This window comes from Streptomyces sp. NPDC051662, assembly GCF_040681655.1.
Taxonomy (GTDB): domain Bacteria; phylum Actinomycetota; class Actinomycetes; order Streptomycetales; family Streptomycetaceae; genus Streptomyces.
The window spans coordinates 345312-402982 of sequence record NZ_JBFAZD010000001.1; the positions used below are offsets into that span (position 1 = coordinate 345312).

The window sequence follows — 57671 nt, forward strand, 5'->3', positions numbered from 1 at the left end:
GGCATCGAAGGGAACGGTGTCGCCCTGAGGGCTCTCGACGGCCACGTCTTCATCGAGTCGAATCTTCAGCCTCCAGCTCCCGCAGTGTGCGCCGTAGCCATGGCAGCACTCGTCGACACCCAGTCACCGGATCAGATTAAGCAACTACTCTGGCTTATCCTCTCGCTTGCGGCTGGCGAGGAGGATGGCGATTCCGCAGAGTCAAGCGTTTACTGGAAATGTCGCGAGACCATTCGTGACGGACTTTGGCTAATCTATCACGAAGCAGTAAATTCCAATGTTCGAGCAATCGAGCAATATGCGCTAGACATTGCGGAGATCGCGGAATGGGATGTTGATAGGCTGAACAGTTACCAACAAAAGGTGAGGGGATTCAAGGCGTAATGGAGTCGCCTCTTCCTCGAACTCAAAGCGGGGCGTGGCGGATTTCCCTGCTCCAGTTTCACGTTAGATGATGATGAGCGTCGGCGCGCAAATCCTCAACCTCGCGGTCTTCGTGAGGGCGAGGTTCCGGTAGCCGGTCAGCCTGGGAGATGTGGGGCCCGCCGGACTGGCCTGATCCGGAGGCACCTTGGGTGCCGTTCACCGGGTGAGACGCGGGGGGAGACGCGGGTGAGGGCAGGCTCAAGGCGGTCCTCGTGCGGGGACCGGCCGGGATCCGGTCCCCGGGTGGGAACCGGATCCCGGCCGGTCCCCCACCGCGTTCAGCGAGGTCTTGGGCCTTCGGCGGACAGCCCCTCACCGCGCAGCAGACCAAGAACCTCCTGCCCGCGTACCTGGTCTGGGCGCCCAGTTCCTCTAGTTGGTCACGCCGTTGCCGTTGCCCTCGCGCGGCAGCGTCTCGTTCGTAGAGAGCACATCGTCGCCGATGAGCTGATATCGGTCCCCGAGCCGGGCCATGGGCAGCCGCCAGGCCGTCCTCGGCCATCGGGTCCTCGATCCGCGGCGGGCCGTACAGCATGTGCTCCGACGGAAGAGGCCCGGCGGCTCGCGACAGCGCCGCCGTCACGACCGGGCGCGGCGCGGGAATTGGGTGGCCGGGGGCGCGGGCGGGCCGCTAGCTTCTGCCGTGTGATCACTCCCTCCAACGACGAACTCATCGAATCCGCTCAGGCCCTGCTGCATCCGCACACGGTCGGTGACCGGCTGTTCGGTGATGTGGCGTCCACGCTGGTCACCGACGCGGGCAACCTCTACTCGGGCGTGTGCATCGACACCGGCTCCGGCACGGGATTCTGCGCGGAGCACGCGGCCATCGCCGCCATGGTCACGGCCCGGGAGTACCGGATCGTCAAGATCGTGGCCGTCTGGCGCAACGAGGAGGGTGCCCTGCATGTGCTGCCACCGTGCGGACGCTGCCGGGAGTTCATCCGCCAGATCGATCACGCGAACATCGACGCCGAGGTGGTCCTCGGCAGGAGGGTCTCCGCGGGACTGCGGGAGCTGCTGCCCGCCAACGAGTGGCCCAGCCCGCTCGACTGACCCGCGACGGGCTCCCTCGTGGCCGACGGCGCGCGCGTACGCCCGGTCCGCGGCGGAATGAACCGCCTCGGCGTGAGCGTTCCGCTGAGCGGAGCAGGCACCTGTTCATGGGTGGGCCTGCCGGATCTGGAGGCATGACGGTGCACGGTGAGTACAAGGTCCCCGGCGGCAAGCTCGTCGTCGTCGATCTCGACACGGAGGACGGGCGGCTGCGCCATGTCCGGGTCTCCGGGGACTTCTTCCTGGAGCCCGACGACGCGATCGAGTCGATCGACCGGGCGCTGGAGGGCGCCCCCGCCGACACCGACGCCGCCGGGCTCGCCGCCCGTATCGAGGCGGCGCTGCCGGCCGGCACCGTGATGTACGGGCTCAGCGCCGAGGGCGTCGCCATCGCCGTACGCCGCGCGCTGGCACGCGCCACCGACTGGACGGACTACGACTGGCAGCTGATCCACTCGGCGCCGGAGTCCCCCGCCCTCCATATGGCGCTCGACGAGGTCATCACCACCGAGGTCGCCGCCGGATCGCGCCCGCCCACCCTGCGGGTCTGGGAGTGGGCCGCGCCCGCCGTGGTGATCGGCAGCTTCCAGTCACTGCGCAACGAGGTGGACCCCGAGGGCGCGGAACGCCATGGCATCACCGTGGTCCGCCGGATCTCCGGTGGCGGCGCGATGTTCATCGAACCGGGCAACACCATCACGTACTCCCTCTCCGTCCCCGACTCCCTCGTCAAGGGCCTCACCTTCGCCGACAGCTACGCCTATCTGGACGACTGGGTGCTGGGCGCGCTCGGCGACATGGGGATCACCGCCTGGTACCAGCCCCTCAACGACATCGCCACCGACGCGGGCAAGATCGCGGGCGCCGCCCAGAAGCGGATCGTGAGCGGTACGGGCGCGGTGCTGCACCATGTGACCATGGCGTACGACATCGACGCCGACAAGATGCTCGACGTGCTCCGCATCGGCCGCGAGAAGCTCTCGGACAAGGGCACCCGGAGCGCCAAGAAGCGCGTCGATCCGCTGCGCCGCCAGACAGGGCTGCCGCGCGAGACGGTCATCGAGCGGATGATCGACTCCTTCCGCGGCCGGTACGGACTGACCACGGGCAAGGTCACCGACGAGGAGATGGCGCGGGCCGGGGAACTGGCCACGACGAAGTTCGCCACCCCGGAGTGGACGGCCCGCGTGCCGTAGCCCCACCCCCGGTCAGCCCACGCCATCGGCCCGGTCAGCCCCTGCCCGTAGGCCCGGTCAGCCCCCGCCGTGGGCCCGGTCGGCCCGTCCCCCAGGCCGCGTCAGTCGCCCGTCCAGCCCGCGTCAGTCCCCCGTCATCCCGTCCCGACCCGGCCCGCTGCCCGCCCGCCCGGCCGACCAGGCAGCGTCAGGGCGACATACACCACCAGCGAGGCCGCCAGTCCGACCGCCCAGCCGTAGTCGGCGAGGGGCTTGAGGAAGGGGATCAGCCCGTCCTCGGGGAACGGGCCCTTGCCCGGTGCCGAGTGGGAACCGCCCACGGCCAGTACGCCGCCGACGGCGAAGGCGAGCACCGCTCGTGGGTTCCAGCCGTTGGCGTACCAGTAACGGCCGCCGGGGCGGTACAGGTCGGCCAGGTCGAGGACGGTGCGCCGGACGATCCAGTAGTCGGCGATCAGGATGCCCGCCACCGTACCGAGCAGACCGCCCACCAGACCGAGCCAGGTGAAGATGTACAGCTCGGGGGTGGCGGTGAGCTTCCACGGCATGATCACGACCCCGACCACACCCGTGATCAGCGCGCCCGTACGGAAGTTGATGAGCTTCGGAGCGAGGTTGGCGAGGTCGTACGCGGGCGAGACGACGTTGGCGGCGATATTCACGGAGATCGTCGCGATCAGTACGGTCACCAGCGCGAAGAGCAGGCCGAAGACACTGTCGGTCCTCGCGGCCAGTTCGACCGGATCCCAGACGGCCGCCCCGTACACCGCCTGCGAGCCCGAGGTGACGAAGACCGAGAGCACCGCGAAGAGGGTCATGGTCGTGGGCAGGCCGAGCGACTGGCCCCAGATCTGGGCGCGTTGCCCCGCGCCGAAGCGGGTGAAGTCGGGGATGTTCAGGGACAGCGTGGACCAGAAGGCGATCATCCCCATCAGGGACGGGAAGAAGACCGGCCAGAAGTCGGCGCCCCAGCCCAGCTCGGACGGCTGGTCGAGGAGCGGTCCGAGGCCGCCCGCCTTGACGGTGATCCAGACCAGCAGCACCAGCGCGCCGACGATCACGAAGGGCGCCGCCCAGTTCTCGAACCGCCGCAGGGTGTCCATCCCCCGGTAGATGATGGCGAGTTCGAGCGCCCAGAAGAGGACGAAGCAGAGCCAGAGAGTCCAGGGCTGGCCGCCGATCCTCGACGCCTCCGCCCAGCCGCCGAAGACCTTGTCGAGCAGGACGAAGATGCCCTGGCCGCCGATCCAGGTCTGGATCCCGAACCACGCGCAGGCGACCGCCGCCCTGATGAGCGCGGGCAGATTCGCGCCCCGCAGCCCGAACGAGGCGCGGGCGAGCACCGGGAAGGGAATGCCGTACTTCGGCCCCGCGTGCCCGGTCAGCAGCATCGGGAACAGCACGATCACATTGGCCAGCGCGATCGTGAGGACCGCCTGCTTCCAGTCCATGCCGAGGGTGACCAGCCCGGAGGCGAGCAGCCAGGACGGGATGTTGTGCGCCATCCCGACCCAGAGGGCGGCGAAGTTGTATGTCGTCCAGCGGCGGCGGGCCAACGGTACGGGCAGCAGATCCGCGTTGGCGAAGCGGCTGTCGTCGGGGACCGCGCCGGGCGGGAGTTCGACGCGGCCCTCGGGGTCGGTCCGCGCGGCGGCGGCTATCGGGTCTCCTGGGGAGGCGGGCGGTACGGTCGCGGTCATGACGGGGGACCCTTCGTTCGAGGGCGGGTGTCGGGGACGTCGAACGAGGCCGTGCGGGCGGCGGTGGGACCGAGAGCGCGATGGTGCGGACGGTGGTGGAACGGACAGCGCGATGGTGTCGGCGGTAGTGGAGCGGACAGCGCGATCGTGCGGGCGGCGGCGGACCGGTACAGGACAGGAGAGCGCGGTCGTGCGGGTCAGTTCCGGAGCGCCGGGATGATCTCGGCTCCGTACGCGTCGATCGTCGCTTCCTTCGCGTCATGCATGTCGTACACGGCGAACTGGTCCACTCCCAGGTCGCGCAGCGCCCTCAGCTTCTCGATATGCGCCTCGGCCGGCCCCAGCAGACAGAACCGGTCGACGATCTCGTCGGGCACGAAGTCCGTGGACGGGTTCCCGGCCCGGCCGTGGTGGCTGTAGTCGTACCCCGCACGCCGCTTGATGTAGTCGGTCAGCGCGTCGGGCACCAGCCCGGAGTGCTCTCCGTACCGGCTCACCAGATCGGCCACATGGTTGCCGACCATCCCGCCGAACCACCGGCACTGCTCGCGCGCGTGCGCGATGTCGTCGCTGACATAGGCGGGCGCGGCGACACAGATGGTGAGGGAGTCCGGGTCGCGTCCGGCGTCGGACGCCGCCGTGCGGACCGCCTTGACCATCCACTCGGTGAGGAACGGGTCGGCGAGCTGGAGGATGAAGCCGTCCGCCTTCTCCCCCGCCATGGCCAGCGCCTTGGGCCCGTACGCCGCCATCCACACCGGCAGTTTCCCGTCGCGTACCCAGGGCAGGCGCAGCGGCCGGCCGTCGACCACGGCCTCGCGCCCCTCCCCCAGATCGCGGATGACGTCGATGGCCTCGCCGAGCCGGGCGAGTGTGTTGGGTTTGCGGCCCACGACCCGCATCGCGGAGTCGCCGCGCCCGATGCCGCACACGGTGCGGTTGCCGTACATCTCGTTGAGCGTGGCGAACGTGGAGGCGGTCACCTCCCAGGTCCTGGTGCCCGGGTTGGTCACCATCGGGCCGACGGTCAGTGTGGTGGTGTGCTCCAGGATGCGGCTGTAGATGACGAAGGGCTCCTGCCAGAGCACGGCCGAGTCGAAGGTCCAGCCGTATGTGAAGCCGTTGCGTTCCGCGCGTCGCATGAGGCCGACGACCGCCGACGCGGGCGGGTCGGTCTGGAGGACGAGTCCGAAGTCCATGGCCTGGTCACTCCTAGGTCTCAGGTGAGGTACTGGCAGAGGGAGCGGGGGGTGTACTGCCCGTGTCCCGCCCGCCCGGTGAACCGCCGGTTGTCGATGACGAGTTCACCGCGCGAGAGGACGGTCTCCACCTGTCCGGTGATCCGCTTGCCCTCGTACGCGGAGTAGTCCACGTCCATGTGGTGGGTCTCGGCGGAGACGGTCTGCTCGGTGTGCGGGTCGTAGATGACGACATCGGCGTCGGCGCCCGGCGCGATGGTGCCCTTGCGTGGATAGAGGCCGAACATCCTGGCCGGGGTGGCACAGGCGATCTCGATCCAGCGGCGGCGGGTCAACTTCCCCTCGACGACGGCCTGATGGAGAAGATCCATCCGGTTCTCCACGCCCGGCAGCCCGTTGGGGATCTTGGAGAAGTCGCCGCGGCCCATCTCCTTCTGACCCACGAAGCAGAACGGGCAGTGGTCGGTGGAGACCACCTGGAGATCGTTGGTACGCAGTCCGCGCCAGAGCGCGGCCTGGTGCTCCTTGGGCCGAAGCGGGGTGGAGCAGACGTACTTGGAGCCCTCGAAGTCGGGCTCGGCGAGATTGTCGGTGGAGAGGAAGAGGTACTGCGGACAGGTCTCGCCGAAGACGGGCAGCCCCTTGTCGCGGGCGGCGGCCAGTTCGGCGACGGCCTCCTCCGCGGAGACATGCACGACATACAGCGGCGCCTCGGCGACCCGTGCCAGCTGGATCGCCCGGTGGGTGGCCTCGGCCTCCAGCAGGACCTTGCGTACCTCGCCGTGGTAGCGCGGGTCGGTGTGTCCCGCGGCCAGGGCCTGTTCGACGAGGACATCGATCGCGATGCCGTTCTCGGCGTGCATCATGATCAGCCCGCCGTTGTGCGCGGCGCGCTGCATGGCCCGCAGGATCTGGCCGTCGTCGCTGTAGAAGACGCCGGGATAGGCCATGAAGAGCTTGAAGGAGGTGACGCCCTCCTGGACGAGGAGGTCCATCTCCTTCAGGGAGCTCTCATTGACATCGGCCATGATCATGTGGAACGCGTAGTCGATGGCGCAGTTGCCGTCGGCCTTGGCGTACCAGGCGTCGAGTCCGGCGCGCAGCGCGTGCCCCGGGGACTGGATGGCGAAGTCCACGATGGTGGTGGTGCCGCCCCAGGCCGCCGCGCGGGTACCGGTCTCGAAGGTGTCGGCGGCGAAGGTGCCGCCGAACGGCATCTCCATGTGCGTATGGGCGTCGACCCCGCCCGGGATGACGTACTTGCCGGTGGCGTCGATCGTCCGGCCGGCGGTCCAGCCCTCGGCCGCGTCGGACCCGTGCGCGGCGAGGGCGACGATCCGGCCTTCCTCGATCAGTACATCGGCGTGGATCTCGTCGGCGGCGGTGATGACGAGTCCGCCGCGGATCAGGGTGCGGGTACTGCTCATGCTGGTGGCGCTCCCTTTCGTACGGTCGGCTTGCCGCGGTCCGGCGGAGCCGGCCACGGCGCTGTTGAAGACCGCGGCCACGGGTCCCGAAGAGTCCGACTACGCCCCGCGCAGGGCCTGTTCGAGGATCGCGGCGCCCTCTTCCGCCTCGGCGACGGTCAGCGAGAGCGGCGGGGCGATCCGTAGCACGCTGGTGTTGTGGCCACCGCCCTTGCCGATCAGCAGACCGCCCTCGCGTGCCGCTTCGAGCACGGCCGACGCGGTCTCGGGGGCCGCCTGGCCGGTGCTCGGCTTGATCAGCTCGATGCCGATCATCAGTCCGCGCCCGCGTACCTCGCGTACGGAGTCGACCCCCGCGCCGATGGCCCGCAGCCGCTCGATGAGCAGTCCGCCGACGCGGCGCGCGTTGCCCTGGAGGTCGTGCTCCAGCAGATACGAGAGATTGGCGAGACCGGCCGCCATGGTGACCGGGCTGCCGCCGAAGGTCGAGATCGAGTTGGCGTCAAGGCAGTTCATGATGTCGGCGCGGGCGACGACACCGCCGATGGACATGCCGTTGCCGATGCCCTTGGCGAAGGTGAGGATGTCCGGCGGACCGTTCTCCCCGTGCGCCTGCCAGCCCCAGAAGTGCTCGCCGGTACGGCCCCAGCCGGTCTGGACCTCGTCGCTGATCCACAGGATGCCGTGTCTGTCGAGGACTTCGCGGAACGCGGCGTACAGCCCGTTCGGCGGGGCGGTGAACCCGCCGACGCCCTGCACCGGTTCGGCGATCAGCGCGGCCGGTGTGCGGGTGTGGCCGAGCAGATCCTCCAGATCGGCGACGCACGCCTCGATGAACCGCTCGTCGGTGAGCCCGGCGTACGGGCCCCGGTTGCGGACGCCGCCGTGTACGTACAGCGTCTGGAGCGGCGAGAGGCCGGTGGGTGACCAGGCGCGGTTGCCGGTGACGGAGACCGTGGAGAAGGACCGGCCGTGGTAGCTGTTGCGCATCGCCAGGATCTGGGGGGACCCGCGGTGCGCGGTCGCCAGCATCAGCGCCGTGTCATTGGCCTCGGTGCCCGAGGTGGTGAAGAAGACCCGGGCGTCCGGGATACCGGACAGGGCGGCGATCCGTTCGGCGAGTTCGACCATCGGACGGTTGAGATAGAGCGTGGAGGAGTGGATGATCCGCCCGGCCTGCTCGCTCACCGCCTTGGTGACCTCGGGGAGCGCGTGGGCGGTCATGGTGGTGAGGATGCCGCCGAAGAAGTCGAGATAGCGGTTGCCCGCCGCGTCCCAGACATGACGGCCCTCGCCGTGGGTGATCTCGATGGGCTCGTCGTAGTAGAGCGCGAGCCAGTCGGGGAGTACGGCGCGGTGGCGGCCGTAGAGATCGTTCGTGAACGGACGCGTCACGGCCGCACCAGCCCCTCGTACGCGTCGGGACGGCGGTCGCGGTAGAACGCCCACTGCTGTCGCACCTCGTCGATCAGTCCGAAGTCCAGGTCCCGTACGACCAGTTCCTCCGCCTTGTCGCTGGCGGGCTCACCGACGAACTGACCGCGCGGGTCGACGAAGTAGCTCGTCCCGTAGAAGTCGTTGTCGCCGTACTCCTCCTGTCCGACGCGGTTGATCGCGGCGACGAAGTACTCGTTGGCGACGGCGGCGGCCGGCTGCTCCAGCTGCCAGAGGTAGCTGGAGAGACCGCGTGAGGTGGCGGAGGGGTTGTAGACCAGCTCCGCGCCGTTCAGCCCCAGCTGGCGCCAGCCCTCGGGGAAGTGGCGGTCGTAGCAGATATAGACACCGACCTTGCCGACGGCCGTGTCGAAGACGGGCCATCCCGCGTTGCCCGGCTTGAAGTAGTACTTCTCCCAGAACCCCTTGACCTGGGGGATGTGGTGCTTGCGGTACTTGCCGAGGTACGAGCCGTCGGCGTCGATGACGGCCGCGGTGTTGTAGTAGAACCCGGACTGCTCGACTTCGAAGACCGGCACAACGATCACCATGCCGGTCTCGCGGGCGAGCTCCCGCATCCTGGTGACGGTCGGGCCGTCGGGGACGGGCTCGGCCCACCGGTAGTGCTCAGGCTCCTGCACCTGGCAGAAATAGGGCGCGTTGAAGACTTCCTGGAACCCGATGACCCGCGCGCCCCGCAGGGCCGCCTCACGGGCGTGCTCCTCATGCTTGGCGATCATGGATTCGGTGTCGCCCGTCCAGGTCGCCTGGACGAGTGCGGCGCGTACGACTCTGGCCACGAGCTGCTCCTTCGGCGAGGGCGTCGATGAGCTCTACGCACGTAGATACGATGCGTAGGAGGAGAACGTAAGCCCCGTCTCACACTGGGGCAAGACCATCGCCGTTAACCCGCAGAGTCGATCAAGTTTCACACCCGAGCGGTCGACATTGGGCAAGATGCATCAATCGATCAGGCCCAGGGCCGGTCCCATTGACCGCCGCGGCCGATCCGATCACGCCCCGGACCGGGTCAGGTGGTGACGATCCCCGCCACCCGCAGGGCGTGTACGAGATCGCGCTCACGGGCCACCGAGACCGCGCGGGCGGCGTCGATCAGCCGCGGGACCAGCCGGCGCGGATCGGGTACGGCGATCCGCGCCGCGTCCTCGGCGGTACGGGTCTGGACGAAGGCGCTCAGCAGCGCGTGCGCCTCATGCGCGCGGCCCGCCTCGCCGAGTGCGAGTACGGCGTCGCCGATCTCCTCGGCGGGACGGGAGACGCCCTGGCGCAACAGCTGCCCGCAGTCACCGTCCCGGCCCGCGGCGGCGAGCGCTCCGGCGGCGGCGGCGAGCCGCGCGGGCGGCAGGAAGGCCGCTTCCCAGAGCAGCTCGGCCCAGTCGGCGCCGAGCCCGGCGCGGTGCAGTTCGGCGGCGAGCAGCGGGAACTGCTCGGGGGGCCGGCCCGCGGCTTCGCAGAGCACGACATGCGCCTCGCCGGTCCGGCCGTCGGCGCGCAGCCGGATCAGCGTGGCGACCATCGTGGCGGCGGCCCGCAGATCCTCCGGGGAGTGCCGGGGCGCGGCCGGCTCGACGGGTGCGGCGGGGGCGCCGCCGAAGCGGGCGCCGCGCGGGGAGGCGGGGGCGGAGGGTGGTGGTACGGGGAGCGCGGGCGCGGGCGCCGCCTCGTCGAGGTCGTCGACGTGGTCGAGGTCGTCGAGGTCGAGCCCGGCGAAGCGGGCGCCACGGGGCTTGCGCCGGGGCGCGGGCGCGCGTTTCCGCTTCTTCTCGGGCTCCGGCGCCTCCTGGGGAGCGACGGACAAATCGGCCGATGTCTCAGTCGGTGTCTCAGCCGATGTCTCAGCGGGCCTCTCGCCGGACAGCTCGGCGGGCGCCCCGCCGGACGCCCCACCGGACGCCACCCCGCCGGACCGCTGCGCGCCCGGCCGGTCGAAGACCGAGGGTTCCTCCGCGCGGAACCAGCCGTCCGGGGCCGGCGGGCGCGCGGGCCTAGAGGCGCGCGCCGGGGGCGCCAACGACTCCAGCCGGGCGCGGAGTTCGGCGCAGCGCGCCGACGCGCGGGCGTGGTCGTCCCGGATCCAGGCGAGGTCGTGGGCGAGCTGTTCGGCCCGGGGCGTGCGCTCCGGGGTGGTACCGAGCAGCCGGACCAGCTCCTCCGCCCGGCCCGCCGCGCGCACCTGCTCACGCGTCATCAGCCGCAGCCGGTCGGACAGCGCCTCCGAACCGCCGGGCCGGCGGTCGTGCGCGGTGGCGGACGCCGTGTAGAGCTGACCGGCCCGCTCGGTCTCGGCGGCCACCACCCGGTCGTCACGTCCGACGGCGAAGTCCTGGATCAGCGATTCCACCACGTCCCAGGGCGGCACCTCGGTGCCGTCGAAGCAGGCGCGCAGACCCTCGGGGTCACGGTGGCGGAAGACTCCGTACCAGCCGCCCTCCGGGTCGAGGAGGGACGTCAGGTCCCTTAAGTACCGCGCGAACGCCCCGATCTCCGCTGGAAGTTGACGCACCGCCATCGCCGGCCCCGTTCCTGCCCCGCCGCGCTCCGCCGAAGGGAGCCCTCCGGTCCGCTGGCATTCGACCTCAGTCGTGTTACAGGGCGGCTACGGACAGTTTTCCGGCGCGGTTCGGGTGCCTCACCGAGCCACTCGGGGCGTTCGGGGCGTTCGGGGGTCAGAGGGTGACGGCGATGCCGGTATGCACGCGCTTGCCGCGCCGTACGATCCTGGCAGGCCAGTCGATCAGCCAGAACTGCCAGGTGTACTTGCGGCTGAGCAGCTTACGGATGCGCTCCAGCGCCGCCGGCTCCTCAAGCAGCAGCGCCGTACCCTCGGCGCTCGGCGCGCCCTGCGCGATCCGCCCGCGCACATCACACGCCGTCACCACGACCCGGCTGTTGTTGCGGATCCGCTTGACCTTCCAGGCGTCGGACCTGGTCCAGATGAGCAGTTCGCCGTCCTCCACCGCATGCCAGACGGGGGTGGCGACGGCCGTGCCGTCCTTGCGATAGGTGGTGAGGCTGACATAGCGGCTACGGCCGAGTGCGTCGAGGGTCGTCACGGGCGGGAGACTACGCGGTCCCCGCCCTCCTCGACAGCCCGGATCACCCGTGACCGTACAAGAGATCGGCCCGTGACCGGACCGGGATCAGACCGGCACCAGCACGCAGCTCGCGGCGATCTCGTCCATCGACAGCCCCAGCGCCCCGGCCAGCGCCGCCACGGTGAAGAAGGCGGGCGTCGGCGCCCGGCCGGTCTCGATCTTGCGCAAGGTCTCGGCGGAGAGCCCGGCGACCGCGGCGACCTCCACCATGCTGCGCGAGCCACGCGCCTCACGGAGCAGCCGGCCGAGCCGCTCGCCGCGCTCGTGCTCTTGGGGGGTGAGTGGGCTTCGTACCATCCCGTCATTGTAATACCGCCGCACAAGGGTGCCCGAATCTCCGACCACCGGTATAGTTATTGGAATGGTGGAGATCAAAACCGATGCGTCCCTGGACGCCATGCGCGCCGCCGGCCGGATCGTCGCACAGGCGCTGACAGCGGTACGGGAAGCGGCGGCCGTGGGCAGTACCCTGCGCGCCCTCGACGAGACCGCCCGCGCCGTCCTGCGCGAGGCGGGGGCCGGCTCGCCGTTCCTCGACTATCACCCCGACTGGGCGCCGACCCCCTTCCCCGCCGTCATCTGCGCCTCCGTCAACGACGCGATCGTGCACGGCATCCCCGACGGCTACCGGTTGCACGACGGCGATCTGGTGAGCATCGACTGCGGTGCGGAGCTGGACGGATGGGTCGGCGACGCGGCGATCAGCTTCACGGTCGGCCGCCCCCGCCCGGACGACGTACGACTGATCGACACGGCCGACGAGGCGCTGGAGGCCGGTATCGCGGCAGCCGTCGTCGGCAACCGGATCGGCGACATCGCCCATGCCATCGGCCGCGTCTGCCGCCGTGCGGGCTACGGCATCCCGGACGGCTTCGGCGGCCACGGCGTGGGCCGGACGATGCACGAGGACCCGGGCGTGCCCAACGAGGGCCGCCCGGGGCGGGGAATGCCGCTGCGGCACGGCATGGTGCTGGCGATCGAACCGATGCTGATCGGCAGCGGCACCGACCGGCACTTCACGGCCCATGACGGCTGGACGATCCGCACCCTGGACGCCAGCCGCGCGTCCCACGCGGAACACACGGTCGCGATCACCGACGAGGGACCGAGGATCCTGACGGCGCTCTGAGTGGACGAGCGCGGGGGCATGTGGGAAAGGAGACTCACAGCGGGTATCGAGACGATGGGCACCCACGCCCTCGGAGGGGGCGTGGAAGCGGTCCGTATCAGGCCGGCACGGTCCAGAAACCCGAATCGGCGGCCGGCGGCGACTTGGGAACCCACGCGGTGCGATCCGCCCCCGGGCTCCAGTCCGGCACATTCCCCCCGTAGTAGATGACGAAAGCCCAGTAACTTTCCTCCTCATGGAGGATCAGGCTGTCCTCGTCCGACAAGTCCTGTCCGTGCCACTGCTCATTGATGCGCGCGACGGCCTCCGCGCGCGACACCCCGAACTCCGAGACCATGTCGTCCGCGATGGAATCCAGGAACTCCAGTGTCTCGGGCGACGTGGGCATGGTGTACGCACTACTCATCATCGGCTCTCTCGATCGACGCTCACTGAAGCGCCCGGTTGAGCAGAGATCCGGTATCGCCGAAGAAGACGACCTGATCACCGCTCCACCGGGGTTCCGCTCCCTTGTTCATGAAGGCCTTCACATTCCTGAGCATGGGTCCTTCGACGACATCGTACGCGGGGACTTCCGTGCCATCACCGGCACGGAAACGGCGTACGAAGTCGGACAGCTCGGGATCGCCCTCCGCGAAATCCCTGCGATTCAGCGCCTCGAATTCATGCCCCGGTACTTGGAAGTGGAGCACGACGCCGTCGTCGCCGAACCGGATCCGGGCCCAGTCCTCTGCCTGTTGCCGGCTGCGCGTCGTGTAGAAGCCGTTGCCGAAGTCCATCGGTCGTGGCGCGTAGGCGGGGTCGATTCCATGGGTCCGGATGCTCCGCTCTCCGGCCCTGTTCGTGGCGTGGTACAGGTGCACACACGGCGTCAGGCCGAGCGGGTCGGACAAGGTGTGCGGATTGGTGACGTAGGCGAGGGGGTTCGGGGCTGGGGTGAGACCGAGAGGGTCGGGGCTGACGTACCGGGCGGTCTCGGGGTCGTAATGGCGGAAGTAGTTGTAGTGGAGGCCGGTTTCGGTGTCGGCGTACTGACCGGGGTGGCGCAGTGGTGTGTAGGCGGTGGCGTCAGAGTTGTGGGCGGTGGTGCCCCAGACGGTGCTGCGGGTGTGCCAGGCGAGGGTGCCCTGCTCGTCGACGAGTTCGGTCGGAGTGCCTACGAGGTTCGTGACGATGGCGAAGAACCGGGCGTCGACCTGGTCCTGCTCCAGGGATCTGCGTTCGTACTGGGCGAGCGGGCGGTGGCCCTCGTACTCCCAGGTCAGGACTGAGCCGCCGGGCTGCTGTTCCTCGGCGAGACGCGTGCCGTCCCAGCTGAAACGCGTCTCCTCGAACCGAGTGGACCCGTCGTCGGCGAGACGGTACTTGGCAGTGCGTCGGCCGAGGGCGTCGTAGGCGTAGTGCCATGTGACGCCGTCGGGCGTGGTGCAGGTGGTGAGGCGGTCCTCGGCGTCCCAGGAGTAGCGCCAGACGTCCGCGGTGCGGGAGAGACGCTTCTTGCGGCGCTCGACGAGCCTGCCGACCGCGTCGTAGCGATAAGCGACACGCCCCGCCGTCAGCAGCCGAGTGCCGTCGAAGGTGCGGTCGCCTGCCGCGTCGATGTCGGCGGGCGTCCCGGCCCAGGCAGCATACGTCTGGTTGCCGGCCGCGTCGTACCGGTAGCTCTCCGACGCATGGCGGTCGGTGGCGGTCCGCGGACGGCCGAGCGCATCCAGATCGTAGTGGGTGGCGTGACCCGTGGCGCTGTCGGTGACGGAGACGGGCTCTCCGTCGGACCGGTAGCCGAACTCCCTTTGCCGCAGGGGAGCTTGACCGGTGCTGAGGGTGTGGCTCGTCAGGCGGCCGAGCGGGTCCCATCCCGAATCGAGCGCGACGCGGTCGCCGAGGGTGCGACGGATCTCCCGGCCCAGCACGTCGTGGTCGAAAGCCAGGAGGTGGTCGTCGTCCAGACGCAATCCGACCCGGTTGCCGAGCTGGTCCCAGAGGGTTCGGGTGGCGGCGCCCGTGGGGGTGGTGCGGAAGGTGCGGCGACCGAAGGCGTCGTATTGGTAGCGCGTGGTGCGGCCGTCGACCGTCTCGGTCGTCAGGCGCCCCGCACCGTCGTAGGTGCGGGTGAGGCGGGAGGAGGCGGACACGGCCTCGGTCAGCCGTCCGGCGGCGTCATAGGCGTACTCGGTGCGCTCCCCTGCCACCTCCTTGGCGCTGAGGCGGCCGGCCGTGTTGTAGGCGTACGTGATGGTCTCGCCGGCGGCGTTCGTGCGGGTGAGCGGCTGCCCGGCGGCGTCGTAGGAGTAGCGGGTGGTGCGGCCGTCGAAGTCGGTCTCGGCGATCAGCCGGCCGACCGGGTCGTACGTGTAACTCCAAGTGAGATCAAGGGGGTTGGTGACCTGTGTCAGGCGCTGCTCGGTGTCGTACAGGAATCGGTGCTCGGCACCGTCTGAGGTGACTTGCGCGGCCAGGAGGTCGAAGGGGCCGTGGCTCAGCCGGGTGCTGGCGCCGAGCGGGTCGATGCGGCCGGTGCAACTGCCCTCACCGTCGTACGTCCAGGACTCGGTGGTGCCGTCGGGGGAGTCGCGGCGCAGCAGGCGGCCCTCGGCGTCCAACACCAGAGTGGTCGTCGCGCCGAGGGGATCGGTGACGGCAACGGTACGCCCGAACGTGTCCCGCCGGTATGTGGTGCGTGTGCCGTGGGCGTCCTCCAGGGTGAGGGGCAGGCCTGCCGCGTCAGTGTCGATGCGGAGGGTGTCGCCGAGCGGGCTGACGACGGTGGCGACAGAGCCGGTGGAGTGGTGGGTGAAGCGGTGGACCGTGCCGTCGGGGGCGGTGCGGCTGGTGCAGTTTCCGCGCTCGTCGAAGGTCTGCAGCTGCGTGGCGCCCTGTGAGTCCGTGATGAGCACAGGAAGATGCAGGTCGTTGTAGGCAATGCGACTGCCTGTGCCATCCGCGGTGGTGACGGAGACAAGGTCACCGGCGTCGTCCCACTCCCAGCGGGTGGCGCGGCCCAGGGGATCGGTGCGGGTCAGCAGATGGTCGTGGAGGTCCCAGGTCTGGGTGGTCGTCGCGCCGAGAGGGTCGACGATCGTGACGATCTGACCGTAAGGGTTGGCGCGGTAGACCGTGGTATGGCCGAGAGAGTCGGTATAGGCGGCGGTGGTGGTGCCGTCATCGTGCGGACCCGTGTAATCGATAGTGGAGTTGAGGATGCCGTCGGTCCCGTGGGTAGCGGTGACCCGGCCCTGGCCGTCGTAGGTGTACGTGAAGGCGGTGTCGTTGCTGTCGCGCCAGCCGGTGATGCGGTGCGTGGCGTCGTACGTGAAGCGGGTGGGCGCGTCGACGGCATTGCGTACCTCGGTCAGGTCGCCGTTCTCGTCGTGCACGTAGCCGCGCAGCCGGAGCGGGCCGTTCTCGGTGTCCGCGTGGAGCCCGGTGATGCGCCGGCCCTGCCCGTCCGTGGTGATCGAGACGTGGTAGCCACCGGAGTGGGTAACCTCCAACAGGGCGTCATCGCTGCCGCGTTCGACGGTCAGGTGGTTGTGGTTCCGGTCCTCGACCCGAGCCAGCCACCAGGTGTCCACGGTGGCCTCGGCGGGCTCGAAGTGCCGGGTCAGGCCGGTGTGCGGGTCCTGCACCACGAGCACATAGGAACCGCCCCGGGACAGGTAGGTCAGCGGCAGGCGCTCGCCCGCCACCGGATCGACGCGGTCGCCGACGATGTCCGGGGTGCGGGAGTAGTAGAGGCTGGAGCCGTCCTCGCGGCGCCACCACACGCCGTCCGTCCGTGTGTCCCGTTCGAGGCGCTCGTCGAGGGTGGCAGCCCAGGACGGGCCGAAGCTGATGCCGTGCGCGTAGCCGGTCAGGTGAGTGCGGCGCAGGACGAGCGGCAGGACGCCGGGCAGGTCCACGTCGGTCTGGGCCAGGACCATCTGGCCGGTGGCCATGTCGATCGGGTCGCCGCAGGTCTCCTTGGCAGCCAGCGCACGGGCCTGCTGGGACAGCTTCGACGAGTCCGAATTCAGGACATCCGCGGGCTTGCGGGCAGATCCGGAACCGCCCCCTGGCTTGCGGGCAGATCCAGCGTTGCTGTTCCGTCCGTCGGGCCCTGCGTCGTCCCCGCGGCCGCTGCTGTTGACCTTCTTGATGCGGTCGTCGACGTCCACATCGGTGTTTCTGTGGTTCTTGGAGCTGAGGCCGATGGCGTCGGGCAGCTCCTTCCCGACATGCTTGCCGAGGTGGTCGTGCCCCTTGGCCAGCTTCTCGACGACGCCTTCGATGGTGGAGTCGAGGACGGCGGTGAGGGAGTCCTTGCCCTTGGCCCGGCCGTGGTGGCTCTTGGCCTTGCCTATCCTGCCCGCGGCGCGGGTGTTCATCGACACCTGCACGTTCGCGAGTTTCCCGCCGGTGTTGCCGTGGGCGTCGTGGTCGATGTCCAGGCCGCCGCCCGGACCGGTACCGCCACCGGCCGAGTTCAGCTGGAGGCCGTCCCTGCCGGCCCGGACAGCCTGGCCGGCGTCGATGCCGTCCTGCTGACCGGTCACATTCATCGCGGTCTGGATCGCCAGATCCGTCACGATGCTCTCCAACGCCGCCACCGCCGGCTGCATGAGGATCGCGGTGATCTCCGAGACCGCCGCCTCCGCCATCTCCTTGAGGATCCTCTTGAACGCGATACGGGTGGCCGCGATCTTCGCCCCCGCGAGCAGCGTCGACAACCCGGCCGTCACCGGCGCGAAAGCCAGCGTGATCCCCACCGTGGCACACAGATCCGCGAGTTCCGCCACAGCCGCGATCTTCCGGGCGACAATGATGTCCGCCACCCGGTCCAACGCTCCCGCGACAAGACGCGCCGCACCCGCCAGGTCCTTGTTCTTCCCCTCGACCTTCTTCCAGTGCGCGTCCAGCGCCGTCAGCGACTCACTCCGCCCCGTCGACAACAACCGCTGAATATGCCCATGCGCCGTGTGCCCGTCGTCATCCGCGTCCTCCGCGAACTCCCGCAACGCATCCGCCATATCCCGGTACGCGTCCTCGTCGACATTCGGCCACCCCACACCCACGACGTCCAGCATCGTGTCGACACCCTCAGGAATCGTGTACCCCACCAGTCACTCCCCCGCGCTGCAGTCACTCACCACTCACCAGGTCTACGCTGCCATGTTCCGCTCAGCTCAAAGCAGATGTCCGTCATTCTCACCAGCCTTCCACCTGTCTCCGCATGATCTGGACAAAGATCGAAGACGACCGGGCCTTGGCGACGTGAAAGCCGCGGACTCCGGACTTTCCGGCAACGTCTTCGACGTCGATTCCGAAGTCGGCCCCGCGAAACAGCCAGAACTCGCCGACCGCACGGAACAAGGGCGCGAGACGGCCCCGGGTCCCGTCCCGGCCGGAAAGACCGGCGGGACGGGACCCGGGTGCCGTAAGTCGCTCCGTACGCCCCTCTACCTGCCGTCCGGGCGTACCACCATCGCCGAGCCGCCGCCCCTGCGGACCTTCTCGGCCGCGGCCTGCCAGCGGCCGTCCGGCAGTCGCTGTACACCGGTCGCCGCGCCGATCTCCGGGTTCTGGGTGAACACATGCCCCAGCGCCTCCAGTTGCCGGCGCACCGGGCTGTTCCAGAGGCCGGGCTCCAGCTCCGTGGTCGCGCCGTTGCGCTGGCTGGCCCGGGGTGCCGCGATCGCGTCGACGAGCGGCAGGCCGCGGTCAAGCCGGCCGGTCAGCGTCTGGAGCACGGTGGTGATGATGGTCGCGCCGCCCGGCGAGCCGACCGCCAGGACCGGCCGGTCCTGGGCGTCCAGCACGATGGTCGGGGAGATGGACGAGCGCGGCCGTTTGCCGGGTCCGGGCAGGTTCGGGTCGTGGACGGCCGGGTTCGCCGGGGCGAAGGAGAAGTCCGTCAGCTCATTGTTGAGCAGGAAGCCCCGTCCTGGCACGGTGATCGCGCTGCCGCCCGTCGACTCGATCGTCAGCGTGTAGGCGACGACATTGCCCCACTTGTCGGCCACCGTGAGATGCGTGGTGTTCTCGCCCTCGAAGGTGGTCGGCGCCGCCGTCCCGCCGCGTGCGCACGGCTTGGGATCGCTCGGATCGCCGGGCGCCAGCGGGCTCTTGAGGACCGCGTCGTCCTTGATCAGGCAGCCGCGCGCGTCCGCGAAGCGCTGGGACAGCAGCCCCTGGGTCGGTACGTCCTCGAAGGCCGGGTCGCCCACCCAGCGGCCCCGGTCCGCGAAGGCGATCCGGCTCGCCTCGATGAACCGGTGCAGATACCGCGCCTCGGTCGCCTTCGAAAGGTCCGTGCGCTCAAGGATGTTGAGCGCCTCGCCGACGCTCGTACCGCCCGAGGACGACGGCGCCATGCCGTACACATCGAGTCCCCGGTACGAGACCTTCGTCGGCGCCTGCTTCTTCGTGCGGTAGCCGGAGAGATCGCGCGTGGTCAGATCGCCGGGGCGCGCGTTGCGGCCGGAGTCCGGGTCCACGGGGGGCTTGCGTACGGTACGGACGATATCGCGGGCCAGCTCGCCCTCGTAGAGCGAGCGGGTGCCGGTACGTCCCAACTCCCGGTAGGTACGGGCCAGATCGGCGTTCTTGAAGGTGGAGCCGACGACCGGGAGCTGTCCCCCGGGCAGGAAGAGTTCGGCGCTGTCGGGGAAGTCGGCGAACCGCGCCTGGTTCGACTCGGTCTGCGCGCGGAAGGTGCCGTCGACCACGAAGCCGTCCGTCGCCAGCCGCTCGGCCGGCTTCAGCAGCTGGGAGAGCGAGCGGCTGCCCCAGGCGTCGAGAGCGGTGTTCCATGTGGCGGCGGTCCCCGGCGTACCGACGCTCAGACCGCTGGTCACGGCGTCCGCGAAGGGCAGCGGTGTGCCGTTCTCCAGGAAGAGCGAGCGGTCGGCCGATCCGGGGGCGGTCTCGCGGCCGTCGATGGTGTGTACGGTACGGGACTTGGCGTTGTAGTAGACGAAGTAGCCGCCCCCGCCGATTCCGGCGGAGTACGGCTCGGTGACGCCGAGCGCGGCGGCCGTGGCCACGGCCGCGTCCACGGCGTTGCCGCCGTTCCTGAGCACCTCGATACCGGCCGCCGAGGCATCGGCGTCGACGCTCGCGACCGCTCCCCCGTGCCCCGTCGCCACCGGTGTCTTGGCGGGGGGACGTGTCTGTGCGCTTGTCTCCGAGACCGAGGGCGGCGCGCACGCGCCCACCGAAAGCAGGGCCGCGGCAACAGCCGACAAGGACACATTCCGCGCAGCGGAGCGACACATCCGTACCTCCAGTCGAGAACCGTGCGCGCAGCGTAACGCCGACGCCCCCGCTCCGTCAGGACCGTCTCGAACTATGTTCGCCTCGTCCCGCTACGATGCGCGCCCATGACTGACGACATACGCAACATCGTGCTCGGCGTAGTCGCCGCCGGTATCAGCGCTTCCCTGGGCTGGCTCGCCCGTACCCATCTCTGGCGCCGCAGGCTCCGCCGTAAGCAGGCGTTCTTCGGGCTGCCGGGAAACTCCGAATGTCTGCTGGTCGTCAATCGTGAGGCGGGCGGCGACGGAGCCGTCCACCGCTACGACGTCTCCGCCCTGCTGGAGCTGGCCGCACTGATCAAGGACTGTGGCGCGCACGCCGAGATAGTCCAGCACGACTCCGCGCGCCAGGGCTTCGGGGAGCGTACGGAGTTCTGCCTCGGCGGGCCCTACTCGAATCGCCGGATGGCCGCGCATCTCGGCTCGCTGCTGCCCGGTGTGAAAGTCGACACAAGCACGGAGTCCGGGCCGGACCGTGGCTCGTTCCGGATCGGCTCCGAGCGCTACCGCGCGGAGGGGGGCGTCGTCGAGTACGTCCTGCTGGCGCGGCTCACCGCCGGGGAGGGGGCGCGGCCGGTCTTCCTCTTCTGCGGCCAGCGGGCGATCACCAACCAGGCGGCCACGCGCTATCTGTTCCGCCATCACGAGAAGCTGGCGCGCAAGCACGGCGGTAACTCGTTCTGTCTGCTGCTGAAGGTGGTCAACTCGGCGGCGTACGGCCCCGATGTGGTGGAGCTGGTCGCGGATGTGACGCGGGCGGCCCACGAGCCGGTGCCCGCCGCCGCGTGAGTGACCGAGCGAAACCGGCGCGCGAAGGTGACGGCGCGAGAGCAGTGGCGGCGCGAGAGCAGCGAAGGCGCGTCCCAAGTGGCCCGCCCGCCGGGCGTGCTCCCGGGTGGAGCACAACCCGACCGGCGCACAGCTGACCTTCTTCCCGTCCGTACGAGATCCGTACGAGAAGTGATCTCCGGCTGCCGCCGGACGGGCCACTGCCCCTGAGCTACTGCCCGCCCGGCAGCAGCGTCCCTGGGGAAGCCGGGGCGACACCCACGGCCTCGGTTCTCGGGTTGCGCCGCTGCCGCCCGGCCAGCCAGTGGGCGAACCAGGAGAGCAGCATGCACATCCCGATGTAGATCGGTGAAATCACCATCACCACAGGGATGAACGGCAAATCGTAGTCGAGATTCGAGGCGATGAGCTTTCCGGCATGGAGGAACTCCTCATAGGTGATCAGATAGCCGAGTGATGTGTCCTTGAGAGCGACCACCAGTTGGCTGATGATCGTGGGCAGCATGGCGCGGACCGCCTGCGGCACCAGCACGTACGTCATGACCTGCGTCTTGCGCATGCCGAGCGCGTACGCCGCCTCCCGCTGACCGCGCTCCACCGAGTTGACTCCGGTACGGAACACCTCGGCGAGCACGGAGCCGTTGTAGAGCGTCAGACCCGCCACCAGCGCGGGCAGTGCCTGCACCTTCAGCGCCACGAAGATGAAGAAGATCATCACCAGCACGGGCATGGCGCGGAAGAACTCGACCAGCGCGGTGGCCATCCAGCGCACCGGCCGGTGCTCGGAGAGCCGGCCGCAGGCGAGGACCGCGCCGAGTACGAGCGAGAGCACCGCCGCGTACGCGAAGGCCTTCAGGGTGTTGCCGAGGCCGCGCAGCAGCAGATCCTGGATGCCCTGGTACTCAAAGGGGGACCACTTGGTGGCGGTGAACTGGTCGGTGGCGAAGAGGAGATAGAGCAGCCAGCCGAACAGCGCGGCGACCGCGGTCGTCGCCAGCACGCCGTACCAGCGGTGCCGCCGCTCCGTCCGGGGCCCCGGAAGGTCGTACAGCGCGGTCGAGTCGCGCCGGGACGTCTTCGTCGTCCCCTTCAACAGCTTCATCCGCTTCATCCGCTTCGTCCGCGGAGGCTTCGGTGTCTGCGAGGCCGTCGAGGTCATCGGGCGACTCCCCAGTGCTTCTCCATGAAGTGGAACAGCGCACTGATGGACAGGGTGATGATCAGATAGCCGACGGCGATCCAGACGAAGGTCCAGATGATGCTGTACCCCATCTCGTTCAGGCTCTTGTACGTGCCGAGCAGCTCGGTGACGCTGAACGCCCCCGCGATCGCCGAGTTCTTGGCGAGGGCGATCAGGGTGGAGCCGATGGGCGGGATGACCGAACGGAACGCCTGCGGCAGGACGACACCGCTCAGGGTCTGCCCGAAGGTCATCCCGAGGCTGCGGGCCGCCTCGCCCTGCCCTTTGGGCACGGTGTTGATGCCGGAGCGCAGCACCTCGCAGATGAACGCGGAGGTGTAGCAGCCGAGGGCGAGGACCGCGAAGAGCTGGAAGGGAAGGACGAGACCGAAGCGCGGCAGCCCGAGGACGACCGCGAAGAAGAGCAGCGTCAGCGGGGTGTTGCGCAGGACGGTGACCCATGCGGTGCCCAGCGCCCGCAGGGCGCGGACCGGCGCGACCCGGAAGGAGGCCATCACGAACCCGAGGACCAGCGCGAGCAGCGAGGCGTAGACCGTCAGCTCGACCGTGCCGAGGAAGCCCTTGCCGTAGAGGGTGAGGTTGTCGGTGAGTACGTCCATGGCTCCCGCCTCAGCTCGCCGGGTAACGGTCGATCGGCGGGGGCGGGGTGGCCCGGCGCCCGGAGAGGCCGAGGGTCGCGTCGTACGCCTTCTGCCAGTTGCCGTTCTTCTCGTTGGCCGCGAGGGCGTCGTCGAGCGCGAGGCGGAGCGCGTTGTCGCCGCGCGGGACTCCGATCCCGTAGGGCTCCTTCGAGAAGGGTTTGCCGACCACCTTGAGTTCGCCGGGCGCCTTGGCCGCGTAGCCCTGGAGGATGGTGTCGTCGGTGGTGACGGCGTCGACCTGGTAGGTCAGCAGATTGTCCACACAGGCGGAGTACGTGTCGTAGCCGACGAGTTGGATGCGCGGGTAGTCCCGCTGGATCCGCTGGTACGGGGTCGAGCCCGCGGCCGAGCAGACGCGTTTGCCGTCGAGGTCCCGCGGCCCGTGGATGTCGTGCTCGTCGGTCCTCACCAGCAGCGACTGCCCGGCCAGGTAGTACGGGCCGGCGAATCCGACGAGCTTCTTGCGGTTCTCATTGATGGTGTACGTGCCGACGTAGTAGTCGATCTGCCCGTTCTGCAGGGCGGTCTCCCGGTTCGCGGAGGCGATCGTACGGAAGCGGATGGTCCTCGGGGCGAAGCCCAGGGACGCCGCCATCATCTTGGCGATCTCGATGTCGAATCCGGAGTAGACGCCGGTGGCCGGGTCCTTCTCGCCCATGTACGGCTGGTCCTCCTTGGCGCCGACGATCAGATACCCCCGCCGCTTCGCCGCTGTCCAGGTCGGTGAGCCGGGCAGCCGGAAGGTGGTGTCCACCCGGTAGTGGGGCAGGGTGTCGGCGCGCGGGCCCTTCACGGGCGGGCTGCCCGGCTTTCCACAGCCGGCGACGAGCGCGGCCGGCAGGGCGAGCAGGAGGGGCAGGAGCGCCAGGAGGGATCTCGCCGTAGAGGTTCTCCTCGTACGCGGTGCACGGCCCGTACGCGGTGCGCGACCCGTACGCGGTGCCCAGCGGGTACGCCGTGCCCGGCGGGCACGCGGTGCACGGCCCGTACGCGGTGCGCGACCGGAGATCATGGACCGCACCCCCTCAGTGCTTGAGGATCTTGGAGAGGAAGTCCTTCGCCCGGTCGCTCTCCGGGGCGGTGAAGAAGTCCTCCGGGGTGCGGTCCTCGACGATACGACCGTCGGACATGAAGACCACGCGGTTGGCGGCGGAGCGGGCGAAGCCCATCTCATGGGTGACGACGACCATCGTCATGCCCTCGCGGGCGAGCTGCCGCATGACTTCGAGCACCTCGTTGATCATCTCCGGGTCGAGCGCCGAGGTGGGTTCGTCGAAGAGCAGGGCCTTGGGGTCCATGGCGAGCGCGCGGGCGATGGCGACGCGCTGCTGCTGGCCGCCGGAGAGCTGCGCGGGCAGCTTGTCGGCCTGGGAGACGAGTCCCACGCGGTCGAGGAGTTCCCGGGAACGCCGGTCGGCGTCCTCCTTCTTCCGCTTGCGGACCTTGATCTGCGCGAGCGAGACATTGTCCAGCACGGTCCGGTGGGCGAAGAGGTTGAACGACTGGAAGACCATGCCCACTTCCGCGCGGAGCTGGGCGAGCCCGCGGCCCTCGGCCGGCAGGGGCGTTCCCTCGATGGTGATCCGGCCCGACTCGATCGTCTCCAGCCGGTTCATGGTCCGGCAGAGCGTGGACTTCCCGGAGCCCGAAGGGCCGATGACCACGACCACTTCCCCGCGGGCGACCGTCAGATCGATGTTCTGGAGGACATGCAACGGTCCGTAGTACTTGTTGACGCCCCGCAGTTCGATCAAGGAATCGACGGCCATACGCTGCCCCACCCACTCCCGGCTGTGTCGAAGTCAGCGCAAACTATCCAGCCGGACAAGGGACTTCGTGCTCGACACGCACATGTGGGGCATAAGCCGTATTTACTGCACAGGGTTTACCGCACAGGGATACCGCACAGGGCGACGTACCGCACAGGAGGACTTACTTCGCAGGAGGCCGGGGTCAGGCCTCGGCGGCCTCCGCGTAGACCTGGGACAGCTCGGGCGCTCCGGTCGCCGCCCAGTCGAGACCGGACTCGACGACCGGGATCTCGCGCCCGGAGACGAGGCGCACCACGGGGTGTCCGCCGGGCCAGATGTGCCAGACCGCGCCGGGCACCGTACGGACGATCACCGTGCCCAGATACAGCCCCGCGTCATTGCCCAGCCAGGGCAGCTCCTCGGGGTCGTCGCGCCAGCGCGGCGGCAGTTGGTCGAGGGCCTCCAACGAGGCCGGGGAGTCGTCCAGTTCAAGACCGTTCTCCCCCGCCCGGGCACGCAGCAGCTCACACTCGGCGAGCAACTCGGCCACACCCTCCGGGTCGCCGTCGACGACGGAGGCCAGCGAGGCCGCGTCCTCGCCGCCGTGCCGCTTGCGCCAGTTGTCCAAGAAAGGGATGTTCATACCGCTCAGCGTGCCATTCCGCTTGCCGGCGCACCATAGGGCGCGCGGACCGGGCGCTGGGCCGGGGGCCGTCCTCAGACGTCGATGTCCACGACGACAGGGGCGTGGTCCGAGGCGCCCTTGCCCTTGCGCTCCTCGCGGTCGACATAGCTGTCCTTGACCGAGCCCTCGAACGGCGCGTTGCCGTAGACCAGATCGATGCGCATGCCCTTGTTCTTCGGGAATCCCAGCTCGCGGTAGTCCCAGTAGGTGTACGGGCGGTCGTACTTGAGCGGGCGGGGCACCACATCGGAGAGCCCCTCCCCGCGCAGCGCGGCGAGCGCCGCACGCTCGGCGGGGGTGACATGCGTGGCCCCCTCGAAGCGGGACAGGTCCCATACGTCCTCGTCGGCCGGGGCCACATTGAAGTCACCGAGCACCGCGAACGGCCGCGCGCCCGCCGCGTCGTCGGCCACCGCCACGCGCAGCGCCTCCAGCCAGCGCAGCTTGTACGCGTAGTGGTCATGGCCGACCTCGCGGCCATTGGGCACATACACCGACCAGAGCCGGACGGGGCCGCAGGTCGCGGCGATCGCGCGCGGCTCCGTCACGCCCTCGTACTCCGGTCCGCCGGGCAGCCCCCGGACGATGTCCGTCAGGCCGGCCCGGGAGATCAGCGCCACCCCGTTCCACCGTCCGGTGGCGTTGACCGCCGACTCGTAGCCCAGCTCACGGAGCTGTTCGGCGGGGAACTGCTCCTCCGTGCACTTGGTCTCCTGGACGCACAGCACGTCCGTACCGGTACTCTCCAGCCAGGCCAGCAGCCGGGGCAGCCGGGCAGTGATCGAATTGACGTTCCAGGTCGCGATGCGCATGCGGGACAGCCTATCGGCGGGGTCTGACAGTCACAGTTCGACGGAGTGTCCCGAGGCGAGCCTGCCGTGTTCCGCGCCGCCCAGGCCACCGATCTGGGTGTCGTAGATGGGCCGGGCCAGCTCCGCGAGCAGTGCGTCGTGGACATCGAAGGAGCGTCGCGGCTTGACCTCGCGTACGTACTCGATCACCTCGGAGATCTTGTTCCAGGGCGCCTGTACGGGCAGCAGCAGCGTCTCGACCGGGTGGTCGGGGACGGTCAGCGCGTCGCCGGGGTGGAAGACCGAGCCGTCCACGAGATAGCCGACATTGGTGATCCGCGGGATGTCCGGGTGTATCACCGCGTGCAGCTCGCCGTGGACCTGGATGTCGAAACCCGCGGCGGAGAACCTGTCGCCGTGGCCGACCGTGTGAACGCGCCCGGGGAAGGCGGCGGAGATCTGGTCGGCGACGCTGCGCAGTGTCCACAGCTCGGCCGCCGGGTTGGCCTCAAGACCGGCCCGCAGATGCCCCTCGTGGAAGTGATCGGGGTGCTCGTGGGTGACCAGGATGGCGTCCGCGCCGGTCGTGGCATCGTCCTCGGTGTAGCCGCCGGGGTCGATGACGAGCGTACGGCCGTCCTTCTCCAGCCGGACACAGGCGTGTGTCTTCTTGGTGAGCTTCACCGCTGACCGCCTCCCTCGCATGTGGGTGCCATGTACAGGTGTCGTTGCCACGTATCGGCGACCACACCCCCCATCCTGCTACGCCTCGGGCGTGGTCTCCTCCTGGATCACGGTCCGCGCCACCCGGAACGCCGTGTTCGCGGCCGGAACTCCGCAGTACACGGCCGTCTGGATCAGCACTTCCTTGATCTCGGCGGGGGTGAGGCCATTGCGCAGCGCGGCCCTCGTGTGGAAGGCCAGCTCCTCCAGATGGCCGCCCGCGACCAGCGCCGTCAGCGTCACGGCGCTCCGGGTACGGCGGTCCAGGCCCTCCCTGGTCCATACCTCGCCCCAGGCGTAGCGAGTGATGAGCTCCTGGAAGTCGCCCGTGAAGTCGTCGGCGGCGGCCATGGCGCGGTCCACATGGGCATCGCCCAGGACCTGCCGGCGCACCCGCATGCCCGCCTCGTACGGGTCGGGCCGCCCGGTGGTCACGGCCTCGGGCTGCTCGACGGGGGCGATCTCCGCGATCGGGCCGACCGTCGCCGAGAGCGATGGCACGGGGCCCCGGTCGGGCAGGACGGTGAGGCCGGTGGAGGTGTCGGACGGGTTGTACCAGGCGGTGGAGAAGTGGTGGACGAGCAGATCCGTGACGGCGGCGGGCTGCTCGACGGGCGCCAGATGGGAGGCACCGGGCACCAGCGCGAGCCGGGCGTCCGGTATCCCCGCGACCAGCGTGCGCGCCTCAGCGGGCCCGGTGACATGGTCCTCGGCGCCGACCAGCACCAGGGTCGGTACGGTGATACGGCCCAGCTCCGCCCGGATGTCGAAGGCGGCCAGCGCCTCGCAGGAGGCGATATAGCACCCGGGGTCGGTGGTACGGACCATCTGGACGGCCCATTCGACGATGGCAGGCTGCGCGGCGGCGAAGCCCGGGGTGAACCAGCGCTCGGGCGCGCTGCGGGCCATCGGGTCCAGCCCGTTCGCGCGGACGATCACCCCGCGCTGCCGGAACTCGTCGGCCGTACCGAACCGGGGCGAGGCCGCGACCAGCGCGAGCGAGGCGATCCGGTCGGGACGGCGCAGCGCCAGCTCGGCGCCGATGGCACCGGCGATGGAGCAGCCCACATAGCCGAACCGCTGCACCCCGATCCCGTCGAGCGTGGCCAACAGCCGTTCCGCCAGCTCGGGAACGCTGGTCGCGGGGTGCGCGGGGGCGCCGCCGTGGCCGGGCAGATCGAAGCGGAACACCCGCCACTGGCGGGCCAGTTCCGGCACCTGGCGATCCCACATGTGCCACGTGGTCCCCAACGAGGGTCCCAAGATCAGGACTGGGGCCTCTTCCGGCCCATCACAGCGGTATTGCAGGGTTCTCGGTGGTGTCTCGCTCACTCGGCCGACCCTCTCATGTATCACGAGATCTCATGTCGCCGGGGCGAACCAAGCGGCTCAAGTCCCGCTCGCGGCGGCCTACCAGTCGGTCAGGTCCACGACGAGATCGCAATGCGGATCGTCCAGTGAGGGCCGGTAGCGCTCCTCTTCCTCGACGAGAGAAGGGATCGAGGCGGTCAGCGCGGTGGTGTGGTCGGTGAGGCGGATGTCGACGCCGATGAGACGGGTGTGGCCCCGACGCTGTACGTAGACGCGCATCAGGCCGTCGTCCTTCATCAGAAAGCCGATCAGGAAGGGGTTCTCATCGTCAGGACCGCCCCCGCCCCCGCCCCTGCCTCCGAGCCCGAGCCCGAGGAGGGCCCTCAGCGCCTGGTCCTCCTCCGGCTCGGGCGCGGGGGTGATCTCCTCCGGGCGAAGACGGAGGAGCGTCATTCCGAGCACATCACCGACGTCGCCACTGCCGTAGAACCGGGTTTCGGACATGACGGCGCGCAGGATGCCGGGAATGCGTGCGGGAGCCACGCAGTCGTGGGGGATCTCGTAGAGGAACGTGTCGCTCCCCTCGCCCTCGCCCACGCGAACGGCGATCCGTACGGCACCAGGGGCAGGGAGAACGCCGCGCAGGCGGCAGCCTTCGGCGATGGGGGCGTTGAGGTAGTACAGCAGCTGGCGGCTGACGCCCGCCTGCTGCTCCCGGTCTTCGGGGTCCGTCACCGATTCATCCAGGCAGGGCACTTGTTGTGCGGCTGGTCACGGCACAAGTCATGCGCCGCCCCGGACAGCGGCGTCGCGGTGGTCAGCCCAGCGGCGGACATCGCGATGATCTTCTTCATGGGGCGAGACTGGCATACACACATTGGAGCACTTAAGGCCCCTTTGAGACACATTCGCCGGCCGGTCATGCCGACGGGCCGGTGCGTCGCACCGGCCCGTCGGGGGTTTCGGTTGTCAGCGATGCCTGGGGCGCCGCTTACGAGTGACGAGGACGACCGCCGCTCCCGCGCCGAGCAGCAGGGCCACGAGGGCGAGAATCTCTCCCATGTCGGATGTACCGGTGTTCGCGAGGGAACCAGGCGGCCGGCCGGCCGGTGCCGGGGTGTTGGGCGCCGGGCCCGTCGGCGGCACCGGTGACGGTGTCGGGGTCGGAGTCGGGGACGTGGATGGGGGCGGCGTGGGTGTCGGCGATGCCGCCTCCGGGATGTACACGCCGGCGTCGATCGTGTGATCAACCCCTCCTGGCGTGCTCGGTGCGGTGACCGGGGCGTACCCATCGCACAGTCGGCCGGTGGTCGGCGGGGTCACATTGGAGTCATGTACCCGGTCGTCACCGACCCGTGGCAAGGTGAACCGCAGGTCGGTGGCGGCCGGCCGGCCCGGCACCTCGCTGGTGTCCGCGGTGCACACATCGAACTGCACGGTGTACTTGGCGCCCGGCGTCAGCTCGTACTCCGCGCCGACACCACCGAAGTAGTACTCGCCGGCGGCATCGGTCGTGGTCGTGGCGACCTTCTTGCCATCGGCGTCCAGCAGGTTGATCGTCGCACCCGGCAGCAGCACCTGCCCGGGGTCCTGGATGCCGTTGTGGTCGCCGTCGAACCACACCACGTTGCCGATCTGGATCGGCGCGTTCGCCGCGGCGTACGCGATGTCGCCGAGACCACCGGCCTTGCCGAACCCGCCCTCGTTCTGGCCGACGAACTCGTACGCGTTGTTGACCGGGTCGTTGCCGGGGCCAAGGCCCGTGGCGACGTCGTAATAGCCGGTTCCGCTGGTGGCGACCCGTCCGGTCGGGTCCATCTGCGTACTGACGACCCACTGCTGCTGCGGGATGTACGCGACCGATCCCAGCGACGACTCCTGGTGCGGCCCTGGCTGGGTCGCGGAGCCGCCGTTCGGGAAGAAGTCACCCGGGAAGTACTCGACGACGCCGGGGGGCTGGACACCGTCGAGGGTGGGGTCCGTGGCGTGGTCGGCGCAGTTGCCGGTGCCTTCCCACTCGTACTCGCCGGTGGGCGTGACACAGGCCATATTGATATCGCCGCCGGCCATGCCGCTCTGCGGGGTGTCGATGCCGGGCCTCGGGTCCAGCCCGCCCCAGCTCACGACGTCCATGAACCGGTCACGGAAGCCGAGGATCAGCGAGCCGTCACGGGCGAAGGCCAGGCTGGCCAGCTGCGGCTGCGGATCCATGATCCAGCCGTTCACGGTGTGGCCGTCCCAGTCCGCCAGGTCGGTGTTCCACGGGTTCCAGTGGTTGACCTGGTCGTCGGAGTTGCCGGTGAGTACGGCTCCGCGCTCGAAGTCCAGCGGCTGGGACAGCACGGTGGTGAACTCGTCGCCGTCATAGGTGGCGACGACGGCCTTCAGGTCCGCGCGTTCCTGTGTGCTCTCCGCGCTGCACACACCTCCGACGTACAGGGTGTTGTTGTGGGTGGCGGCGCTGAACGGACGCCAGTCGTCCGCCGAGGCGCAGCCCGGGTCGGGGATCGGCACGGTCTCCTCGGGCGCCGAGGCCGTGGGCTTCGTCGCGTCGAAGCTGACCAGGCTGCGGGTGAGCAGGTTCACCGCGTACAGGGTCGAGCCGTCCTCCGACAGGGCCAGGCTGCCGATGCTCTCCTTGCCCGGCGCGTCGGTGAATCCGGCGTCCTTGATCAGGTTGGCGGTGTCGTGCTCCGTCTCGGTGGCGCCCGGCACCTTCGCGAACAGCGTCGGGTCACCGTCGCCGTCGGCCGGCACGGTGTAGATCGCGTTGCCGCCCTCCGGGCCGTACTCGGTGTACCGCCTGGCGAACGCCGACTGGAAGATCTGCTCGCGGTACTTGTCGTAGGCCAGCCCGTAGGTCGTGCCCACCTGGTCCTGGGTGTTGATCACCTCCGGGCATGCCCGCGGGTCCGGGCAGTTGCCGCGGGCGTCCGTCCCGAACGCCACCAGTGCCCGGGTCTCCGTACCGCTGGCGCCGCTCTGGATCGGCACGAAGTAGCGGGTGTCGGGCAGTGCGTAGTCGGCCGGGTCCCAGACGCCGGTGATCACCGAGTCGTCCTTGCCGTCCGAGACGTCCACGAACGTGGTGAAACTGTCGAAGTGGTTCGGCGCGGTCGAGGCGGGCGCCGCCCGCAGATAGTCGTTGTACGGTGCCGGGACCGTGACATCGACCCGGTACCGGCCGCCGGTGAGCTCGCCCGACGGCGGCACGATGACCTTTCCGGTGGCATCCGTGACACCGGTGACGTGATGACCGGCGGGGTCGGATACATCGACCTTCATTCCCCGCTGCGGCACGTCCATGGTCGAGTTGATGACGCCGGTGCCGAAGAAGTCCCGCAGTACCTCGACGGTCAGGGTGCCGTCGGAGGCCGAAGCGCCGGCCTGCCCGGCGCCGGTCAAGATCGTTCCTGCGCTGCCCCCGACCAGTAGCAGGCCGGACAGCCCTACCCGCACCAGTCCACGTAATGGCATGGCGCTCCTTTGCGTCGTCCTACGCAGTTGCCAACTCGGCAAATGCCGGGGGGAGCCTACAAGTTGACGGAACGTCATGTCCGGTAAACGCAGAGTTTGGTGGTGCCTCCGCGGAAACCTGTTACAGTCGCGCCGCGTGCGGAGCATCAGAACGCGGAGCATCGACATCAAGCGGGGTCCCCTGGGGCGCGAGACGGGCCGGCGCCACCGGTGGCCGAGGCGACGATGGGTGGTAGCCGCCGTCGTCGGCGTCGCGGCCGCCGCGATCACCGCCTTCGTCCTCCTCGGCAACAGCGGTGGCCCCACCGGCCCGCGGGCGTTGACCTCGGACGAGGTGAACCGGCTGGCGGTCACGCGTTTCCTCAACTACCAGGCGGGGGGCCGGGCGGTGACGATCACCGTGCCGAACGCCGCCGGCGGGCTGGTGATCACCGGATCCATCGACTACCGCACCCATACCGGTTACGGGGTGGTGCACGGGACCGGGCGCGACACGTCCAGCGAGGGGCTGATCCAGTGGACGGCCACCACCGTCCTCGTCCACCCCATGACAGATCCCCCGGCAGCCGCACCGGCGTCGCCGCCCACGTCCGGTTGGCACAGCCGTCCGCTGCGGACGTCCGGCATGACCCTGGACAGCTCGCTGGGCATCGCGCTCGGCCTCGGCAGCGACCGGCCGGACAACGCCGCGCTGCTGCCGCAGAACGGCGCGGCATGGGTCGGGCAGGAGACGGTGCACGGCCATCGGACGGACATCATGAAGGGGCCGGACGGCGATACCAAGGCCAGTGCGTCGGGGACCGTGCGCTACTGGATCGGTTCGGACGGCACCATGTACCGGGTTCAGGCCAGTATCGCCTCCGAGCCGCAGCCGGTGGTCTTCGACTTCGACACCCGGGCGTACGTCCCCGTCCAGCCGGTCCCCGGAATCACACCGGCGTCCTAGCCGCCGCTCACCCGCGCCCCGGTGGCGAGGAGCGACGCCGACGGCAGCGCGATGTCCGCGATGTCCGGCAGCGCCGGAACGTCCGGCACGACGGTGGCGCCCGTGGTGGTGGCACGCGGGAACTCCGGCTGCGGGCCCGGCGCGGCCACCTCGGTGAACGGGATGCCCGCGGGCGCCGCCGGACTCGCCCAACTGCCGGAGGGCGTGGGCGACATGGCGGAAACCGGGCAGGACGCGGTGTCCGCGAGCCTCGCGGGTACGGTCCGCCGAAGCGCGTTCCCTCGTAGGCAGTTGCCCTGTCCGCGGGTGGCGGCGGGGAACGTCCACCCGACGTCGACGCCGTTGGCGGTGAAGGTGTTGTCCGTGATCCGGTTGCGGTCCGCGGTCAGGTCGGCGGTCGCGGTGATCACGAGCCCGGCGTTGGTGTTGCCGGTGATCCGGTTGCGGATGAACTGGTTGTCGCTGCCGCCGTCGACCCCGATACCGATGCCCCAGCCGCCGTCGGCCTGTTCGGGGGTCCGCGGCTGCTGGTTGTCCGCGATCAGATTGCCGGCGACGACGGCGTCGCGCTGCGGGAGCAGTTTCTCCTGGTGGTCGGAGTTGATGGTCAGTCCGACGCGGTTGCCGACCAGGCGGTTGCCGGCCACATACATGTCGCCGCCGGCGTTGGTGCCTTCGTAACCGACCGCGTTGAGTTCGGAGATGTTGTCCCGCACCACGATCCGGCACGGCTTGCACTGGCCGACATAGATCCCCGAGTCCGCCCCGCCCGATGTGTAGGAGTGCTCGATGACACCGTTCTGCGCGGAGAACGCGTAGATGCCGTACAGACCGTTACGGGTCGCGGTCACATGCGAGACGAGGAACGACTTCAGGAGGTTGACGGGTTCGTCGCCGGTGTCGTAGCCACCGCTCCCCGGCAGCCCGGCGACCGCCGCCGCCGAACCGGTGACCAGCACCCCGTTCTGCGTGTTCTTCCGCACGGTCAGGTTCTCCACGGCCACCCCTGGCGCGGTGACCACCACGCCGTTCGGCCGCAGCGACTGCCCGTCGATGACCACCTTGTCCCGGGACTCGCCTCGCAGCGTGATGCGAGCCGTGTCGACCTTCACCGACTCGCGGTACACACCCGGAGCCACCAGCACCAGATCGCCGGGGTGGGCGAGGGACACCGCGTCCGAGATCGTCGGGGCGTCGCCGGGCACACGGATCGTCACCCGCGCGCCCTCGGGCCGCCGGCCCTTGTCCGATCCGTCGTCGCCGCCACCGCTGCAACCGGACACCAGCGTCAGTACGCCCAGTACCGCCGCCATCACGCGAAGAGCTGATCGAGACATGATCCCAGTCTGGCACGGCGGCGAATTCCCCGCCGGAATAGAGAAGTTGAACGGCGGACGCGCGGCGGGTGTGGCACTCTGCACATCATGAGCGCCGATCACCACCCGTCACGCCGCGCGTTGCTCGGTGCCACCGGCGTCACGGTGGCCGCCGGTCTCATCGCCGGGTGCTCATCGGAATCCGCCCAGCCCCGCCCGCCCGTCCCTGCCGCGTCGGCCACGCGCACGCGGGTTCCGGCGACGGGCCGGCATCAGGCGGGCGTCACGCTTCCCCGGTCGGCCCAGCGCAATCTGCTGGCCGTGGTGGCCGACCTCGGCACCGCGGTGGCGCCCGGCCCGTTACTGGCCGAACTCGGCGAGGCCATCAGCGCCCTCACCGCCGGGTCGGACCCCCGGCTGCTGGGCCTGCCCCCGGGTGATCTGACCGTGACCGTCGGCGTGGGTCCGCGGCTGGTGCGGTCGGCCGATGCCGCACTGCCCGGTGCGGCCGACCTCCCGCGGTTCTCCCGCGAGCGGATCGGCTCGCGGGCACGCGGCGGTGATCTGCTGATACAGATCTGCGCCGACGACGCGCTGCTCGTACCGGTCGTCGCCGCCGCGCTGCTGGACCGGGCAGGCGACCGCGTCCGCGAACGCTGGCGGCAGACCGGACGCCGCGGTACGGACGTGCCCGTCGCCGAGGGCGTCACCGCACCGCGCAACCTGCTCGGCTTCATCGACGGCATCGTGGGCCCGCACACGGCCGCCGAGCAGGAGCGCGATCTGTGGCTGGCCGGGCCCCCCGCGGTCGCCGGCGGCACCCTGGCCGTACTGCGGCGCATGGAACTCGACCTGACACGGTTCGCCGCCCTGTCCGTCGCCGAGCAGGAGGCGGTCTTCGGGCGGCGCCGGGACAGCGGCGTGCCCCTCTCCGGCGGCACCGTCGCCTCGGGCCCGGAACTCGGCGCCAAGACGCCCGACGGCCGCTATCTCGTCCCGGTGGACGCCCACGTCCGCAGGGCGAACCCCACCGTGGTCGGCGTCGGCCATATGCTCCGCCGTTCCTACAGCACCGACGAGCCCGCCCCCGGCCTGCTCTTCATCAGCTTCCAGAACGACCTGCGGACCTTCACGGCCACGCTCAGCCGCATGGACGCCTCCGACGCGCTGCTGCCCTTCACCACCACGACCGCCAGTGCGACCTTTCTGATCCTCCCGGGCTTCGACCCACAACACCCGCTCGGTTCCGATCTGTTCGGCTGACTCCCCCGTGTCCACGCCGGATGCCGCACGCCGCCGCGGAGCCGAAGACCGCCGGACGGGCCCTACGGTGGATCAGCCGCGTGCGACCGCGATCGAGCCCTGGAGACGCTCGCCCGCCTCATAGATCATGTACGGCACCCCACGGTCGGTTCCGAAGCTCGGCGAGGCGCTGCGCCCGTTGTCCGGCGCGCTGTTGGCCGAGTCGTAGAAGAGACCGAGGTGTTCACGGCGGCTGAAGTCGTTGCCGACCTCGGTGATCAGCAGGTTGCCGCCGTTCTCCTTGCTGGTGTTGTAGACGACATACGTACTGCCGTTCCGGCTCAGCAGGTGCGGGCCGCCGATGTTGTTCGCCCCGACGTCGGAGTGGCGGACGAGCGGCTGCTGGTCGAACGTCCAGTCACGGCCGTCCTTCGACCAGCCCCAGGCGATATCACGGTGGTTGGACTGGTTGTTGAGCATGAAGAGCATCACATAGCGCGCGCCACGCGAGGGCAGGTCGTGCCGGAAAACGCGTGCGTACGAGGTTTCGGTGCTGCCCGCGGGCATCATCGCGGTGGTGAGCACCACCTTGTCGTAGGTGAAGGTGATGCCGTCCTTGGAACGGGCGAGCCGAGTCGTGCCGTTCTCGCCGTGGAAGTAGAGCCACAGCTCCCTGACGTCCTCGTTCCACAGGACGTGTGGCGAGGCGACATGGGAGACCGTGTAGTGCGGCTGCCAGTTGTTGGAGACGATCGGGTTCGCGGTGTACTCCGTGAACGGCCCCTCCAGCGAGTCGCCGTAGGCCAGGCAGATACCGCCGGGCGCGTCGTGCGGGCCGTAGTAGAGGTAGTAACGGCCCAGCGGATTGGCCAACTTGTCGTAGACGCCCCGGACGCACGGGAAGATGATCTCCCCGGTGGGGTTGTACTTGAGCTGAGAGGGCGTCAGAAGCGTCTTCAGATAGCGGTAGTCGGGGAATCCACCGGGCGCCGCGGCGACGGCGGGTGCCCCGGCCGAGGCGGGGGCGGCGGTCGCGCCGCCCGCTGTCGCGCCGGTGGCCGCGACCCCGGACGCGACCGCGGCGGCCCCGGCCGCCGCGCGCAGGAATACGCGCCGGCCGGGGTTCCGCGGCTCACGCGTGTCGTGCCGCTGCTTCGGGTCGCTGTCGTGCTCTGTCATGTCGTGCTGTGTCATGTCGTGCTCCGTCCCGGGAGTGAGCGAGAGATCACAGATAGCTGGCGGCGGTGACGCAGAAGCCGCCGAGGGCGACGGCCCAGACATAGGGCAGGGTCCGCAGCATCACCTGCTGCGGGGTGACTCCGGCGTACTGCGCGCTCCACACGGTCTGGGTGCTGGTCGGGTCCGCCACACCGAAGACCTGGTTGTACGAGGTGGCCAGGCCAAGCACCGCGACGGCCGGGTAGATGCCGGCGGCGATAAGGACACCGGCGATGCCCGCGCCGAGGCCGTAGACGTTCAGCGGACCCCGGTAGAGGCAGAGCGGCACGAGCAGGGTGAAGACCACGACGAACAGCACCGGGTTCTGCGGGCTGACCGCCTTGATCAGCGGCTCCAGCGCCGCCACGGCGCCGGGCAGCTTCACCGCGGCGAGCAGCACGCCGATCGCGATGAAGAGGACGATCGGCGCCGCCGCGATCTCGAAGGAGCCGTACAGGGTGCGCAGCAGCCGCTTGCCCATCTCGCCCGGCCGGGTGGTGGTGACCAGCGCGTACAGGACGCCGGCCAGCATCGACGGCAGGATCGCGACATCGAGACCGAGGGCGAGGATCAGCGGTACGAGCGGGGTGAGCAGCGCGTACCACGGGGCGTCGCCGAGCTGCTCACGGCGCGAAGTGGGCTTCGCCGGAGCGGACTTGAGCGACCACGCGTGTTCGACCCCGCGTCGTCGTGTCTCGATGAGGACGAAGAGGACGGCGGCGGCCAGCGCGAAGGGGAACAGCTTCATCATGAAGCCGCGCACGGTGTCCACGGGAAGTTCGAGCGCGGTGGAGAAGAACTGCCAGATGGGCAGCTCGAAGGGCATACCGGCGGCTATGCCCATCAGGATCGTGCCGGCCGCGGTGACCTTGGGGATACCGACGGCGATCATGGCGGGGATGCCGATGATGCCGGCCAGCATCGCGGCGGGCGCCGAGCCCGTGACCGTACCGACGAGGGTGGAGACGGCGAGGACGCCGAGCGCGACCACGACCGGTCGGTCGCCGCCGAACTCCACGATCTTGCGGACGAGGGTGCCCGCGATGCCGGTCTCGTCGAGGAGCCTCCCGAGCCAGGAGCCCAGCAGGATCGCGATCATCGTGGCGGCGAGGGCCGGCGCACCCTCCTGGACGACCGTGTCCAGGACGCTGTTCTCGCCGGTCAGCGGGGCGCCGGCGAGGAAAGCGATGGCGACGGCCAGGATGACGAGGGCGAAGGCGGTGGGGAGTCTGCGGGTGAGCATCGCGGCGACACCGGCCGCCATGACAAGAAGGATGACGACGCCCATGGCGTTACTTCTCTCTTCCGTACGGGGAGCCTTGCCGCGCGTCGGCGGCAGTGGCCAGGGCGGCCGTCAGCAGGAGGGGGCTGCGGCCGAGGCCGCAGACCGCGCGGGCGTAGGCGTGGGCGGCGATCTCGTCGGCGCCCGCGACATGGCCGTACAGGCGGTGGCGTCCCGCGCGCAGCACGACATGGCCGAGTGACCGCTTGAGGGCCGTCTTCGCCGGTCCGTGGTGGAGCTGGTCGTGCACGGCCTCGTGGGCGATCGCCGCCGCCCGTACCGACCCGGCCGGATACCAGTGGCGCCAGCCGAGGCGGTCGATCAGCCCGTCGGCGAGGGCCAGGGTGTCGGTGAACAGCTCGACGGTCGGGACCGGCCTGGAGGTGTAGCGGGCGAGGAGGCCCTTCGCCAGACCGTCGCCGCTCTCCACGACATGGGGCGCCTGGGCGACGGGGGCGAGTGCGGCGCCGAACTCGTCGGCGGTACGCGCCCATTGACGCAGCAGAGCCGGGTCGCGGCGCTCGTGCGTGGGGGTGTTCGCGAGCAGCCGGACGCCGAACTCGATGTCGTCCGTCGCTTCGAGTGCCTCGATCGCCGCGAGCGCGGCGCGGTCGAGCAGGGCCACTGTCATGAGCGCACCTCCAGCACGGCGATGACCGGCTCGTCGGCGGCGCGTGCGCGCAGTTCGCTGCGGGCGAGTGCGAGCAGCGGCTGCGGGTCGAGTACCCCGGAGAGATCGGCGATCCGGGAGCCGAGGAGCAGCCGCAGGGCGGGGGCACGGATACCGCCGTCGCCGTACGACGTGCCCTCCCGCACCAGCCCGGCGAGGACTTCGGGCGCGCGGTCGACGGTGGTGGCCTCGACGCGGGCGTCCGGCGCGTGGAGCCGTACGACCCCGTCGGCGTCCACGACGCGCACCGGGTGGCGGTCCGGGCGGAACCTGCGGTGCACGTCGGTGCCGTACACGGTGTGCGCCGGGGTGCCCGCGAGCACGCGCACCGACGCCGGGTCGGTCTTGAGGCTGTCGGCGGCGGCGCGCAGCCGGTCGGCGTCGTCCGCCCGGTGGGCGCGGTCCTGCGTACGCAGCTCGGTGGCGCCGGTCGCGACGGCGCGCACGGTGCTGGTCTGCGGGTCGACGGTGACCTCCACCTCGACGCCGTCCGCGGCAGCGCCCTGGGCGACGACGGCGGCCTCGGCCTCGGCCCGTACGGCGAGGATCTGTTCCTGGCCGGCGCCGGGGATGATGCGTTCGGCCTGCTCGCGGATGAGGGCGAGGGCGACACCGATGGGGCTGATGACCTCGTTGTGGCGCGCGATCCTGCCCTCCTGTCCGGTGACGGCCGCGAGGTGCGGGGTGACGGCTGCCGCGCCTCCGCCACCGCCGACGAGCACGGCGGTGTCCTTGTCCAGGCGGTAGTCACGGATCATCGCGTCGACCACGGACCTCACCTGGCCGGTGCCGGCGTCCAGGACTCGGGCCGCCGCCGTGGCGATGTCCGTGCCGAGCGCGGCGGCCAGGGGCGCGATCGCGGCCTCGGCCACGGCCGGGTCGCTGTGGGCGAAGTCCCCTTCGGGTACCCGGCCCAGCGCGTTGGCCGCGCAGGTCATGGTGATCGCGAAACGTCCGCCGGCGGCGTCGAGCACCGCGTAGTCGGCCGGGTCGTCGTCCATCGGCCGGACCGTGCTGACCTTGGCGTCCCGCAGGTCGTCCAGGGTCGCGAAGCAGGCGTACGGCAACCCCGCGATATGCGCGCTGCGCGGTCCCACGCCGGTGACCTTGCCGCCGCCGACGCGGACCATCGAGCCGCCGCCGACACCGACGGTCCTGACGTCGAGCGCCGACAGGTATGACGTCTTGCCGAGGATGGTGGCGTGCCGGACGGCGACCTTGCCGCGCCGTACGACGCTGATGTCGGTGGACGTGCCGCCGGTCTCCAGGAACAGGCCCTCGCTGACGCGCTCCTGCATGAGCGCGCCTGCGACACCGGCCGCCGGTCCTGACAGCACGGTGAGCAGTGGCCTGCGCCGCATCTCGTCCAGCGACATCACTCCCCCGTCGCAGCGCATCACCATCAGTGGCGCGGTCACGCCCGCCTTGGTGATGGACGCGTCGACCAGGTCGGCCGTGGCGAGCATGCGCGGCAGGATCGCGGCGTTCACGACGGCGGTCCTGGTCCGTTTGTGGAGCCCGTACAGCGAGGTGATCTCGTGCGCGGCGGTCGTCGGCAGACCGCGCTCCTTGGCCACCGCGACGACCGCGTCCTCGCCTTCGGGACGGTCGACGCTGAACGGCTGGCTGACGACGACGACATGGGCCCCCTCCCGGACGACCGCGTCGACGGCGGCACGTACGGCGGGCGCGTCGTCCGGGTCGGCGACATGGGCGTAGACGAGCGGTAGCCGCTTGCCGGGGGTGAGTTCGAGCTTCCGGAAGGCGGCCAGCCCGCGGGTGAACCCGGCGCTCGGACCGGTGCCGACTCCGATCAGACCGACGGTGGCGACGTCGCCCTCCAGCAGGGCATTGGTAGCCTGGGTGGTGCCGTGGGCCAGGAAGGCCACGTCCTCCGGGGCGTGTCCGGTCTGCTCCAGCAGACGGTCGAGAGCTTCCACGATGCCGTGGGCGACACCGTTCTCGTGATGGTGGCTGGTGGGGACCTTCACCTGCCCCAGGAGTCGCAGGGTCGTGGCGTCTACGGCCACGGCGTCGGTGAAGGTTCCGCCCACGTCGATGCCGACGCGGATGCGGTGGGTGTTCATGGCTTGGGCACCTCCTTGTGCACAGTTGGCATGGCGCGGGCGGTGGGCCGGGCGGGGCAGGTGGAGCTGCTCCTGCCCGGCTGTCCGCCGCCGTTGTTCCGTCGGGCGGTGTCAGTAGCCCCGTACGTCGGGCCAGTGGCGCTGCACTCCTTCGCGGTCGAGCAGCCGGGCGAATTGGTCGAACCGCTTGTCCTCGGCCTGGACCTGACGCGGTTCGACGCCTTCGGCGACGCAGTGCGCGGCCAGCGCGCCCGCGACCTCGCCGATGTTCCACTCCACCGGGTGGAGCCGGTAGCAGCCGTTGGTGATGTGGGTGGTGCCGATGTTCTTTCCGGCGGGCAGCAGATTGCGGACGCGGCGCGGTACGAGGGCGCCGAGGGGGATCTCGAAGGGCACCGAGCCGATGTCGATGTAGTTGTCGCCGCCGGTCGAGGGGTGCAGGTCGATGCGGTAGTTGCCGATACCGACGGAGTCCCGGTAGCGGGTGCCGCCGTAGGGGCCGACGATGTCGATCGCCACATCGTGCTCGGTGACGGTGGTGACGGCCTTGATACGGCGTGACTCGCGTACGTACGGCGCCTTGGCGAGCCCGTCGACCGTGCCGGTGACATCGGGACGCAGCCGGAGTCCGGGGAATCCCGTACCGCCGTCGGCGCGCGGCGCCTCGGTCTGGAGCCAGTACAGGACCGAGAGCGAGAGCTGGCGCGCCTCGGCGAGCGCGGCGGCCGATGTCTCCTCTCCGGCGCCGATCAGGGGCTTCAACCAGTAATCGTTCAGGGGCCAGTTGACGAGGGTGATGTCGGAGTCGAAGGCGCCGGGCCGGTGCAGCTTGCGGGCCAGGATCCGGCGGAAGCCGAACAGCTCCTTGTCACCCGCGTCGGCCGACTGGTCGGCGGTGACATCGAGCGGGTCGAGGTCCGGGTTGGGGACGAAGGTGCGCGGTACGGCCTCCAGGGTGCGGGGGTCGGGCGCGAGGAAACCAAGCAGCGGTCCCGGCCAGAAGTCCGGCCGGTAGGCGCGCCAGAAGTCGTAGTCGGCCGGCCGGTCGATGGTGTGGTCCTCGCCCTCGTGGTGGGAGAGCGCGAAACACACCGTGATCCCCTGCTGGTTGAGGGGCGCCGCCACTTCGGGGGCGTGCGGCTCGTCGAACTCGCTCCGCGCCTCGGCGCCGATGGTGTGCTCGACCCCGGCGAGTTCGAGCAGCTCGCCGGTCTCGGTCGCGTCGATGACGTAACGAGCACTGACCGTACGACGGCTGCCGTCCCGCAGATCGGTGAGCGTGACGGACCGTACGGTGTCGTCGTCGCCCGACTCGGCGGCGACCGGGCGGTGTTCGGTCAGAAGCGTGAGCCGGCCCGAGGAGCGGTGCGGAGCGAGCATCGCCTCCAGGACGGCGAGGGCGACGCGCGGCTCGTGGCAGAGCTTGCTGACGCGGCCCGCGCCCGGATTGAGATCGGTGAGGGCCAGCGCCTCGGAGCGCAGCGGATACCACCGGCGGTAGTGGTCCCTGATGGACTCGCGCAGCGTGCGGTACGAGGCTGTGGTGCCGAACTGCTCGACCCACGGGTGCTCGTCCGGCGGGACGGCCTGTGAGGTGAGCTGGCCGCCGATCCAGTCCGTCTCCTCGGTGAGGACGACGGTGCGTCCGGCCCGGCAGGCGGCGAGGGCGGCGGCCACGCCGCCGAGCCCGGAGCCCACGATGAGGATGTCGGGTGAGGATGTCACGGATCTCCTTGAGGTGCTGTGTCCGCTCGGTGCGGTTGGCGCTTGGTTCGCGGTGGGTGGCGCTTGGTTCGCGGTGGGTGCGCGGGTGGCCGGACCCCCGGCGTCGGGGCGGTGCCGGACGGCCGGCCGGTCAGTGGTGGCCGGGTGGCGGGCCCGCCGTCGTACCGGGTCGGAAGGCACAGGCCACCAGCGGTTCCACCGCCTGCTCCCCCGCCACCAGCGCGGCGAGCATCCGCACCGCGGCGGCGCCCAACTGCGGCCGGGGGATGTCGAATCCGGTGGGCGTCGGTCCGTCCGACAGGTCCGGCGGCAGGCTGCCGAGCAGCGCGAGCGACGCGTCGCGCGGGCAGTCGATGCCCACGAAGTGCGCGGCGCCGTGCAGCGCGCGCCAGGCGTCGCCGGTATCGGTCTCCTCGGCGACGAACGCGGTGACGCCGTCGTCGAGCCAGCCGCGCAGCCGCTCGGCCGTGAGGTCGTGCTCCGGGTCGGCGGAGCGGAAGACCGCGGCGGGGCCGCCGGGCAGGCCGGCCTCCTCCAGACCTTTGAGGAAGCCGTGTTCACGGTCGGTGGAGGCGGCGGCCTCGTCGTCCTCCCGTACCAGCACGATCCGCCGGTGGCCGAGCCCGGCGAGATGCGTGACGACCTCCTGGCTGGCGCTGACGTAGTCGGCGCCGACCCATGCCAGTCCCTCCAGCTCGTCCCTGCGTCCGAGGTGGACCACGGGGAAGCCGTCGGCGACCAGGCGCAGCAGTTCGTGGGCGGGCGCGTGCCGGCCGAGGAAGAGGCAGCCGTCGGCGAGCCGTACCCGGTTGAGGGCGCCCGGTCCGGCGGCCCCCGCGCCGCCCGTGCTGGAGCCGGTGAAGAGCACCAGGTCGTAGCCGCGCGCCGCGGCTTCCCGCTCGACGCCGACGAGGAAGGGGTAGTACGAGTGCTGCACGTCGGTCGGGAAGGTGGATGTGAAGCTGAAGACCCCGAGCAGATTGTTTCGCGCGGCGGCGAGCCGGCTGGCCGCCGGGTCGGGGACATAGCCGAGGCTGCGTACGGCGTCGAGCACCTTCCGCCGGGTCTCCTCGGAGATCGTCGCGCCCTGCTTCCGGGCCCCGAGTACCAGCGAGACCGTGGCCTGCGAGACCCCGGCGAGCCTGGCGACCTCGGCCTGGCGCGGTCGCGACGTACGGCCCGTGGGTGCGGGGGTCCGGCCTGGCCTGGCCCGCTTCCTGGGTTCCTCCACCGTGTTCCTCCGGATCGTTAATGCGTATTAGTAATGCGCATTAACGAGTACTGTGGACCTCCGGCGCACGCCGGTCAAGAGATTGCCCAGTACTTCTTCCGCGGCTCCGCTACGGCCGGGCGTCGCCCTTCCTTCGGCATCAGCGGGAAGACATGCACGAACATGGTCCACGCGTTCGAGGTCGAAGCGGCTGGTTGTGGAGGTCTTCCGGGGACTGACGGGAAGTTCGCGGCCATGACAAGAGGGCTCGCTACGCTGCGGCGGTTCGTGGAACTCCGTGACCGGGAGAGAAATGTGAGCAAGCACCGCCTCAATCGCCGAACCTTCCTGAAAGCCGCCGGTGGAGTCACCGCGGCCACAGCACTGAGCGTTGGGCCCTTAGCCGCGACCGCGTCGGCGGCCGAAACGGCCGACGACGGCTTCGGGCTGACCATCAAGGAGCGCAACGAGAACGACCCCCGCATGTGGTACTACCGGTTCGCGACCAACGCGATCGGCTGGAACCCCGCCGTCAACGTCCTGCTGCCCGACGACTACCACACCAGCGGACGCACCTACCCCGTCCTCTACCTGTTCCACGGCGGCGGTCCCGGCCAGGACTTCATCACCTTCGACCGCGACCTCAGGATCCGTGACGTGACCGCCGGAAAGCCGCTCATCGTCGTGATGCCCGACGGCGGACAGGCGGGCTGGTACTCCAATCCCGTCAACTCCAACACCGGCCCCGGAACTGGGAGACCTTCCACATCGATCAGTTGCTCCGCTGGATCGACGCGAACTTCCGGACGTACGCGGAGTACGACGGCCGCGCCGTCTCCGGGTTCTCGATGGGCGGCTTCGGCGCGCTGAAGTACGCGGCCAAGTACTACGGGCACTTCGCCTCCGTGAGCGCCCACTCCGGCCCGCCCAGCCTGCGCCGCGACAACGGCGCGGTCGCCCACTGGGCCAACGTGACGTCCGCGGCTCTGGACCTGGCCGGCGGCTCGATCTACGGCATGCCCTTGTGGGACGAGGCCAGGGTCACCGCCGACAACCCGGTCCAGAACATCGAGCGCTATCGCGACAAGCGCGTCTATCTGGTGGCCGGCACCAGCCCCGACCCGATCAACTGGTTCGACACGATGAACGAGGGCCATGTACTCGCCGGCCAGCGCGAATTCCGGGACCTTCTCGGCCGTGCCGGCATCCCGCACGAGTGGCGCGAGGAACCCGGCGGCCACTTCGTACGCCCCGAGCGGCTGACGGACGACATCAACGGAGTCATCGCCCGCCTGCGCAAGGCGGCGTAGTCCGCCTCCGGTAGTCACCGGTCCGGCCGGGCCGGGCCCCGTCGGGCCCGGCGGCCGTCAGGGAGTCGTGGTGGAGACGACGTACACCCGGGGGAAGCCTGGTTCTGTCAGGTCCACCACGACGTCCTGACTGGGCCGCGGGCTCTTCTGGTGGTGGCTGGTGCCCGCCCAGTCGTGGCCGGGGAGATCGAAGTTCCAGCCGACCGTACGGCGGTCGCGCGGCGTGATCGTGATGGCGTCGTCCTTGAGCGCGGAGCGGCTGGTGCCCATCTCGGTCAGGAAGGTGTCGAGCCGTCCCGAGGTGACATCGAACTGGACGTACAGCCGGCTGGTCTTCCAGTTGCTCGTCTCGAAGTAGCGCACCCGGGTGGCGCCCAGCGGTATCGGCACCTCGAAGATGCGGCGCTTCATCTTGGACGGGCGCAGCTGCTGGAGACCGGTGGCCGACGACTCGGCCTCCTTGTTCCGGCCGCTCTCGCGGCTCTGCCCGGCCGAGATGACCAGATAGCCCGCCGGGATACCGATGAGCAGCACGATGACGATGGCCGTCAGCCAGCGGCGGCGGTTGCGGTGCCCGCGGTCCTCGGGCGGCTTACCGCCCTCGTCACGCACCGGCACGGGTAGCTCGATGGTCATGAGGGCGGTTCCTGGGTCGTACGGGGCTCCTGCGTCGGGCGGGCGGTGCGGATGGCCTGCGCGTATCTCTCGTACCGCTCATGGCGCTCCACCCGGCGGCGGTTGGCGCGGCGGAAGCGCCGGGCCACCAGCCGGGCGAGATCGGCGGCGCCGACCATGCCCGCCTCGGGGCCGAGCTGCGCCTTGGTGATCCGTGCCTCGGGGCGGTAGCCGCGGCCGGTGAGATGGCGGCGGAAGGCGTCGCGGGCGGGGCCGATCAGCAGATCGTCGGCGGCGCTGACCCCGCCGCCGATGACGAAGCAGGACGGGTCGAGCGCGGCGGCGAGGTTGGCGATGCCGACACCGAGCCACTGGCCGATGTCCTGGAACAGCTCGATACACATGGCGTCGCCCTCGCGGGCGAGTTCGGTGATCAGCGGTCCCGTGATGTCCTGGACGTTGCCCTTGACGCGGTCGATGATGTTGTACGCGACCGGGGAGTCGGCGGCGGCCAGCTCCCTGGCCTCCCGTACGAGGGCGTTGCCGGAGCTGTACTGCTCCCAGCAGCCGCGGTTGCCGCACGGGCAGCGATGGCCGCCGGGCACGACCTGCATATGGCCGAACTCGCCGGCGACGCCGAACTTGCCGCGCTTGACCCGGCCGTCCTCCAGGATGGCGCCGCCGATACCGGTGCCGAGCGTGATCATGACGAGATGGTCCTCGCCGCGCCCGGCGCCGAAGCGCCACTCCGCCCAGGCCGCGGCGTTGGCGTCGTTGTCCACCATCACCGGGACGGCGAGCCGCGAGGAGATCGCGTCCCTGAGGGGTTCGTCGCGCCAGGCGAGGTGCGGCGCGAACAGCACGCGGGAGCGGTCGGCGTCGACCCAGCCGGCCGCGCCGATGCCGACGGCGTGCACATCGTGGCGGTCGGAGAGGTCGAGGACCAGCTCGACGATGGTGTCCTCGACGACCCGGGGGCTCTTGGACTTGTCCGGCGTCTCGGTCCTGAGCTTCTCCAGGATGTTGCCGTCCGGATCGACGACGCCGGCCATCACCTTCGTACCGCCGATGTCGATGCCGACGGTCGGGACCCGGGGCGCGGTGAGGAGGGAGCGGCGCTCACGGGTGCCGACGGTCCGCAGGACGGTGGCGCGGGCGGTGCCGCGGTGTGCGAAGTCGCGGTATGTGCTCATCGGCCCGGCTCCCCGGACTCGTCCGTCGGCGCGAGCGGCTCCGGTTCGCCGTGCCGGGTGAGTGGGCGGCTGCGTACGCGCACGAGTCGTGTCGTCCCTGCGGGGTCGGGGGCCGCCGGGCCCGGACGGGCGGCGGCGGCGGACGGTGTCCGCCGTGCCAGATTCTGCCATCCGTGGCGGGTTGGATGGCTGTGCGGCCCGGCGGGGGCCGTACGGTGAGCCCTGTGTCCCAGGTCAGTCCCTGTCGGCCGGTCCGTTGACGGAGCGTGCGCCGGGGTGGCCGCCGACGCGGATGGGCGCGGGGGCGCGCTCCAGTTCATGGCTCAGCTCCTCCAGCTCGGAACCGCCCGCCATCTGCCGCGTCAGCTCATCCAGGGTGATCGAGTCCTTGGTGTGGCTGCCCGCCATCACGCCCCGCTTGAGCAGGACGAAACGGTCACCGACCAGATACGCGTGGTGCGGGTTGTGGGTGATGAGTACCACTCCGAGTCCCGCGTCACGTGCGGCGGCCACGTACTTGAGCACCACCCCGGACTGCTTCACCCCGAGCGCCGCGGTCGGCTCGTCCAGGACGAGGACCTTCGCGCCGAAGTAGACGGCTCGGGCGATGGCCACACACTGGCGCTCACCACCGGACAGCGTGCCGATCGGCTGGTCGACATCGCGCAGATCGATGCCCATCCGCAGCAGCTCGGCGCGGGTGGTCTCACGCATCAGGGCGACATCGAGCCGTTTGAAGGGGCCGGAGCCCCTGGTGGGCTCGGAGCCGAGGAAGAAGTTCCGCCAGACAGGCATCAGCGGTACGACGGCGAGGTCCTGGTAGACCGTGGCGATCCCGCGGTCCAGGGCCTCGCGCGGGGAGGCCAGGGTGGTCTTCTCGCCCTCGATCAGCAAGTCGCCCGAGTCATGCCGGTGCAGCCCGGCGATGATCTTGATGAGGGTGGACTTGCCCGCGCCGTTGTCGCCGAGCACACAGCTGATCCCGCCCGCGTGAACCTCCAGCGAGACACCTTCCAGGGCGCGGATATTGCCGTAGTACTTACTGACGTTGTCGAGTTCGACCAGCGCGCCGCTCGTGGTGCCCGCCGTGGCGCCGCCCGCCGTCGTGTCGTCCGTCATCGTGTCGCCTCCGCACGCTTGCGCACCCACGCGTTGAGCAGGGTGGCCAGAAGGAGCATCGCTCCGAGGAAGAACTTGAACCAGTCCGGGTTCCACTCCGCGTAGACGATGCCCTTGCTGGTCATGCCGAAGATGAACGCGCCGACCGCCGAGCCGATCGCGGAGCCGTAGCCGCCGGTGATCAGACAGCCGCCGATGACGGCCGCGATGATGTAGATCAGCTCGTTGCCGACGCCCTCGCCGGACTGGACGACATCGAACGAGAACAGCAGGTGCTGGCCCGCGATCCAGGCGCAGAAGGCCACGCCCATGTACAGCGCGATCTTCGTCTTCAGGACCGGGACACCGACCGCGCGGGCGGCGTCGGCGTTACCGCCCACCGCGAAGATCCAGTTGCCGAAGCGGGTACGCAGCAGGATCCAGGTGGCGAGCGCGACCAGACCGGCCCACCACAGGATGGTGACCTTCAGCTCGACACCGCCGACGGTGAGCTGGGAGGCGAAGAGCTTCCTGGCGGAGGGGAAGCCCTCCATGTCACCGATGCTCTTGGTCGAGACCGTGTCGCTGATCAGCTTCGTCACCCCGAGATTGAGGCCGGTGAGCATCAGGAAGGTGCCGAGCGTGATGATGAAGCTCGGCAGCTTCGTACGGGTCAGCATGACGCCGTTGAATACCCCGAAGGCCAGCGTGACCAGCAGCGACACCAGGACGCCCACCCACACGTTCGCGGTCATCTGGAAGCTGAACATCGACGAGACCAGCGCGGAGCTGGTCACCATCACACCGGCGGACAGGTCGAACTCGCCGCCGATCATCAGCAGCGCCACCGGGACGGCCATGATCCCGATCGTGGAGGCCGCGTACAGGACGGTGCCGAAGCTGGACAGCTGGAGGAACGAGTCCGCGACGAACGAGAAGAAGAGGAAGACGGCGAACGCGCCGACGACCGAGCCCAGCTCGGGCCGGCCGAGCAGCTTGCGCAGCGGGGAGGCGTGCAGCAGCCGCTCGTCGGCGCCCCCGGGCCCGCCGGGGCGGTCGTTGACCGGTGGGGCGGTCGTGGTCATCGGGTGCCCCGCTTCGTGTACGCGGCGAGCGCGCCGGCGTCCTTCTCCGTGATGATCTGCGGGCCGGTCAGTACGGGGCGTCCGCCGCCGAGGACATCGGCGTTGTACCGGTAGAGCCAGAGCAGGTCCACGGCCTCGTACCCCTGGAGGTAGGGCTGCTGGTCGACGGCGAAGCCGAGCGCGCCGGAGGTGAGCGAGGAGGCGACCTTGGCATTGAGGTCGAAGGTGTCGATCTCGGCCCGGCTGCCCGCGGACTCCTTGGCCTTGACGGCGGTGTCCGCGAAGGGGGCGCCCAGGGTGACGACGGCGTCGATGCTCTTGTCGGTCTGGAGCTTGGCCTCGATGGACGCCTGGACGTCGGGCATGTTCGTACCGTCGACGTAGAGGTTCTGGAGCTCTCCGTCGAAGGTCTTCTTCGCTCCGGCGCAGCGCTGCTCATGGCCGACGTTGCCCTGCTCGTGGATGACGCAGAGGGCCTTCTTCTTGCCGCGCTTGTCCAGCTCGTCGCCGACGGCCTCGCCCGCGATGGTCTCGTCCTGGCCGATATGGCTGAGCGCGCCGAAGGACGCGGACTCCGCCGCGCCGGAGTTGACGGTGATCACCGGTATACCGGCCTTGACCGCCTTCTCCACGACGGCCTTCATGGCGTCGGGCTTGGCGAGCGTGACGATCAGTCCGTCGACCTTCTTGTCGATGTAGGACTGCACGAGCTGGGCCTGCTGCTGGCCCTCGTCGCTGTTGGCGTAGAGGAACTTGATGTTGTCCTTGACGGCCGCCTGCTTGGCACCGCTCTGGACGATGTCCCAGAAGGTGTCGCCGCTGCCCGAGTGGGTGACCATGGCCACCGTCCACTCGGGGGTGTCCACCGCGGCCCGCCCCTCGGCCGCGGCCTGCTTGGCCCGGTCCTCCGCGCGCTTGCCGCCGGTGCTGCTGCATCCCGCGAGTACCGAGGCCGCGAGTACCGCCGCCAGCACCGCGCTCGTCGCGCGCACCCCTGTCCGAACCCTTGCCACGACGCCGCGCCCTTCTTGCCGTACTCCTCGGTGTGGCCGGGACCCGTTCGGTCCCGGCGACGCCCAAGTATCGGTCATGCCCGCCCGGCGGCCGGTCGGCGGGTACCGGGGCGGGTGCGCTCCTGGGCGAGCCGGGCCCGCTTCCCGCCCGCCGTTTCCGGTGGTTCGCGTCCTGCGAGGGGTTCGCGCCATGGATCCGCCTTCTGTCCCGGCCGCCCCGTTGCGGCTGGGGGGAGTTCTAGCCGGGCCCCCGGGGAGGCGTCAATACTTTGTCCGTACATTCTTACGAAGCGACGGCAGCGCCCGGGCCGTTACGGGCGGACGAGCAGCTGGAACTCGAAGGAGTACCGGGAGGCGCGGTAGATGTGCGAACCGAACTCCACGGCCCGTCCGGTGTCGTCGAAGGTGGTGCGCTCCATCGTGAGCAGCGGGGCGCCGGCGGGCTCGCCGAGCCGCTCGGACTCCTCGGCGGTGGCGGCCCGCGCCCCGACCGTCTGCCGGGCGCTGTGCAGGGTGATCCCGGCGGAGCGCATCATCCGGTAGAGACCGGTCATCTCCAGACGCGCGGTGTCGCACTCGAACATTCCGATCGGCAGATGGTTGCGCAGATACGCCATCGGCTCGTCGTGCGCGTACCGCAGCCGTTCGACGAGCCGTACCTCCGCGCCCTCCGCCACCCCCAGCGCGGCGGCGACCTCGGCCGTGGCCGGCTCGACGGTGTTGCGCAGCACGCGGGTGGCCGGGCGCTGGCCGGCCGCCTCCAGATCGTCGTAGAGGCTGCTCAGCTCCAGCGGGCGCTTGACCTGGCTGTGGACGACCTGGGTGCCGACGCCCCGGCGGCGCACCAGCAGCCCCTTGTCGACCAGGGACTGGATGGCCTGCCGGACGGTGGGCCTGGACAGTCCGAGCCGGCCCGCCAGCTCGATCTCGTTGCCGAGCAGGCTGCCCGGCGCCAGTCCGCCCCGCTCGATGGCCGCCTCCAGCTGCTGTGCGAGCTGGAAGTAGAGGGGCACCGGGCTGGTGCGGTCGACGCTGAGCTGGAGCGGCGTGGCGTGATCCGTCTCAGGTCCGGGCGTCTCCTGTCCGGGTTGGGCTGATCTCGGCTGCTGGGGCACGGGGTGAGCGTAACCGCACGGCATGTTGACGGGAAGTCGCTACGTTCGATTGTCAGGACAAACGCTTGACATGATGACCGGCCCCGGCCACCTTGGGGCCATGCGCATCGGACTCATCGGAACCGGCCGTATCGGCACCTTTCACGCGGATGTACTCAGCCGCCATCGCGACATCGGCTCGCTGGTGGTCGCGGACACCGACTCCGCCCGCGCGGCACAGGTCGCCGACCGTACGGGCGCGACGGCGGCCCCCTCCGTCGACGAGGTCTTCTCCTCCGGCGTGGACGCCGTGGTGATCGCCTCGGCCACCTCCTCCCACGCCGATCTGATCAGCCGCGCCGCACGGGCCGGGCTCCCCGCCTTCTGCGAGAAGCCGATCGCCCTGGACCTGCCGGGGACGCTGAGCGCGCTGCGCGCGGTGGAGTCGGCGGGCACGGTGCTCCAGCTGGGCTTCATGCGCCGCTTCGACGCGGGGTACGGCGCGGCGCGCGAGCTCGTACGGTCGGGCCGGCTCGGCCGGCTGCACACGGTACGGGCGATCACCTCCGACCCGGCGCCGCCGCCCGCCGCGTATCTGCCGCTCTCCGGCGGCCTGTACCGCGACTGTCTGGTGCATGACTTCGACATCATGCGCTGGGTGACCGGACGCGAGGTGGTGGAGGTGTACGCGACGGGTTCCGACGCGGGTCCCGCCATGTTCCGCGAGGCCGGTGATGTGGACACCGCCGCCGTGGTCCTCACCCTGGACGACGGGACGCTCGCGACCGCCACGGCCACCCGCAGCAACGGCGCGGGCTATGACGTACGGATGGAACTGGCGGGCGAACTGGACCAGTTCGCGGTCGGCCTCGACGACCGTACGCCGATCACCTCGGCCGAGCCGAAGGGCCCGCCGCCCCCCGACAACCCGTGGCCCGGCTTCCTGGAGCGGTTCGCCCCGGCGTACGAGGCCGAGCTGGACGCTTTCCTCCGGGTCGTCTCCGGCGAGCTGGAGAATCCGTGCGACGGCCGGGAGGCGTTGCACGCGCTGCGGATCGCGGAGGCGTGCGAGCTGTCCCGGCGCGAGCGGCGCCCGGTGCCGCTGTCAAAGATCCCCGCCCAGGAGGGCTGAGCGGGGAGCCGACCGCCCTCCCGTCCCTACCAGCGCACCGGCAGCCCCCGCACCCCGCGGATCAGCAGTCCTGGCAGCCAGTCGTAGGGCCCCGCCGCCGGGTCGAACGCCAGGTCCGGGCAGCGCTCCAGCAGCGTACGGATGGCGATCCTGCCCTCCAGCCGGGCGAGCGGTGCGCCCAGGCAGAAGTGGATGCCATGGCCGAAGGCGAGATGGCCCGAGCCGCGGCCGGGGGTGGTGGAGCGGCGGATGTCGAAGGTGTCCGGATCGGGGAAGCGGGCCGGATCGCGGTCCACGGAGGCCAGGGAGACCAGAACCGTCTCGTGGGCCGGTATCACCGTGTCGCCGTAGGTGACCTCCTCTGCGGTGAACCGTACGGTGCTGGTCTCCACCGGCCCCTCGAACCGCAGTGTCTCCTCGATCGCCCCGTCGAGCAGGCCGAAGTCGGCCCGTAGAGCCGCCAGTTGACCGGGGTTGCCGAGCAGCGTACGCGCCGCGTTCGCGATCAGATTGACGGTCGTCTCATGACCGGCGATCAGCAGGACGTAGGCCCAGGCCCGCAGTTCGGCGGCGGACAGCCGGTCGCCGTCCTCCGCGGAGGTGCGCAGCAGGGTGGAGAGCAGATCGTCGCGGGGCGCCGAGGTGCGCTTGTCCTCGATGAGCGCGTCGAGATACGCGCAGAGTTCGATGGTTTTGTCGCGCGGGCCGGTGGGTGTGGTCGGCGCGACGATCTCGTTCGTCCAGGCCCGGAAGGAGTCACGGTCCGCGTGCGGCACACCGAGCAGTTCGGAGATGACGGTGATGGGCAGCGGGAAGGCGAAGGCGTCGACCAGATCACCCTGTCCGGCCGGGATCATGGCGTCCAGCAGGTCGTCGGTGATCTGCTGGACGCGCGGACGCAGCTTCTCGACCCGGCGCGGGGTGAATTCGGGGGCGACCAGCTTCCGCAGCCTGGTGTGGTCGGGCGGGTCGAGGGTCAGTACGTGCGGGCCCATGATCGCCTCGTCGGTCGACTCGTATCCCATGAGGCCGAGCGACTTCGACAGCCGGGGATCGGCGAGGGCGAAGCGCCCCTCCTCGTAACCGACGATCAGCCAGAAGCGTTGGCCGTCCGGCATCCGTATCTCGTGGACGGGGCCGGTCTCGCGCATCTTCTCGTAGTACGGATAGGGATTGACGTTGAAGTCCGGTCCGTAATCTGCCAGTTCGATAGCCGCCATCGGATCAGGGTATGTCGCCGTTCCGGGCACCCTCCGTCCCGGTGGCCGGATCGGCGTCATGCACCAACAGGGCGATCTGGACACGGTTGTTGAGGCCGAGCTTGGCCAGAATGCGGGAGACATGGGCCTTGACGGTGGGGACGCTCATATAGAGCCCGGCGGCGATCTCGGCGTTGGACTGGCCGCGGCCCACGGCGAGCGCGACCTCCCGCTCGCGCTCGGCGAGAGAGCCGAGCCGGTCCGACACGGTGTCCCTCCTGGCGCCGGTGGTCGCTCCGGCCACATGGGTCATGAGCTGGCGGGTAACCGCCGGTGAGAGCACCGGATCCCCGGCGGCCACCCGCCGTACGGCGGTGACGATCTCGGCGGGCGGGGTGTCCTTGAGAACGAATCCGGCCGCTCCGGCGCGCATCGCCCGCAGCACCTGTTCATCCGCGTGGAACGTGGTCAGGACCAGCACCTCCGGGGCGCCCTGGCGGCGGCGCAGCGTCTCCGTGGCCGTCAGACCGTCCACGCCGGGCATCCGGATGTCCATCAGCACCACATCGGGCGCGGTCCGTTCGATCAGCGCCGGGACCTCGGCGCCGTCGGCGGCCTCTCCGACGATCTCGATGTCGTCGGCGCCACCGAGCATGAAGGTCAGTCCCGTGCGGACAAGCGGGTCGTCGTCGACGATGATCAGCCGGATACTCATGAGGCCCACGGTAGCCAAGCGCGGACGGCGAATCCGCCGTCACCGGTCGCGCCGTGCTCGAACCGGCCGCCGGCCAGCAGCGCGCGCTCGGTCAGCCCGATCAGCCCCTGGCCGGAACCCGGCACCTTCGGGACCTCGCCCCGCGGCGCGTGGTTGCGCACCTCGACGGTGAGCCCGTCCCCCGGTCCCCCGGTCACCTCGACGGTGGCCTGCGTGCCCGGCGCGTGTTTACGGGCGTTGGTCAGGCCCTCCTGGGCGATGCGGTACGCGGTACGGCCCGTGGCGGCCGGCACCGCCGACGGGTCGTCGATCCGGCTGTCCAGGGTCACCCTCATCCCGGCCTCACGCGACTCGGCGACCAGCGCGTCCAGGGTGGCCAGTGTGGGCTGCGGCCGGTCGCCCTCGTCACCGGGCGCCCGCAGCACCCCGATGATCATGCGCAGATCCTGGAGCGCGTCGTGCGCGCTGTCCCGGATCACCCCGGCGGCCCTGGCCACCTCGGGCGGCGGCGCGTCCGGCCGGTACTCCAGAGCGCCCGCGTGGACGCTGAGCAGCGTCAGCCGGTGCGCGAGCACATCGTGCATCTCCCGCGCGATGGCCTCCCGGGCGAGCCGCTGCGCCTGCTCGGCCCGCAACTCCGCCTCGGCCTCCGCCCGCGTCGCCCGCTCGCGCAGCGCGACGACCAGCTGGCGCCTGGCCCGTACGAGCATGCCCCAGCCGGTGACCATCAGGACCAGCACGACGGTCGCGACGATCCCGGTCGTCAGGGACGTATCCGGATCGGGCCGTATCCACGCCTGTAGGCACCCGGCCACCAGGGACAGCCCGCCGACGGCCGCGACGACCCGGAACGGCCGGTGCACGGCCACGCAGAAGAGCGCCACGAGCGCGGCCCCGCCGACGACGGGCGCCGCGATGTTGGCCACGGCGAGCACGAGCGCGAGCCCCACGGGCCAGCGGCGCCGCGTCCACAGCGCGCAGCAGGCCAGCACGCCCACGATCGTGTCGACGATGACGATGTTGTCCGAGTTACCGGCCCTCTCGCTGGCCTCCAGGGCAAGCAGCCCGATGCCGGCGGCGAGGAGAAACATCAGGGTGTCGATGATCCAGTCCCGCACGGTCCGCCGCGGCCGGGCTCTGCCGCGGTCGCCGGGCAGCTCGGGGCCTCGCGGGTCGATCATCTCCGAGGGGAGCAGCCAGGGGTAGTCCGTGCGTGTCATATCGACCAATTTACGCAGCGGAGGCGGGGGGCGAGCCCGGCGGCGGCCTGGAAGCTACCAAAGTCACGAGGACGTGAACGATGGTCGAGGCGATCCCTGGCGGGGCCGGTGCGTTTCGGCTGGGGCGGTGCGTTTCGGCTAGGGCGGTGCGTTTCGGCTAGGGCGGTGCGTTTCGGCTAGGGCCGGTGGTTGGGTGCGGGTCGGTCGTGGTGCCGGGGGCCGGGGCCCCCGGGTCGCACCCGCCCCCAACACCCCGCCGAGGCGGCGCTTGGAGGCGACCACCGGGGGGAGGGGGTCGGGGTCGTAGGAGGTGCGTGTCCGGACACTAAAGCGTGATTTGTGGCGCGCGAACGCCCGCATCCCGACTGTGGCCCGGTACGCGCCGTAAATCATGCCGTCCGGACATGTACCTCCGGAGGCCCCGGCCCCCGGCACCACAACGCACCCCCGCGCCACGACCCCCCGCCGGAGGCGCCCCGCACCTACCGCTCCCGCAAACGCGCCGCTCCCCCCTCCGTCAGCCCCCCGAACACCCGCAGCCTCGAAATCCCCCCGTCCGGAAAGATGTCCAGCCGCACATCCGTCGCCACCACCGCCGCCTCCAGCACGAACCGGTGGTTCGTATCCGGCTGCAGCCTCGTCCGGGGCAGGATCTCCGTCCACGCCCCCGTCGATCCGTCCCGTACCGACAGCGTCGCCCACCCCGCCGCGTTGCCCTTCAGATACGCCGTGTCGATCTCGACCGCGCGGATCTCGGCCTGCTCCACCAGCCGGTAGCGGATCCAGTCGTTCCCCTTGTCCCGGCGGCGCCGGGTCTCCCAGCCGTCGTCCATCTTGTGGGAGCGGCCCGGCCGGATGGTGTTCGTGGCGGGCGAGTAGAAGCGGTCGGAGGCGTCCTCCACCCGGCCGCCGTTCTCCAGCGCGACGAGGTCGAACGTACCGAGGACTCCGAGCCACGCCGGGTCGGGCGCGACCTCGCCGTGGACCCGGAGACGGGCGATCCCGCCGTCGGGGTGCTGGTTCACGCGTAGGTGGGTGAAGCGTTGTTCGACGTCGACCGCGAAGCCGTTCGCGGCGTGGCCGCCGATGGCCGTACGGGGCACCAGGACCGTCCACTTCACACCGTCGCCGAGCAGTTCCTCGGGTGACGGGGAGCCCGGCAGCGAGGTGCCCTCCACCGAGACCGCTCGGGGGTAGTTGCCGCGGAAGTGGGCGGTGTCGACGACGATCCCCCGGATCACCCCGGGCGCGCCGAGCCTGACCAGTGCCCAGTCGTGGTCCTCGTCGGTGGGGTGCGGCCGGTCGGCGCCGGTGCCGCGGCGGCGGCGGGTCTCCCAGCCGTCCATGATCTTGCCCTTGTGCCCGAAGCGCTCCGGGTCGAACTCCGCCGCTCCTGGCTTCAGCAGATTCTCGCGGTCGGCGAAGAACTCGTCGTTGGCCGCCATCACCCCGGCCCCGAGCCGGCGGTCGGCGAGATCGACGAGCTGGGCGAAGGGGAAGTCGCTGGTGCGGTAGTCGGCGTACGGGTCGCCGCCGGCGTACGGGCGGGCATCGCCGGTGAACAGGGCTTCGGGCACGGTCAGTTGTTCCTTTCGAGCAGTCGGCCGGTGGGTTCCGTGAGCGCGCCGTCGTAGATCCGGGTGCCGCGCAGCCAGGTCGATCGGACCACGCCGTAGAGCGTCCTGCCCGCGTACGCCGTCACCTGATTGCGGTGGTGGAGGCGGGCCGGGTCGACGGTGAAGGTCTCGTCGGGCGCGAGGACCGCGAAGTCGGCGTCGCGTCCCGCTTCGATGGCACCCTTGCGGGTCAGTCCGGCGAGCGCGGCGGGGGCCGTGGACATCCAGCGGACGATGTCCTCCAGCGGCCGGCCGCGTCGGTGGGCCTCGGTCCAGATCGCGGGCAGGCCCAGTTGGAGCGAGGAGATACCGCCCCAGGCGGTCGCGAAGTCGGAGGTCTTGAGATCGGTGGTGCAGGGCGAGTGGTCGGAGACGACACAGTCGATGGTGCCGTCGATGAGGCCCTGCCAGAGCGCGTCCCGGTTCGCTGCCTCGCGGATCGGCGGGCAGCACTTGAACTCCGTCGCTCCGTCCGGGACGTCCTCGGCGGTGAGGGTCAGGAAGTGCGGACACGACTCGACGGTGATCCGTACTCCGTCCCGCTTGGCCTCGGCGATCAGCGGCAGCGCGTCGGACGACGACAGATGCAGTACGTGGACCCGGGCGTCGAGCCGCCGGGCCTGGGCGATCAGGGTCGTGATCGCCGTGTTCTCGGCGGCGCGCGGCCGGGACGCCAGGAAGTCGGCGTAGGCGGGGCCGCTTCGCCGGGGCGCGGCCGACAGTTCGTGGGGGTCCTCGGCGTGCACGATCAGCAGTCCGCCGAAGCCGGTGATCTCGGCGAGCGCGCGGCCGAGTTGTGCCTGGTCCAGTTCGGGGAACTCGTCGACGCCGGAGGGCGACAGGAAGCTCTTGAAGCCGAAGACCCCGGCGTCGTGCAGCGGGCGCAGATCCTTGAGGTTGTCCGGGACGGCGCCGCCCCAGAAGCCGACGTCGACATGGGCCTTCGTACGGGCCACCGCGCGCTTGGTGCGCAGATGGGCGGCCGTGGTGGTGGGCGGCAGGGAGTTCAGCGGCATGTCGAGGAGCGTGGTGATCCCGCCGGCCGCCGCCGCGCGGGTGGCGGTCCAGAAGCCCTCCCACTCGGCGCGCCCCGGGTCGTTCACATGGACGTGGGTGTCGACGAGACCGGGGAGTACGGCGTCGTCCCCGAGGTCCGCCAGCCGGGAGCCGGGCGGCACCCGCGCGTCGTACGGCAGGACGGCCGCGATCCTTCCGTCGGCGACGGCGATCGAGGCCGCCCGCGCCCCCTCCGGGGTGATGACGCGCGTCGAGCGCAGTACCAGGCTCACATCGGACACCGGTGCCCCTCACTGAGCGAGATTCAACGAACTGTTGAAG

General features: G+C 70.3%; 48 protein-coding genes and 1 pseudogene (1 of these 49 only partly in view). 9 read left to right on the plus strand and 40 right to left on the minus strand.

Annotation, left to right across the window (positions count from 1 at the left end):
• From AB0M67_RS01490 to AB0M67_RS01500, 3 genes are all read left to right on the plus strand, one after another.
• On the plus strand, positions 1–384 hold the 3' portion of the coding sequence (locus tag AB0M67_RS01490) for a hypothetical protein (RefSeq protein ID WP_365741376.1). The gene continues 102 nt to the left of window position 1, outside the view; 384 of the gene's 486 nt are visible here — the last part of the coding sequence; its start codon lies beyond the left edge, outside the window; its stop codon occupies positions 382–384.
• A gap of 687 nt (positions 385–1071) precedes the next feature.
• The gene (locus AB0M67_RS01495) at positions 1072–1482 is read left to right on the plus strand and encodes a hypothetical protein (RefSeq protein ID WP_365741377.1); all 411 of its coding nucleotides are present in this window, start codon (positions 1072–1074) and stop codon (positions 1480–1482) included.
• Positions 1483–1622: 140 nt separating this feature from the next.
• Positions 1623–2678 (plus strand): lipoate--protein ligase family protein, encoded by a 1056-nt coding sequence (locus tag AB0M67_RS01500; protein WP_365741828.1) that lies wholly within the window; start codon positions 1623–1625, stop codon positions 2676–2678.
• Between the two features lie 134 nt (positions 2679–2812).
• Here AB0M67_RS01500 and AB0M67_RS01505 read toward each other — a convergent pair whose 3' ends face one another.
• The 8 genes from AB0M67_RS01505 to AB0M67_RS01540 form a co-directional block, all read right to left on the minus strand.
• Complete coding sequence (locus AB0M67_RS01505) at positions 2813–4378, minus strand: NCS1 family nucleobase:cation symporter-1 (RefSeq protein ID WP_365741379.1); 1566 nt, start codon at positions 4376–4378, stop codon at positions 2813–2815.
• A 197-nt stretch (positions 4379–4575) separates the two neighbouring features.
• Entirely contained in the window at positions 4576–5577 is a 1002-nt protein-coding gene (locus tag AB0M67_RS01510; RefSeq protein ID WP_365741381.1) for a TIGR03842 family LLM class F420-dependent oxidoreductase, read from the minus strand.
• A 20-nt stretch (positions 5578–5597) separates the two neighbouring features.
• Positions 5598–7004 carry a dihydropyrimidinase gene (gene hydA, locus AB0M67_RS01515; RefSeq protein WP_365741384.1) on the minus strand — a complete coding sequence of 469 codons (1407 nt, stop codon included), beginning with the start codon at positions 7002–7004 and terminating at the stop codon, positions 5598–5600.
• 99 nt (positions 7005–7103) lie between these two features.
• Positions 7104–8399: an aspartate aminotransferase family protein gene (locus tag AB0M67_RS01520; RefSeq protein WP_365741386.1), complete on the minus strand. Its 1296-nt coding sequence runs from the start codon at positions 8397–8399 to the stop codon at positions 7104–7106.
• Entirely contained in the window at positions 8396–9238 is an 843-nt protein-coding gene (locus AB0M67_RS01525) for a nitrilase-related carbon-nitrogen hydrolase (protein ID WP_365741388.1), read from the minus strand. Before AB0M67_RS01525 ends, AB0M67_RS01520 begins: the two co-directional genes overlap by 4 nt.
• Positions 9239–9468: 230 nt before the next feature.
• A complete protein-coding gene (locus AB0M67_RS01530; protein ID WP_365741390.1) occupies positions 9469–10968 on the minus strand; it encodes a hypothetical protein in 1500 nt (499 codons plus the stop codon).
• A 157-nt stretch (positions 10969–11125) separates the two neighbouring features.
• On the minus strand, positions 11126–11512 hold the full coding sequence (locus AB0M67_RS01535) for a PPOX class F420-dependent oxidoreductase (protein ID WP_365741392.1): 387 nt from the start codon (positions 11510–11512) through the stop codon (positions 11126–11128).
• Between the two features lie 87 nt (positions 11513–11599).
• A complete protein-coding gene (locus tag AB0M67_RS01540) occupies positions 11600–11851 on the minus strand; it encodes a helix-turn-helix transcriptional regulator (protein ID WP_249947676.1) in 252 nt (83 codons plus the stop codon).
• A gap of 64 nt (positions 11852–11915) precedes the next feature.
• On the opposite strand from AB0M67_RS01540, the gene map reads away from it, so the two are divergent.
• Positions 11916–12683 (plus strand): type I methionyl aminopeptidase, encoded by a 768-nt coding sequence (gene map, locus AB0M67_RS01545; RefSeq protein WP_365741395.1) that lies wholly within the window; start codon positions 11916–11918, stop codon positions 12681–12683.
• Positions 12684–12780: 97 nt separating this feature from the next.
• Here the strand turns inward: map and AB0M67_RS01550 are convergent, their stop codons facing one another.
• The 3 genes from AB0M67_RS01550 to ggt form a co-directional block, all read right to left on the minus strand.
• Positions 12781–13071, minus strand: a complete 291-nt coding sequence (locus AB0M67_RS01550; protein WP_365741397.1) for a hypothetical protein — start codon at positions 13069–13071, stop codon at positions 12781–12783.
• Between the two features lie 40 nt (positions 13072–13111).
• Positions 13112–17782, minus strand: a complete 4671-nt coding sequence (locus AB0M67_RS01555) for a DUF6531 domain-containing protein (RefSeq protein ID WP_365741399.1) — start codon at positions 17780–17782, stop codon at positions 13112–13114.
• 339 nt (positions 17783–18121) lie between these two features.
• The gene (ggt, locus tag AB0M67_RS01560) at positions 18122–19939 is read right to left on the minus strand and encodes a gamma-glutamyltransferase (protein ID WP_365741401.1); all 1818 of its coding nucleotides are present in this window, start codon (positions 19937–19939) and stop codon (positions 18122–18124) included.
• Positions 19940–20044: 105 nt separating this feature from the next.
• On the opposite strand from ggt, the gene AB0M67_RS01565 reads away from it, so the two are divergent.
• Positions 20045–20767, plus strand: coding sequence for a hypothetical protein (locus AB0M67_RS01565; protein WP_365741403.1), 723 nt, complete (start codon positions 20045–20047; stop codon positions 20765–20767).
• A gap of 211 nt (positions 20768–20978) precedes the next feature.
• Here AB0M67_RS01565 and AB0M67_RS01570 read toward each other — a convergent pair whose 3' ends face one another.
• The 11 genes from AB0M67_RS01570 to AB0M67_RS01620 all read right to left on the minus strand — a co-directional run bounded on the left by AB0M67_RS01570 (position 20979) and on the right by AB0M67_RS01620 (position 31347).
• Positions 20979–21869, minus strand: a complete 891-nt coding sequence (locus AB0M67_RS01570; RefSeq protein WP_365741830.1) for an amino acid ABC transporter permease — start codon at positions 21867–21869, stop codon at positions 20979–20981.
• A 53-nt stretch (positions 21870–21922) separates the two neighbouring features.
• Positions 21923–22567 (minus strand): amino acid ABC transporter permease, encoded by a 645-nt coding sequence (locus tag AB0M67_RS01575; RefSeq protein ID WP_365741405.1) that lies wholly within the window; start codon positions 22565–22567, stop codon positions 21923–21925.
• Between the two features lie 10 nt (positions 22568–22577).
• Positions 22578–23621 carry a glutamate ABC transporter substrate-binding protein gene (locus AB0M67_RS01580; RefSeq protein WP_365741407.1) on the minus strand — a complete coding sequence of 348 codons (1044 nt, stop codon included), beginning with the start codon at positions 23619–23621 and terminating at the stop codon, positions 22578–22580.
• 13 nt (positions 23622–23634) lie between these two features.
• Complete coding sequence (locus AB0M67_RS01585) at positions 23635–24378, minus strand: amino acid ABC transporter ATP-binding protein (RefSeq protein ID WP_365741409.1); 744 nt, start codon at positions 24376–24378, stop codon at positions 23635–23637.
• Between the two features lie 184 nt (positions 24379–24562).
• Complete coding sequence (locus tag AB0M67_RS01590) at positions 24563–25003, minus strand: DUF6278 family protein (RefSeq protein ID WP_365741412.1); 441 nt, start codon at positions 25001–25003, stop codon at positions 24563–24565.
• A gap of 74 nt (positions 25004–25077) precedes the next feature.
• Entirely contained in the window at positions 25078–25857 is a 780-nt protein-coding gene (locus AB0M67_RS01595; RefSeq protein ID WP_365741414.1) for an exodeoxyribonuclease III, read from the minus strand.
• 30 nt (positions 25858–25887) lie between these two features.
• The gene (locus AB0M67_RS01600) at positions 25888–26541 is read right to left on the minus strand and encodes an MBL fold metallo-hydrolase (protein WP_365741416.1); all 654 of its coding nucleotides are present in this window, start codon (positions 26539–26541) and stop codon (positions 25888–25890) included.
• Between the two features lie 57 nt (positions 26542–26598).
• Complete coding sequence (gene pcaC / locus AB0M67_RS01605) at positions 26599–27891, minus strand: 4-carboxymuconolactone decarboxylase (protein WP_365741418.1); 1293 nt, start codon at positions 27889–27891, stop codon at positions 26599–26601.
• 78 nt (positions 27892–27969) lie between these two features.
• Entirely contained in the window at positions 27970–28605 is a 636-nt protein-coding gene (locus AB0M67_RS01610; RefSeq protein WP_365741420.1) for a hypothetical protein, read from the minus strand.
• Positions 28602–28724, minus strand: coding sequence for a hypothetical protein (locus AB0M67_RS01615; protein ID WP_365741422.1), 123 nt, complete (start codon positions 28722–28724; stop codon positions 28602–28604). The genes AB0M67_RS01610 and AB0M67_RS01615 overlap by 4 nt, the downstream gene beginning before the upstream one ends.
• A gap of 115 nt (positions 28725–28839) precedes the next feature.
• A complete protein-coding gene (locus tag AB0M67_RS01620) occupies positions 28840–31347 on the minus strand; it encodes an SdrD B-like domain-containing protein (protein WP_365741424.1) in 2508 nt (835 codons plus the stop codon).
• A gap of 265 nt (positions 31348–31612) precedes the next feature.
• On the opposite strand from AB0M67_RS01620, the gene AB0M67_RS01625 reads away from it, so the two are divergent.
• The gene (locus tag AB0M67_RS01625) at positions 31613–32293 is read left to right on the plus strand and encodes a hypothetical protein (RefSeq protein WP_365741832.1); all 681 of its coding nucleotides are present in this window, start codon (positions 31613–31615) and stop codon (positions 32291–32293) included.
• Here the strand turns inward: AB0M67_RS01625 and AB0M67_RS01630 are convergent.
• Entirely contained in the window at positions 32290–33630 is a 1341-nt protein-coding gene (locus tag AB0M67_RS01630; RefSeq protein WP_365741426.1) for a right-handed parallel beta-helix repeat-containing protein, read from the minus strand. The genes AB0M67_RS01625 and AB0M67_RS01630 overlap by 4 nt on opposite strands.
• A gap of 84 nt (positions 33631–33714) precedes the next feature.
• Here AB0M67_RS01630 and AB0M67_RS01635 point away from each other — a divergent pair, with 84 nt between their 5' ends.
• On the plus strand, positions 33715–34872 hold the full coding sequence (locus AB0M67_RS01635) for a Dyp-type peroxidase (protein ID WP_365741834.1): 1158 nt from the start codon (positions 33715–33717) through the stop codon (positions 34870–34872).
• A gap of 72 nt (positions 34873–34944) precedes the next feature.
• On the opposite strand, the gene AB0M67_RS01640 is transcribed toward AB0M67_RS01635, so the two are convergent.
• The 6 genes from AB0M67_RS01640 to AB0M67_RS01665 form a co-directional block, all read right to left on the minus strand.
• Positions 34945–36030, minus strand: a complete 1086-nt coding sequence (locus AB0M67_RS01640) for a hypothetical protein (RefSeq protein ID WP_365741836.1) — start codon at positions 36028–36030, stop codon at positions 34945–34947.
• A gap of 46 nt (positions 36031–36076) precedes the next feature.
• A complete protein-coding gene (locus AB0M67_RS01645) occupies positions 36077–37357 on the minus strand; it encodes a transporter (RefSeq protein WP_365741428.1) in 1281 nt (426 codons plus the stop codon).
• Positions 37358–37361: 4 nt separating this feature from the next.
• Positions 37362–37982, minus strand: coding sequence for a hypothetical protein (locus tag AB0M67_RS01650; RefSeq protein WP_365741430.1), 621 nt, complete (start codon positions 37980–37982; stop codon positions 37362–37364).
• Complete coding sequence (locus AB0M67_RS01655; protein WP_365741432.1) at positions 37979–40108, minus strand: hydantoinase/oxoprolinase family protein; 2130 nt, start codon at positions 40106–40108, stop codon at positions 37979–37981. The genes AB0M67_RS01650 and AB0M67_RS01655 overlap by 4 nt, the downstream gene beginning before the upstream one ends.
• A 111-nt stretch (positions 40109–40219) precedes the next feature.
• Positions 40220–41833, minus strand: coding sequence for an FAD-dependent oxidoreductase (locus AB0M67_RS01660; RefSeq protein WP_365741434.1), 1614 nt, complete (start codon positions 41831–41833; stop codon positions 40220–40222).
• Positions 41834–41963: 130 nt separating this feature from the next.
• A complete protein-coding gene (locus tag AB0M67_RS01665) occupies positions 41964–43064 on the minus strand; it encodes a LacI family DNA-binding transcriptional regulator (RefSeq protein ID WP_365741436.1) in 1101 nt (366 codons plus the stop codon).
• A gap of 234 nt (positions 43065–43298) precedes the next feature.
• On the opposite strand from AB0M67_RS01665, the pseudogene AB0M67_RS01670 reads away from it, so the two are divergent.
• Positions 43299–44353, plus strand: a pseudogene (locus AB0M67_RS01670) (esterase family protein).
• A gap of 57 nt (positions 44354–44410) precedes the next feature.
• On the opposite strand, the gene AB0M67_RS01675 reads toward AB0M67_RS01670, so the two are convergent.
• From AB0M67_RS01675 to AB0M67_RS01700, 6 genes are all read right to left on the minus strand, one after another.
• A complete protein-coding gene (locus tag AB0M67_RS01675) occupies positions 44411–44989 on the minus strand; it encodes a hypothetical protein (RefSeq protein ID WP_365741438.1) in 579 nt (192 codons plus the stop codon).
• A complete protein-coding gene (locus tag AB0M67_RS01680; RefSeq protein WP_365741440.1) occupies positions 44986–46161 on the minus strand; it encodes an ROK family glucokinase in 1176 nt (391 codons plus the stop codon). Before AB0M67_RS01680 ends, AB0M67_RS01675 begins: the two co-directional genes overlap by 4 nt.
• Positions 46162–46395: 234 nt before the next feature.
• The gene (locus tag AB0M67_RS01685) at positions 46396–47280 is read right to left on the minus strand and encodes an ATP-binding cassette domain-containing protein (RefSeq protein WP_365741442.1); all 885 of its coding nucleotides are present in this window, start codon (positions 47278–47280) and stop codon (positions 46396–46398) included.
• Positions 47277–48344: an ABC transporter permease gene (locus AB0M67_RS01690; RefSeq protein ID WP_365741444.1), complete on the minus strand. Its 1068-nt coding sequence runs from the start codon at positions 48342–48344 to the stop codon at positions 47277–47279. Before AB0M67_RS01690 ends, AB0M67_RS01685 begins: the two co-directional genes overlap by 4 nt.
• The gene (locus AB0M67_RS01695) at positions 48341–49357 is read right to left on the minus strand and encodes a sugar ABC transporter substrate-binding protein (RefSeq protein ID WP_365741446.1); all 1017 of its coding nucleotides are present in this window, start codon (positions 49355–49357) and stop codon (positions 48341–48343) included. Before AB0M67_RS01695 ends, AB0M67_RS01690 begins: the two co-directional genes overlap by 4 nt.
• A gap of 311 nt (positions 49358–49668) precedes the next feature.
• Positions 49669–50472 (minus strand): GntR family transcriptional regulator, encoded by an 804-nt coding sequence (locus AB0M67_RS01700; protein WP_365741448.1) that lies wholly within the window; start codon positions 50470–50472, stop codon positions 49669–49671.
• 100 nt (positions 50473–50572) lie between these two features.
• Here AB0M67_RS01700 and AB0M67_RS01705 point away from each other — a divergent pair, with 100 nt between their 5' ends.
• Positions 50573–51583, plus strand: a complete 1011-nt coding sequence (locus tag AB0M67_RS01705) for a Gfo/Idh/MocA family oxidoreductase (RefSeq protein ID WP_365741450.1) — start codon at positions 50573–50575, stop codon at positions 51581–51583.
• Between the two features lie 26 nt (positions 51584–51609).
• Here AB0M67_RS01705 and AB0M67_RS01710 read toward each other — a convergent pair whose 3' ends face one another.
• The 5 genes from AB0M67_RS01710 to allB form a co-directional block, all read right to left on the minus strand.
• Positions 51610–52803, minus strand: coding sequence for a cytochrome P450 (locus AB0M67_RS01710; RefSeq protein WP_365741452.1), 1194 nt, complete (start codon positions 52801–52803; stop codon positions 51610–51612).
• Between the two features lie 4 nt (positions 52804–52807).
• Complete coding sequence (locus tag AB0M67_RS01715) at positions 52808–53497, minus strand: response regulator transcription factor (protein ID WP_365741454.1); 690 nt, start codon at positions 53495–53497, stop codon at positions 52808–52810.
• A complete protein-coding gene (locus AB0M67_RS01720; protein ID WP_365741456.1) occupies positions 53494–54717 on the minus strand; it encodes a histidine kinase in 1224 nt (407 codons plus the stop codon). The genes AB0M67_RS01715 and AB0M67_RS01720 overlap by 4 nt, the downstream gene beginning before the upstream one ends.
• Before the next feature lie 482 nt (positions 54718–55199).
• Positions 55200–56300, minus strand: coding sequence for an allantoicase (gene alc / locus AB0M67_RS01725; protein ID WP_365741838.1), 1101 nt, complete (start codon positions 56298–56300; stop codon positions 55200–55202).
• Positions 56297–57631 carry an allantoinase AllB gene (gene allB, locus AB0M67_RS01730; protein ID WP_365741458.1) on the minus strand — a complete coding sequence of 445 codons (1335 nt, stop codon included), beginning with the start codon at positions 57629–57631 and terminating at the stop codon, positions 56297–56299. The genes alc and allB overlap by 4 nt, the downstream gene beginning before the upstream one ends.
• Positions 57632–57671: the final 40 nt, after the last annotated feature.

Excerpts from the sequence above, each read along its gene's own strand:
- AB0M67_RS01640 (WP_365741836.1), bottom strand. The coding sequence starts at position 36,030 with ATGACAGAGCACGACAGCGACCCGAAGCAGCGGCACGACACGCGTGAG.
- AB0M67_RS01600 (WP_365741416.1), bottom strand. The coding sequence starts at position 26,541 with ATGCGAGGGAGGCGGTCAGCGGTGAAGCTCACCAAGAAGACACACGCC.
- AB0M67_RS01550 (WP_365741397.1), bottom strand. The coding sequence starts at position 13,071 with ATGCCCACGTCGCCCGAGACACTGGAGTTCCTGGATTCCATCGCGGAC.
- AB0M67_RS01630 (WP_365741426.1), bottom strand. The coding sequence starts at position 33,630 with ATGTCTCGATCAGCTCTTCGCGTGATGGCGGCGGTACTGGGCGTACTG.
- AB0M67_RS01505 (WP_365741379.1), bottom strand. The coding sequence starts at position 4,378 with ATGACCGCGACCGTACCGCCCGCCTCCCCAGGAGACCCGATAGCCGCC.
- AB0M67_RS01510 (WP_365741381.1), bottom strand. The coding sequence starts at position 5,577 with ATGGACTTCGGACTCGTCCTCCAGACCGACCCGCCCGCGTCGGCGGTC.
- AB0M67_RS01585 (WP_365741409.1), bottom strand. The coding sequence starts at position 24,378 with ATGGCCGTCGATTCCTTGATCGAACTGCGGGGCGTCAACAAGTACTAC.
- AB0M67_RS01595 (WP_365741414.1), bottom strand. The coding sequence starts at position 25,857 with ATGCGCATCGCGACCTGGAACGTCAATTCGATCACTGCCCGGCTGCCC.
- hydA (WP_365741384.1), bottom strand. The coding sequence starts at position 7,004 with ATGAGCAGTACCCGCACCCTGATCCGCGGCGGACTCGTCATCACCGCC.
- AB0M67_RS01680 (WP_365741440.1), bottom strand. The coding sequence starts at position 46,161 with ATGAGCACATACCGCGACTTCGCACACCGCGGCACCGCCCGCGCCACC.
- AB0M67_RS01540 (WP_249947676.1), bottom strand. The coding sequence starts at position 11,851 with ATGGTACGAAGCCCACTCACCCCCCAAGAGCACGAGCGCGGCGAGCGG.
- AB0M67_RS01655 (WP_365741432.1), bottom strand. The coding sequence starts at position 40,108 with ATGAACACCCACCGCATCCGCGTCGGCATCGACGTGGGCGGAACCTTC.
- AB0M67_RS01615 (WP_365741422.1), bottom strand. The coding sequence starts at position 28,724 with ATGAAGAAGATCATCGCGATGTCCGCCGCTGGGCTGACCACCGCGACG.
- AB0M67_RS01720 (WP_365741456.1), bottom strand. The coding sequence starts at position 54,717 with ATGACACGCACGGACTACCCCTGGCTGCTCCCCTCGGAGATGATCGAC.
- AB0M67_RS01530 (WP_365741390.1), bottom strand. The coding sequence starts at position 10,968 with ATGGCGGTGCGTCAACTTCCAGCGGAGATCGGGGCGTTCGCGCGGTAC.
- map (WP_365741395.1), top strand. The coding sequence starts at position 11,916 with ATGGTGGAGATCAAAACCGATGCGTCCCTGGACGCCATGCGCGCCGCC.
- AB0M67_RS01620 (WP_365741424.1), bottom strand. The coding sequence starts at position 31,347 with ATGCCATTACGTGGACTGGTGCGGGTAGGGCTGTCCGGCCTGCTACTG.
- AB0M67_RS01650 (WP_365741430.1), bottom strand. The coding sequence starts at position 37,982 with ATGACAGTGGCCCTGCTCGACCGCGCCGCGCTCGCGGCGATCGAGGCA.
- AB0M67_RS01565 (WP_365741403.1), top strand. The coding sequence starts at position 20,045 with ATGACTGACGACATACGCAACATCGTGCTCGGCGTAGTCGCCGCCGGT.
- AB0M67_RS01570 (WP_365741830.1), bottom strand. The coding sequence starts at position 21,869 with ATGAAGCTGTTGAAGGGGACGACGAAGACGTCCCGGCGCGACTCGACC.
- AB0M67_RS01685 (WP_365741442.1), bottom strand. The coding sequence starts at position 47,280 with ATGACGGACGACACGACGGCGGGCGGCGCCACGGCGGGCACCACGAGC.
- AB0M67_RS01675 (WP_365741438.1), bottom strand. The coding sequence starts at position 44,989 with ATGACCATCGAGCTACCCGTGCCGGTGCGTGACGAGGGCGGTAAGCCG.
- AB0M67_RS01580 (WP_365741407.1), bottom strand. The coding sequence starts at position 23,621 with ATGATCTCCGGTCGCGCACCGCGTACGGGCCGTGCACCGCGTGCCCGC.
- AB0M67_RS01710 (WP_365741452.1), bottom strand. The coding sequence starts at position 52,803 with ATGGCGGCTATCGAACTGGCAGATTACGGACCGGACTTCAACGTCAAT.
- AB0M67_RS01575 (WP_365741405.1), bottom strand. The coding sequence starts at position 22,567 with ATGGACGTACTCACCGACAACCTCACCCTCTACGGCAAGGGCTTCCTC.
- AB0M67_RS01715 (WP_365741454.1), bottom strand. The coding sequence starts at position 53,497 with ATGAGTATCCGGCTGATCATCGTCGACGACGACCCGCTTGTCCGCACG.
- ggt (WP_365741401.1), bottom strand. The coding sequence starts at position 19,939 with ATGTGTCGCTCCGCTGCGCGGAATGTGTCCTTGTCGGCTGTTGCCGCG.
- AB0M67_RS01590 (WP_365741412.1), bottom strand. The coding sequence starts at position 25,003 with ATGAACATCCCTTTCTTGGACAACTGGCGCAAGCGGCACGGCGGCGAG.
- AB0M67_RS01690 (WP_365741444.1), bottom strand. The coding sequence starts at position 48,344 with ATGACCACGACCGCCCCACCGGTCAACGACCGCCCCGGCGGGCCCGGG.
- AB0M67_RS01705 (WP_365741450.1), top strand. The coding sequence starts at position 50,573 with ATGCGCATCGGACTCATCGGAACCGGCCGTATCGGCACCTTTCACGCG.
- AB0M67_RS01645 (WP_365741428.1), bottom strand. The coding sequence starts at position 37,357 with ATGGGCGTCGTCATCCTTCTTGTCATGGCGGCCGGTGTCGCCGCGATG.